The following is a 57,045-nucleotide window of genomic DNA, read 5'->3' on the forward strand; positions in this document are numbered from 1 at the left end:
GACCGATCGTCCCAAAAATCTGTTCAACCAATACCGGATCATCCGACCCCTCAATCCCGTTCCCTGTCCCCAGCGCCCATATATAGCTCGCTGCCGGTTTCCCTGAACACCCGGCTCATTTCCGCCATACCCTGTTCGGCGGTGGCGGCGTCCAGCGGTGCGCCCCCTCCACCCTCCCCGTGCCGGGGAGGATTGGCGGCGATGAAGGTGTCGGCGTCCTGATTTTGCCTGGCGGCGAAATCGCGGACCTCTTGCGTGATTTTCATCGAGCAGAATTTGGGGCCGCACATCGAGCAGAAATGGGCTGACTTCGCGCCTTCGGCGGGGAGCGTCTGGTCGTGATATTGTTCGGCGGTGTCGGGGTCGAGGCTCAAGTTGAACTGGTCGCGCCAGCGGAATTCGAAGCGGGCGCGGCTCAGGGCGTCGTCGCGGACCTTGGCGGCGGGATGGCCCTTGGCAAGGTCGGCGGCGTGGGCGGCCAGCTTGTAGGTGACGACGCCGACCTTCACATCGTCGCGGTCGGGCAGGCCCAGATGCTCCTTGGGCGTGACATAGCAGAGCATCGCCGTGCCGTACCAGCCGATCATGGCCGCGCCGATGCCGCTGGTGATATGGTCGTATCCCGGCGCGATGTCGGTGGTGAGCGGCCCCAGCGTGTAGAAGGGGGCTTCGCCGCAGGCTTCGAGTTGCTTGTCCATATTCTGCTTGATCTTGTGCATGGGGACATGGCCCGGCCCCTCGATCATCACCTGCACATCCTGCGCCCAGGCGCGTTTGGTGAGTTCGCCCAGCGTGTAGAGCTCGGAAAACTGCGCTTCGTCATTGGCGTCCGCGATCGATCCGGGGCGCAGGCCGTCGCCCAGGCTGTAGGCAATGTCATAGGCTTTGCAGATTTCGGTGATCTCGTCGAAATGCTCGTAGAGGAAGCTTTCCTTGTGATGGCTGAGGCACCATTTCGCCATGATCGAGCCGCCGCGCGAGACGATGCCGGTGACGCGCTTCGCCGTCATCGGGATATAGGCGAGGCGGACGCCCGCATGGATGGTGAAATAATCGACGCCCTGTTCGGCCTGCTCGATCAGCGTGTCGCGGAAGATATCCCAGGTCAGTTCCTCGGCCACGCCGCCGACCTTTTCGAGCGCCTGATAGATGGGGACGGTGCCGATCGGCACGGGCGAGTTGCGGATGATCCATTCGCGCGTGTCATGGATGTTGCGGCCCGTGGACAGGTCCATCACCGTGTCCGCGCCCCAGCGGATCGACCAGACCAGCTTGTCGACTTCGGAGGCGACGTCGCTGGCGACGGCTGAGTTGCCGATATTGGCGTTGATCTTGACCAGGAAATTGCGGCCGATCGCCATCGGTTCGGATTCGGGGTGGTTGATGTTGCTGGGGATGATCGCCCGGCCGCGCGCGACTTCGTCACGGACGAATTCGGGCGTCACATAATCGGGGATGGCCGCGCCCCAATCCTGCCCGTCGCGAATATATTCGGCGAGGCGCGCACGGCCCAGATTTTCGCGTTCCGCGACATATTCCATTTCCGGCGTGATGATGCCGCGTCGGGCATAATGCATCTGGCTGACGTTCATGCCGGACCGCGCGCGCAGCGGGCGGCGGTGGTGGCCGGGGAATTGGGCGACGCCGCCGGAGCGATCCGGGCCTTTGAGGCCGTTATCTTCGGGCTTTACCGCGCGCGGATCATAATCCTCCACATCGCCGCGCGCCATGATCCAGTCGCGGCGCAATTGGGGCAGGCCCGCCATGATGTCGATCTGCGCATTGGGATCAGTGTAAGGACCGGACGTGTCATAGACTCGCACCGGCGGCTCGCCGCTGCCCGGTTCCAGCGTGATTTCGCGCATCGCGACGTTGAGCGGGCCGACATGGATTTTCTTCGATCCACGGATAGCGCCAGTGGTGACGTTCATTGCCGCCTGCCGGCGGATGAAGCCTTCGGCTTCGGGCATCTCTGTACGGGCGGGGACGTCTGCCATAAGTCACTCTCCTTGCAGCGAAAGAGAGAGAATGCGGGCGGTGTGAGTGCGCGCTTAACCCTCCCTACGCCGGTGTTAGCCGGATCAGGTTCAGCGGGTCGCGGCCACAAAGCCGCCTCTCAACCGTCTGCGGACGGTCCCCCGGGGATGGCGGCAAGGGTAGTGGGTTTGGCGGGCGGGGTCCAGTGACTTGTCGCTGCATCGCCGGGGCGGGCCGGAGCCGCGCAGATTCTTTGCCCCCCGAACCATTTGCATATTGCATTGCAACAGGGGGTAGCGTTTGATCCCGCCATGCTCAAAGCCGCGCTCCACCACCGCACTGCCTATCGCTACAGCCGCCCGATCCGGCTTGGTCCTCAGGTCATCCGCCTGCGCCCCGCGCCGCACAGCCGGACCAAAGTGCCCAATTATGCGCTGAAAATCGAACCGGCGGGGCATTTCCTGAACTGGCAGCAGGACCCGCACGGCAACTGGCTGGCGCGCATCGTCTTTCCAGAGCCAGTGGATCATTTCACGATAGAGGTCGACCTGCTGGCCGATCTCGACATCATCAACCCGTTCGATTTCTTCGTGGAACCGTACGCGGAAAATTATCCGTTCGCCTATGACGAGCAGCTGAAAACCGATCTGGCCGCCTATTTCGATGTCGAGCCGCAAGGGCCGCTGTTCGAAAAGATGGTGGACCAATATGCCGGGCATGAAAGCCGCACCGTCGATTTCCTGGTCGAGGTGAACCGCCGCCTGCAACAGCAGGTTGGCTATGTCATCCGCATGGAAGCGGGCGTCCAGACGCCGGAGGAGACGCTGGAGATCGGCACCGGGTCATGCCGCGATTCCGCCTGGCTGCTGGTGCAATTGCTGCGTCGGCTGGGCTTTGCCGCGCGCTTCGTGTCGGGCTATTCGATCCAGCTGGTCGCGGACGTCGAGCCGATCGAGGGGCCAAAGGGGGTCAGCCAGGATGTCGTCGACCTGCACGCCTGGGCGGAGGCCTATGTGCCGGGCGCTGGCTGGGTGGCGCTGGACGCGACCAGCGGCATGTTCGCGGGCGAAGGGCATATCCCGCTCTGCGCGACGCCGCATTACAAGTCCGCCGCGCCGATCAGCGGCATGGCCGAACCCGCCGAGGTCAATTTCGATTTCGCGATGACCGTCAGCCGCATTGCCGAGGCGGTGCGGATCACCAAGCCCTTCACCGACAAGCGATGGGACGCGGTGATGGCGCTGGGGGCAAAGGTCGACGCGGATTTGCAGGCGCAGGACATGCGGCTGACGATCGGTGGCGAGCCGACCTTCGTGGCGGTGGATGGCGGCGATGCGGGCGAATGGAATGGCGATGCGGTCGGCCCGACCAAGGCGGCCTATGCCGACCGGCTGATCCGCAAGCTGCGCGGCCAGTTCGCGCCGGGCGGCCTGCTGCATCATGGACAGGGCAAATGGTATCCGGGCGAAAGCCTGCCGCGTTGGGCCTATGCCGTCTATTGGCGGACGGACGGCACGCCGATCTGGCACGATGAAAGCCTGATCGCGCCCGATGATGCACCGGCAGGCGCGCGCTCCGTGACGCCCGACGACGCCCGCGCTTTCCTGAGCCATATGGCGGCCCATATGGGCTTTTCCGACGACTATACCCATGCAGTCTTTGAAGATCCGGCGGTCTGGTCGATCAAGGAATCGGAACTGCCGATCAACGCCACCACCGACGACCCCAAGATCAGCGATCCCGAAGCGCGCGCGCGGATGGTCAAGACGTTCGAGCGTGGGCTGGACCAGCCGATCGGCTATGTCCTGCCGGTGCAACGCTGGCAGTCGCAGGCGAGCACGCCTCGCTGGCAAAGCGAAATCTGGCAATTGCGGCGCGGCAAGCTGTTCGCGGTGCCGGGGGATTCGGCGCTGGGGTATCGCCTGCCGCTCGGCTCCCTGCCTTATGTGCCGCCGTCGGACTATCCCTATATCCACCCGCGCGACACTAGCGAGCCGCGCGAGCCCCTGCCCGATTTCCGGGCGCAGGTGATGCAGCAGGCCGATGTCGAGGACGTGCGCGCGCAGCAATCGCAGCGGGTCGCGGGGCCAGAGGGCGGCGCCGCTGCGCAGGACCGGGTGGAACAGGTCATTATCGAAGGGGCGGTCCGCACCGCCGTGACGGTGGAGCCGCGCGGCCATTATCTGTCGGTATTCCTGCCGCCGGTGCAGGCGCTGGAAGATTATCTGGAGCTGATCGCAGAGGTCGAGGCGGCAGCCGAGGCCCTGCGGATTCCGGTGCGGATCGAGGGCTATTCGCCCCCGCCCGATCCGCGCATCGCGGTGCTGAAAGCCACGCCCGACCCCGGCGTGATCGAGGTGAATGTCCATCCCGCATCCAGTTGGGACGAAACGGTCGCGATCACCGAACAGCTATACGCCTATGCCCGCGAATGCGACCTGACCGCCGACAAGTTCATGGTCGATGGCCGGTCGGTCGGCACCGGCGGGGGCAATCATATCGTGCTGGGCGGGCCGACGCTCAACGATTCGCCGTTCATCCGGCGGCCCGACCTGCTCAAGAGCTTCGTCCTCTACTGGCAGCGGCACCCTTCGCTTTCCTACCTGTTTTCGGGCCTGTGCATCGGGCCGACGAGCCAGGCGCCGCGCATCGACGAGGCGCGGCATGATGGCCTGTATGAACTGGAGATCGCGCTGGCGCAGGTGCCAAACCCCTTTGCCGGGGAAGGCGCGCCCCCGGCCCCTTGGCTGGTCGATCGGCTGTTCCGCAACCTGCTGGTCGATGTGACGGGCAACACCCACCGCACCGAAATCTGCATCGACAAGATGTTCTCGCCCGATGGTCCGACCGGGCGATTGGGGCTGCTGGAGTTTCGCGGTTTTGAAATGCCGCCCGAAGCGCGGATGAGCCTGGCGCAGCAATTGCTGATCCGGGCGCTGGCGGCGTGGTTCTGGCGGCAGCCGCAGCAGGGCAATCTGGTGCGCTGGGGGACGACGCTGCACGATCGCTTCATGCTACCCCATTTCGTCTGGGCCGATTTCCTTGAAATCCTGTCCGACCTGCGCGGCGCGGGCTATGATTTCGATCCCAACTGGTTCGAGGCGCAGCGGCAGTTCCGCTTCCCCATCCACGGCAGTGTCGACGCGGGCGGCGTCGGGCTGGAAATCAGCCATGCGCTCGAACCGTGGAACGTGCTGGGCGAAACCGGGGCGATCGGCGGCACGGTGCGCTATGTCGACAGTTCGACCGAGCGGTTGCAGGTCCGCGCCACGGGTCTGGTGGCCGGGCGACATATCGTTGCGTGCAACGGCCGGCAGGTGCCGATGACGGCGACGTCGGTGCCGGGCGAAGGGGTTGGCGGTGTCCGCTACAAGGCATGGGCACCTGCCAATTGCATGCACCCCAACCTGCCCGTCAACGCGCCGCTGACCTTCGACGTGCTGGACAGTTGGAGCGGCCGGTCGCTGGGCGGCTGCGTCTATCATGTCGCGCATCCAGGCGGGCGCAATTACGACACGCTGCCGATCAACGGTTATGAAGCCGAAGCGCGGCGCAAGGCGCGTTTTCAGGACCATGGCCACACCCCCGGCCCGGTCGATATGCCCGCCGCCGAACCGGCCGGTGAATTTCCGATGACGCTGGACCTGCGTTTCAGGCATCCGGGCGCGTAAGGGCGACCGGGTGGAAACCGCCATATATGCAAACTGGGCCGACGCCTATCTGGCCAATGCACCGGCGGGCGACCTGTACGCCGGTGCATCGCCCGCCATGCAGACACGCTGGCGCACGATGCTGGACCGGCTGTCGGCGCAGGCGCAGGGCGACCCGGCCATGCTGGCGGACAATGTCGCGCGGCAGGCGATCGACCTGGGCATGGCGTTCCGCCTGACCGGGGACGAACAGGAACGATCCTGGCCATTGGGGCCGATCCCGATGCTGATCGATGCGGCCGAGTGGGCGCATATCGAGCGGGGCCTGGCCCAGCGCGCCGAATTGCTGGAACAGGTGATCGGCGATATTTATGGGAGCCAGTCGCTGGTCCGCGACGGCAAGCTGCCCGCCAGCGTGATCACCGGCAGCCCGCATTATTGGCGGGTGATGAACAGCACCCCGCCCCCGCGCGGCCATCATCTGCATTTCTATGCCGCCGACATCGGGCGCGGCCCGGCGGGCGAATGGCGCGTGCTGGCCGACCGGGTACGGACGCCGGTGGGCGTTGGCTATGCGCTGGAAAACCGCCTGGCCTGGTCGCGCGCGACCGGCGACCTGCTGGGTGCGATGAACACGCGGCGGCTGGCCCCCTTTTTCGACGATCTGCGCCGGGGACTGGCCGCCGATTGCGAACGATCGGACCCGCGCATCGGTCTGCTGACGCCCGGTCGTTTCAACCAGAGCTATGCCGAACAGGCGCATCTGGCCCGGTATCTGGGCCTGTTATTGGTCGAGGGCGACGATCTGATCGTCACGGACGGGCAGTTGTTCGTCCGCACCATTCAGGGGTTGAAGCGCATCGATGGTTTGTGGCGCTGGATGGACAGCCGCTTCATGGACCCGCTGGCCTTCGACAGCAAGTCGCGCATCGGCGTGCCCGACCTGTTCGACGCCTGCGCGCGCGGCGGATTGGTGCTGAGCAACTGGCCGGGCGCGGGCGTGATCGAATCGCGCGCCTTTGCTGCCTTCCTGCCGCAACTGAGCAAGGCGCTGCTGGGCGCGGACCTGATCCTGCCCAATATCGCGACCTGGTGGTGCGGGCAGAGCGGGGAGCGCGCCTATGTGCGCGACCGGCTGGATCAACTGGTCGTCGGATCGGCCTTCGATCAGGATGTGGCGGGCCTGCCCGATGCGCGCTTCACCCCCGGATCGGCGCTGGACGTTAAGCAACGCGCCATGCTGGCCGAAGCGATGGCGCGGCGGCCGATGGATTATGTGGGGCAGGAACTGGTGAAGCTGTCCACCACCCCGGCGGTGGTCGACGGGCGCCTCACCCCCCTGCCCTTCACCCTGCGCGTGTTCGTGGCGCGCGACGCGCAGGGCCAGTGGCGGGTGATGCCCGGCGCCTTTGCGCGGCTGGCGGGCCATGGCGACATCCGCGCCGCGCTGATGGGCAAGGGCGACATGTCCGCCGACATGTGCGTGGTCGATAGCGTAGCCGTGCCGCCCGACACCCTGTTGGGCGGCGGCGCGCCCGCGATCCGGCGGATCGGCGGGATGTTGCCGGCCAAGGCGGCGGACAATCTCTATTGGCTGGGCCGCTATATCGAGCGGACGGAAATGACGCTGCGGCTGATCCGCGCCATCGTCGGCGGATCGATAGAGGCCGACCTTGGCCCGTCGGTTGCATCGCCGACGATGAACCGGCTGGTCGGGCAACTGGTGCTGTGGGGCGCGATCGCCCGTGATGGCGGCGGCCCCATCGGCCCGATCTGTGCGACCGCGCTGGGCGACGCGCGCCAATCGGGTAGCGTCCGGGCGCTGATGGCGAGCGTCGGCAATATCGGCGAAGGGCTGCGCGACCGGCTGGCAAGCGACTTCTGGCGGCTCGTTCGCCTGCCGCTGCCGACATTTGACGGCGCGGTGACCGAAACGCTGCTCGACGCATCGTCGCGCATGATCGAGCGGATTTCGGCGCTGTCGGGGCTGGCGGCGGAAAATATGGGCCGGAGCGATGGCTGGCGCTTTCACGATATGGGCCGACGGATGGAGCGGGCGATCAATGGCTGCCGCCTGCTTGGCCTGTTCGGCGGCGAAGGCGCGAGCGCGGACGACCTGACCGTCCTGCTGGACCTTAATGATAGCCAGATCAGCTATCGTACCCGCTATCTGACCGGCCCGGCGCTGCCGCCGGTGCGCGATCTTGTCGCGCTGGAGCCGTATAATCCGCGCGCCATCGTCTATCAGGCGCAGCGTCTGGCCGACCATGTCGCCGCCCTGCCGACGCTGCGCGCGGACGGCATGCCGGAGGAACCCAGACGCCTGGCCGATGCACTGGTCGCCCGGCTCAGCCCGCTGACCGGCGACATGCTGACCATCGGTGACATAGACGACGTCGAAAGCCGCCTGCTGGCCCTGTCCGACGCCATCGGCCAGCGCTATTTCCTGCAAGTGCGCAAGGCGGAAAAGGCCGATGGAGCGGACCTGCTGTCATGATCTACCATGTCCGCCACCAGACCATATTGCGCTATGCCGCGCCGATGCGGCTGGCCCGGTTCAACCTGCGCCTGCGCCCCGCGCCCTGGGCCGGGCAATGGACGTCCGACTATGCGCTGACGGTCGATCCCGCCCCCTCCACCATCGAATCGCGGCCCGGCGCCTGGCCGGTTCATGTCGCCCGGCTGGTGATCGAAAGCCCGATCCGGCAATTGACGATCGAGAGCCGTTTTCGTGTCGGCGTGGCTGACAGCGCCCCGCCCGAACCCCAGCCCGATGACCCCACCATCGGCGCGGTGGCGAACGCCGCGCTGGCCGATCGCGACATGAGCGCATCGGCCCCGGCCCTCTATCTCTACGCCTCCACCCGCGCGCCGCTGCTGCCGCAGGTTGGCGCGTGGGTCGGCGACGGGCTGGACCCGGACCGGCCAGTGGTCGCCGCCGCGCTGGCGCTGGCGCTGCGTATTCGCGCCGAGTTCGCCTATGATCCCGGCGCGACCGACGCCAGCACGCCGGTCGCCGACGCCTTTGCCGCGCGCCATGGCGTGTGCCAGGATTTCGCCCATGTCATGGTGGTCGCGCTGCGACTGGCCGGGCTGCCCGCCGCCTATGTCAGCGGCTATCTGCGCACCGATCCGCCGCCCGGCCGCCCGCGGCTGATCGGCGCGGACGCGATGCATGCCTGGGTCATGCTGTGGTGCGGGCCGACGCGCGGCTGGATCGGCTTTGATCCCACCAATGGCTGCATCACCGGCAACGGCCACATCTTCGTCGCGATGGGCCGCGACTATGCCGATGTTGCGCCTATGGACGGCCTGTTCGTGGGCGGCGGGGGGCAGAGCATCCAGGCGATGGTCGATGTCGTGCCGGAGGAAGAGTTGGCGTGACGACCAACGGGGGTGGGGTCAAACGCCAATCTTCTCGAACATCAGCATCATCCCCTTGCGCGGGCGCACGGTCAGGCGGCTGATCGGTTCGGGCTTGTAGCCGGGCCGCACCGACAGGCGATAATGGCGCAGCACGTCGGCGATGACGGTCATCACTTCCTGCTGGGCAAAGCCGGCCCCCACGCATACGCGCGGGCCGCGGCTGAAGGGCAGCCAGGCCTGCTTGATCATGTCGGCATTGGCCGGATCGTCGAACCGATCGGGATTGAAACTGTGCGGGCAGGCCCAGTTATCCTTGTTGCGCTGGGTCAGCCAGGGGGCGACGACCAGCATCGCGCCTGGGACGAGATTCTTGTCGCGCATCTGCATCGGGCAGGGCACTTCGCGCGGAAAGAAGGCGAGCGGGGGATAGAGGCGCAGCGTTTCCCTGAAAACGTTGCGCACCACGCCCATGTCCTTGAGCATCGCCGGGGTCAGGGGCGCGTCGCCCGCCACCGCCATCACTTCGGTCCGTGCGCGTTCCTGAACATGGGCGCATTCCGACAGGAGGTAGAGCGCCCAGGTCATGGTGCTGGCGGAGGTTTCATGGCCCGCCAGGAAGATGGTCGCAACCTGATCCATCACCTCCTTCAAGGTGAAATGCGCGCCCGTCTGCGGATGCCGCGCCTCGATCAGCGACTGGAGGATGTCCTTGTGCGGCGCGGGCTGTCCGGCATGGAAGGCGTTGAACCGTTCCGCCACGATCGGCGCGAACACGCCGCGAATGGCGTTGGCGGGCCGTTCCGACCAGCGTTCGAACCAGCGGTTTGGGAAGCCGTATAGGCCCAGCATGGACGCGGAATGGGAATAGCGCTGGAACCGTCCGAACGCCTGATGGATGATGAAGGAGCGCCTGGTATCCAGCGTCTGGGAAAAGAGCGTGCGAAAGATGATGTCGGCGGCCACATGGGTCATCATCGCGTCGATGTTGATCGCCTTGCGGCGGTCCATCCCGTCGATCCGCGCCAGGAACGCTGCGACCGCCTCCACCATCAGCGGCATCGTCTTGTTCATCGCGGTATGGGCGAAGGCGGGATTGATCATCGCCCGCTGATTTTCCCAGTCCACGCCATTGGCGGAAAAGACGCTGTTGCCGATCAGCGGCGACAGCCCCTTGACCAGTTCGGCATGTTTGGGAAATTCGGTCCCGCCCTTCAGGATACGGTCCACCAGCGGCAGTTCGTTGGCGATATACATGAGCTGCCCGCGCCCGCGCACCTCGCCCATCTTCATCGTATAGCTTTTTTCGAACAGCACATGAATCCAGCTGTGCCAGCCGATGAAGAAGCGCCGCAGCATCGTGCGCTTGTTGCGCGTGGGCTGGGGGAAAGGCGGGGTGAAGAGCGGTTCTGTCATGGAATCGTCCGGAAAGCGGCGATGGCATCGTCCAGGGTGCGGCGGCCCGCGGTGAGGCTGAGGAAATCGACCGGCGACAGGCGATCGCCTACTCGCAAATAGTCGAAATGCGCCTCATATTTGTTCGACCAGCCGCCATGATAATTTTCAGGATCGTAGAACAGGTGGAAGCGCGGCGAGAGCATGTCGACCCGCGCGGCATGCGTGTCGCTTTCCAGCAGTAGCGGATTGACGTTGAAATAGGCCGCGCCGTCGGGCGGGAAGCTGAGATCCACATAGCGGAAATGCTTGTCCGCCAGCGCGCGCAAATCAGCATGATACCAGCGGGCGTCCGTCCGTAGCGCCACGACCGGCACCACCTGCCCCATGCCCACCATCGCGAAATGATCCGGCAGCGCCATGCCGCGCAGGTCGAACAGGCGCCGCATCACCGACATGCCCAGGATCGTGCCCGCGCTATGGGTGAGGAACAGCACCTCGTCCCACGGTTCATCCAGTTCCTCGGCTATGCGCCGGGCAAAGGCATCGAGCCGCGCGTCCAGCGCGTCGCCCGGTCCGCCAGCGGCGAGCGTGTGGTGATAATAGGTAAAGCGCAGCAGCCATGGCACGACCAGCTTGTTGAGCCATTTGCCCGACGCCATCGCGCTGATGCCGATCCCCGCCAGCGCCGCCGCCCAGAATGGCAGCACGCTCCACAGCAGCAAAGCGGAGAGCAGCGCGAACAGCAGCGGGATCATCACCGCCAGAAAGGGTGGATAACAGATGGTCAGCACCGGACCGGCGCGCAACGCCTTCATCCGTTTGAACTGCATGAAACGGCCATGGCCGACATAGGTGGCGATGGAGCGGAAGGCGAGCGTGAGCGGGTTGCGAATCCACACCTTGCCGACCAGATCCTCCCAGCGGAGAAATTCATAGTCGGTCTCGACCCCGGCCTGTTCATTGTCGACCGACCAGATTGTCGAGACGACCGATCCCGCAGGCCCGGCGCGGCGTCCGCCCACGGTCACGCCCTCGCCCGTCAGCCGGTCATACCGACCGGCCTGGTCGCGATAGAGCTGGTGGTAAAAACGCACGCCGCGCGGATCAAAACCGCCAAGATAAAAGACTTTACGCTTGAATTTTTGCACTGCCCCGGCCCTAATCGGGTCATGAGCACACCCGAACGCGACTACTGCTATTTCATAGACCACCGTAAATACAACCGAAACATCGGCTGTAGGAAGCATGACAATGTCTATGGCATCAACGGGGGCGGCAGCGAGCGGGACCGGTGGCGCGCGGACATGGCCTTTTACCGCCATATGAAGGCCAATGGCGATCCGATGGCGCTGCCTTCGCTGATCGCCTGCCTGTGCTTCGGCTGGTTCTGCTGGAATTATCATCCGGGCAAGGGGCTGTGGCGCGGCCAGCTCTTGCGGCGCTTTGCCAAAGCGCCCAAGTGACCGGCATGACTGTTCCCCACCATGTGAAGGTCGGCCCGATCACCATCGGCAACGACCTGCCCTTCGTTCTCATTTCCGGCCCCTGTCAGATCGAAAGCCGCGACCATGCGCTGTTCATGGCCGATGCGCTGGCGCGGATCGCGGGGCAGGCGGGCGTGCCGTTCATCTTCAAATCCTCGTTCGACAAGGCGAACCGGACATCGGTGTCGGGCCAGCGCGGCGTCGGCATCGACGCGGGGCTGGCGATCCTGGCGGAGGTGAAGGCGACATTGGGCTGCCCGGTGCTGACCGACGTGCATGATGCGGGACAGGTCGAGGCCGCTGCGCAGGCGGTCGACATCCTCCAGATCCCCGCATTCCTGTGCCGCCAGACCGACCTGCTGCTCGCCGCCGGACGCACCGGCGCAGTGATCAACGTCAAGAAGGGCCAGTTCATGGCCCCATGGGACATGGCGGCGGTGGCGCAAAAGGTCGCCTCGACCGGCAATGACCGCATCCTGCTGACCGAACGCGGCGCGAGTTTCGGTTACAACACGCTGGTCAGCGACATGCGCGCGCTGCCGGTGATGGGTGAGACCGGCTATCCGGTGATATTCGACGCCACCCATTCGGTCCAGCAGCCCGGCGGCCTGGGTTCGGCATCGGGCGGCCAGCGCGAGTTCGCGCCGGTGCTGGCGCGCAGCGCGGTGGCGGCGGGCGTCGCCGCGATCTTCGCCGAAGCGCATCAGGACCCGGACAATGCGCCGTCCGACGGGCCGGTCATGCTCCCACTGGACTGGGTCGCGCCGATGCTGGCGAAGCTAAAGGCGATCGATGCAGTGGTGAAGGGGTAGGCCTCACCGTCGCCCCGGACCCTTGGGCGGGGGCAGGACAGGCCTATCTGGGCCCCGGCTATCTGCGCAAAGAAAAGCGGGATGCCGGGTCAAGCCCGGCATGACGAAAGGGAGTGCAATGAACGCCCACTTGCAGACAATAAGGCGTTCTGTGAAGATGCCCGAATGCGGTCATCGGCCTCTACTTTGATAAGCGCTGTTGTGCTTGCATCCTGTGCCCCTAAGCCGGTCTATATAGCTGCCGAGCAATGCTGGTCCGTTTCTGTCGGTGACAAGGTTGAAGGCACGGCGATTCTTTCCGCCTATTCTGGCAGTGAATGTATCGAGTGTGGAGCATCTGTGTCGGGTCATAGCTGCCCCGGCGTGGGCTTTGCGGCGGCTAACAACGCGGTAGATCAAGCCTACGACCGCATTGTGCATTCAGCGCCTGCGGATAATCTCGGTTTTGTGAGCCAAAGAGTTTTCCTATCGGGAGATGTTATTCCCAACGGAGCGACAGGTAAGCCTATGATCCGCGCAACACAATTGCGCCTCGCAGAACCGAAGTCCGCTAATCACTGATAATCGCCGAAAGCGGTCGGTCCCCCAACCACCCTTTACGGCCGAATCTGTCCCGTTCCGCGGACGATCCATTTGTAGGTCGTCAGCCCCTCCAGCGCGACCGGGCCGCGCGCGTGGAGGCGGCCGGTGGAGATGCCGATTTCCGCGCCCAGCCCGAATTCGCCGCCATCGGCAAATTGGGTGGAGGCGTTCCACATCACGATCGCGCTGTCGACCGCGTTCAGGAAGCGCGCCGCGGTTTCGGCATCTTCGGTGATGATCGCATCGGTATGATGGCTGGCATGGGCGGCGATATGGTCGATCGCGCCGTCGACGCCATCGACCAGCCGGATCGACACGATCGCTTCGAGATATTCGGTGTCCCAATCCTGCTCGCTCGCGGCGATGACGCGCGCGTCCATCGCCTGCACCGCTTCGTCGCCGCGCACTTCGCATCTGGCGTCTAGCAGCGCCTTTACCAGCGCAGGCGCGTCGCCATAGGCGCGGTCGATCAGCACCGTTTCGGTCGCGCCGCACACGCCCGTCCGGCGCATCTTGGCATTCACCACCAGCTGCCGTGCCATCGCCGGGTTGGCCGCGCCATCGACATAGCTGTGGTTGATGCCGTCCAGATGGGCCAGCACCGGCACCCGCGCTTCTTCCTGCACCCGCGCGACCAGGCTCTTGCCCCCGCGCGGCACGATCAGGTCGATAAATTCGCTGGCCCGCAGCAGCGCGCCCACGACGGCGCGGTCGGTCGTGGGAATGAGTTGCACGACGTCGGCGGGCAGGCCAGCGGCCACGATCCCCTCTGCCATCGCGCTCAGGATCGCGCGGTTGCTTTCCCTGGCTTCGCTGCCGCCGCGCAGGATGACGGCATTGCCCGCGCGCAGGCAGAGCGCCGCGGCATCCGCCGTCACATTGGGGCGGCTTTCATAGATGATGCCGATCACGCCCAGCGGCACGCGCACGCGGCTGAGTTCCAGCCCGTTGGGGCGCACGCTCTGGTCGATCACGCTGCCCAGCGGATTGGGCAGGCCCGCGACCTGCTCCACGCCGTCGGCGGTGGCGGCGACCCGGCCCGCATCCAGCTTCAGACGGTCGAGCATCGCCGGCGACAGGCCATTGGCGGCGGCATTGTCCATGTCGCGCGCATTGGCGGCGATGATCGCCGGTGCCTGGTCCCGCAACGCCTGTGCCGCGCGGCGCAGCGCATCGGCCTTTTGCTCGTCGCTCGCCTGCGCGAGGATGTGCGCCGCGCGACGGGCGCGCGCGCCCATCATCGCGATCAGCATTTCAGGGGTCTGGGTCAGGTCGTTCATCATGGGTCTCGCCACTATATGGACGGCGACCTAGCATGAAAGCATCGTGAAGCGAAGGCGGGACGTGACTGACGAACGTCTGTCTCGAAATGCGCGAAAGAGCCATTCCGGTTGCCGCACCGGCCTGACCCTTGCGAACCAAGGGCCGATGACCAGACCATGGGTCGCAAATGATCCAGCCATCGGCAGGCAGTCAGACCACCTTCCATCGTCTCTATGCAGCCGGTGGGATGCCCGCATACCCCCACGGGGTTATGGCGAGGAATATGCTCAGCTTGTGATCTTGCAGCCCTTGCTCGTCGCCATGCCGCGCAGATAGCCGCGTCTGGCAATCCCCGCCGTGATCGCCGCCTGCAAACGCCGTTCCTGCGGCGCGGCGCCGCTGATTTCCCGCACCAGCCCACGGAACGGAATGAGCGAATTGACGATCGTCTTGCCGACCGCCTCTGCAATCTTGCCCGCGCGATTCTCGTTCGCCTTGGCGCCGACGGTGAAATCCTCGCCCAGCACCGCGTTCAGTTCACCCAGCGACGCTTTCAGCCCCTTGCAGCTGCGCGATGGAGGGGGCGCATAGGGATTTTCTACCGCCTTCACCAGCACCGGCGGAATTTCGTCCTTGTCCAGGCCAATGTCGCGGACCGGCTGGCTGGCGATATTGCCCGCCTTCTTGAACGTCTCATCCTTTGGCTTTTCCGCTTCCTGCGCCAGCGCCGATGTCGAACAGAATAATAGCGCGGCCATTGCGTATAGTTTCATGATCATGTCTCCCGCCCGACAAAACCAGCGACGCAATCTTTCGGTTCCCTTGCGAAACGAGCGCGCGTCGGGGCGAGACAGGCGACGGCATCGGCGTTAAGGCAGGCCCGCTTCAACAGGAGGACAGCAGGACGTGACAGACGCACCGGTCGGCATCGCTTCGGACCAGCTTGGCGCCACCATATCCGCCCAGGGCGCGGAACTCTGGTCGCTGCGCGATGCGCAGGGGCGCGAGTTGATGACCGACGCCGACCCGCGCTGGTGGACGGGTCATGCCCCCTTACTCTTCCCCTTTGTCGGGCGGTCGCGCGGCGACGCCTATCGCCTGGACGGGCGCGATTATGCCATGCCCCAGCACGGCTTTGCCCGCCGCAGCACTTTTGCGCTGGTCGAGCGCAGCGACAGCGCCGCGACCTTCCGGCTGGAAGCGGATGCGGCGAGCCTGCTTGTCTATCCCTTCGCCTTCCGGCTCGACATGGGTTTCGCGATCGAAGGCGCGCGCCTGTGCATGACCGCGACCGTGACCAACCGGGGGGAGGCTGTCATGCCCTTTTCCTTCGGCTATCACCCCGCCTTCGCCTGGCCCCTGCCCTATGGCGGCGCGCTGGAGGATCACCGCATCATCTTTGAAAAGCCCGAACCCGCGCCGATCCGCAAGGTGGGCGCGGAACCCGGCCTGATCGCGCGGGAAGCGGTGGCGTCCCCGGTCGATGGCGACACGCTGGTCCCCAGCCATGCCATGTTCGAAGGGGATGCGCTGATCTGGGACGATCTGGCCAGCCGCTCCTTGCTCTGGGGCGTGCCGGGCCAGCCGCGCCTGAAGATCGACTTTCCCGATACGCCATGGCTGGGCCTCTGGCAGAAGCCGGGCGCCCATTATCTGTGCGTCGAACCCTGGGCGGGGATGGCCGATCTGGTCGGGTTCGAAGGGGATGTGTGGGCAAAGCAGGGCATCATCGCGTTGCCACCGGGCGAGAGCCGCGCCTTCCGCATGGACGTCAGCCTTGTGGACGTGTAACGGCGCAACCTAGATTCCGTTCGCCCTGAGCGAAGTCGAAGCCCTCCACTGAGCGAAGCCGAAGTGCCTCGCCTCCGCTCGGCATGGCCCTTCGATTTCGCTCAGGGCGAACGGCTTTATTACTCCCGACCCAGAAAATCATCATGACCATTCCATCCCGCCGCACCTTCGCGATTATTTCCCATCCTGACGCGGGCAAGACCACGCTGACCGAGAAGCTGCTGCTGGAGGGTGGCGCGATCCATCTGGCCGGTGAGGTCAAGGCACGCGGCGCGAACCGGCGTGCGCGGTCGGACTGGATGAAGATCGAGCAGCAGCGCGGCATTTCCGTGACATCATCGGTCATGACGTTCGAGCGGACGCGCGATGGCGAGACGATCACGTTCAACCTGCTCGATACGCCGGGTCACGAAGATTTCAGCGAGGACACCTATCGCACCCTGACCGCCGTCGATTCCGCCGTGATGGTGATCGACGCGGCCAAGGGTATCGAGCCGCAGACGCGCAAGCTGTTCGAGGTGTGCCGCCTGCGCAACCTGCCCATCATCACCTTCGTCAACAAGGTGGACCGCGAAGGCCGCGAGACGTTCGGCCTGCTCGACGAGGTGGCGGACCAGTTGCAGCTGGACGTCTGCCCGATGAGCTGGCCGGTCGGCATGGGCGGCGAGTTTGAGGGCATATATGACTTCGCCACCAACCGGCTGATGCAGCCCAGCGGGCCAAGCCGCGAATTTGATGGCACCCGGCACCAGTTTACCGGGCTGGACGATCCGAAACTCGCCGATTTCCTGTCGCCCGACGGGCTGGAGAAATTGCGCGAGGAGGCCGAATTGTCGCAGGGCGGCTATGCCGAATTCGACCTTGCCCGCTATCGTCAGGGAGACCTGACGCCGGTTTATTTCGGCTCCGCGCTCAAATTGTTCGGCGTTACCGAGTTGATCGACGCGCTGGCGGCCCACGCCCCGCCGCCGCGCGCGCAGCCCGCAGAACCCGCCGCCGTCGAGCCGGAGGGCAGCGAAGTCACCGGCTTCATCTTCAAGGTGCAGGCCAATATGGACCCGATGCACCGCGACCGCATCGCCTTCATGCGGCTGGTGTCGGGCAAGTTCCGGCGCGGCATGAAGCTGACGCCCAGCGGGTCGGGCAAGGCGCTGGCGGTCCATTCGCCGATCCTCTTCTTCGCGCAGGACCGCGAACTGGCGGACGAGGCCTATCCCGGCGACATTATCGGCATTCCCAACCATGGCGCGCTGCGCGTGGGCGATACGCTGAGCGAAAAGCCGGGGCTGCGCTTTACCGGCCTGCCCAATTTCGCGCCGGAAATATTGCGCCGGGTCCAGTTGAAAGACCCGACCAAGACCAAGCAGCTGCGCAAGGCGCTCGATGACCTGTCCGAAGAGGGCGTGATCCAGGTATTCTACCCGGAAATCGGTAGCAATTGGGTCGTCGGCGTGGTGGGGCAATTGCAGCTGGAAGTGCTGATTTCCCGGCTGGACGCGGAATATAAGGTCGCCGCCGCGCTGGAGCCTTCACCCTTTGATACGGCCCGCTGGATCAGTGGCGATGAGGGTGCGATCAAGGATTTCGTCGGCTTCAACGCGGCCAACATGGCCAAGGACCGCGACGGCGCGCTGGTATTCATGGCACGCAGCGCATGGGACATCGGCTATCAGCAGGAACGCCACCCCAAGCTGAAGTTCAGCGCGACCAAGGAGCGGTAATCCCCCGGTGGCTAGGCGCTGACCCAATCCTTGCGCAGCGCCCGGCCCGCCAATGCCATGAACAGCCCGGCCAATAGATAGAAGCCCAGCGCCGCGACGATGGCATAGCGCAGCGCCTCCACGCCATAAGCAGGCGTCAGCGCGTCCGACAATGCCCCCACGCTCCAGCTGCCCAGCCCCAGCCCGACCAGATTGTTGATCAGCAGGAAACTCGCCGCCGCGCTGGCGCGCATATGGGCGGGGACAAGATGCTGCACGGCGGTCAGCACCGGGCCGAGCCAGACATAGACCAAAGCCTGCGGGATCAGGAACAGCGCAAAGGCAAAGCCCACATTGTCGGACAGCACGCCGACCACGAACAGGGGCATTCCCACGACATAGCTGATCGCAGGTACCCAGGCATAATAGGCCTTGTCCCTGTTACCCATGGCATCGCCCAGCCAGCCGCCCAGCAGCACGCCCGCCACGCCGCCGATCAGCAGCAGCGCGCCGAGAAACTGGCCCGCGCCCAACAGGTCCAGGCCAAAGCTGCGCATCAGCAGGCTGGGCAGCCAGAAGGCGACGCCATAGCCGCACATCGAACTGCACGCCGCGCCCAGCGCCAGCAGCCAGAAGCTGCGCTTGGCCGCCAATATGCCGAACACGGCGCTGACCGGCACTGCATCGTTCGCCAGTACCGGGCGTGCTGGTTCGCGCACGACCAGCCGGAACAAGGGCGCGATCAGCAGGCCAGCCACGCCGACCGCGATGAAAGCGGTGCGCCACTCGACCGCCTGCGCGATATAACCGCCCAGCAGCACGCCACCCGCCGATCCCAGGGGGATGCCCAGCGAATAGATGGACAGCGCCCGCGCGCGCTGATGCGTCGGGAAATAGTCGGAGATCACGGCATAGGATGGCGCGACGCCGCCTGCCTCCCCCACGCCTACGCCGACGCGAAAAGCGAACATCTGCCAGAAGCTGCCCGCCATGCCGCACAGCGCGGTAAAGCCGCTCCATACTGCAAGGCTGACGGTGATCACCCAGGTCCGGCTGGTCCGGTCGGCCAGCAACGCCAGGGGAATCGCCAGCGTCGAATAGAGCAGCGCAAAGGCGATCCCGCCCAGCGCGCCCAATTGCCCGTCGGTGAGGCCCAGTTCCGCCTTGATCGGCCCGGCGAGGATGCCCAGAATCTGCCGGTCGAGGAAGTTGAAAGTGTAGACGAGCAGCAGCATCGCCAGCACGACACCGCGATAGGCGGGGGAAACGGGGGGAGAGGCGGAGGGAACCGTTCGGTCTGTCATATATGCTCCTTACGCCCCTTGCCGCACAGCAAAAGCGTGTTCCCGCGCAGGCGGGAACCCGGTCCCGCCCCTGGAACCGGATTCCTACCCGCGCGGGAATACCGAACCTAGAACTTCACCGTTCCGGTCACGAACACCTGCCGCGGATTGCCGTAGAACGCGGTCAGCGTGCCTTCGCGGCCCAGCGTGGGAGTGGGAAAGCCCGCGGCATTGTTGACAATCGCGCCGGTCGTCGCATTGGCCGCGACGAAGGTATAGCCCGACGTCTTATATTCCTTGTCCAGCAGGTTCTTGCCATGCAGCCCCAGCGTCCAGCGGTCGTCCGGCGCGGTGTAGACGATGCTGGCGTCCCACAGGGCATAGCCCTTCTGGTCGATATAGGGGTTGGGGATTTCAAACTGATAGGTCTTGCTGCGCCACGATACGGTGCTGCCCGCATAGAGGTTGCCGTCGCCGACCGGCGTGGTGTAGCCGAGCGTGCCGCTGGCGGTCCATTTGGGGGTATTCTGCACCTTGCGGAACGCGGCCACATCGGTCGGCACCCCGCCGATATTGGTCACATATTCGCGATATTCCGCATCGATATAGCCCACCGCCGTGGACAGGCTCAAACGGTCACCACCCGTCAGGAAATCCTGCGCCAGCCGCGCGTTGCTTTCAAATTCCAGCCCCTTGAACCGCGCCTTGCCCGCATTGGACACGACACCGCAGAAGGATGGCGTCGGCACGCCGCCCACGCTGACGGTGCAGGCGACCGAGCCGGGGATCTGCACGTCGTTATAGTCGGCATAGAAGCCCGCGACCGCGACATAGAGCGCGCCGTTCATGAAGTTGCCCTTATAGCCCACTTCATAGCTTTTGACGCTTTCAGGACGGAAGCTCAGGAACGACGCGATCTCGCTATCTTCGCGAATGCCGTTGCCGTTGAGGTCGGGCGCATTGGTGCCCACCCCGCGCGGATCGAAGCCGCCGCCCTTGAAGCCCTGCGCATAGCTGGCATAGATATTGTGGTCGGGCGTCGGCTTGTAGCTGATCGAGACACGGGGCGTGAACTTCTTATATTCGCGCTGGCCGTTGAAATCGGTGCTGGGCGCGCCGAACGCCACGCCTGCGCCGCCAAAGACGGGCGATCCGCCACCCAGATAATTCTGCCGCAAAATGTCGGCGCGGCGCTTGTCCCAGGTATAGCGACCGCCCGCCGAAATGCTCAGCTGCTGCGAAATGTCGAAAGTGAAGTCGCCGAACACGGCATAGGTTTCCGTGTCGACATCGGCCTGGGTAAAGGCGGTCAGGCCAGCAACGGTCGTGAACAGCCGCACGTCGAACGCGGTATCGGCCTTGGCATCCAGATAGTAGAAGCCAAGCATGCCATGCAGCGGGCCGCTGTCATAAAGAAGCTGGAATTCCTGGCTCAGCTGCTCGTTGAAGTAAAAGGCCGGTACGTCGACATCGACGGCGGGCAGCGCGTCGAAATCGATCGGCGATGCGCTGTCATCCTTGCGCCACGCGCTGATCGACCGCAGCGTCACCGCGTCGGACAGTTCGGCCGTGATGTTCATCGATAGCCCGTAGGACTTCACATATTGCTTGGGGTCGGCAAGGCCGCCGCGCGTGTCGAATACGTCGTCCAGCACCGGCGCGCCCGACAACTGGCCGGGAATCAGGCGGTGGCCGCCGCGCGCATTGCTGTTATCCTTGGTATAATCGCCGGTGATCCGCATCAGCACCGGCTGGCCATAGCCGCCCATTTCGAACGTGCCGCGCGCGGCCCAGACATCCTTGTTGTAATTATCTTCGCCGGTGGTCAGATTCTTGCCAAAGCCGCCGCGCGACAGGCGGGCGAGTGCGCCGCCGACCCGGATCATGTCGCCGACCGGGGCCGACACGCTGATGATGCCATCGGCCTGATCATAGGTGCCGTAGCTGCCCTTGATCTTGAGCGCGAAGTCCTGCGGCAGCATCTTGGTCACATATTTGACCGCGCCGCCGATCGTGTTGCGGCCATAGAGCGTCCCCTGCGGCCCACGCAGCACCTCGATCCGATCGACATCATAAATGTCGAGGATCGCGCCCTGCGGCCGGTTGAGGTAAACATCGTCCAGATAGATGCCGACGCCCTGTTCAAAACCGGACACGGGGTCCTGCTGGCCCACGCCGCGGATGAAGGCGGTCAGCGTCGAATTGGTGCCGCGCGATGCTTCCAGCGTGGTGTTGGGCGTGAAGTTGGCGAGATCGGTAATGTCGATCGCGCCCTGGCTTTCCAGCTTCTCCCCGGAAAAGGCGCTGACTGCGATCGGCACGCTGACCAGCGTTTCCTCGCGGCGGCGGGCGGTGACGACGATCGCGCCTTCGCTGTCGTCCACGGCGGCTTGCGGCGCGTCCTGCGCGAGCGCGGGCAGGGCCAGCGCCCCGGTCCAGGCGGCGGAGGCAAGGGCGAGAGCGCGGATGCTGTGATGAGCCTTCATGAGCGGAACCTCTCCTGAATGATGCGCCCGTTTGGCGGGTCGCCATGTGTCTTGACCGATTCGATAATGAAAGTTGAACCAGCTTTCAACTTCAAATATGGAGCAGGCTATCGATGCGACCAGATTGCGCTAAAAGAACACAGCGACGGGGAGAGACTATGACCGACCAGGGGCCAGGCAGGGACGACAAGACGCCCCGCACGGCGCGCGGGGAACGCACCCGCCGCGGCCTGCTGGCGGCCGCCGCGCAGGAATTTGGCGAAAAAGGATTTCACGAAGGATCAATCAGCGGAATCACCCGCCGCGCGGGCTGTGCGCTGGGCAGTTTCTACACCTATTTCGACAGCAAGGACGATATTTTCCGCGCGCTGGTGGCCGATATGTCGGGGCAGGTGCGCGACTATGTGTCGCCCCGGATCGCGCAGGCGCGCGACGGCATCGACGCCGAACGAATCGGGCTGCTCAGCTTTCTGGAGTTCGCCCGGTCGCACAAGGAACTCTATCGCATCATCGACGAATCGGAATTTGTCGATGCCGCCGCCTACCGCGCCCATTACGAAAATACCGCGGCCCGCATGGCGACGCGCCTGGCCAAAGCAGCAGAGCGCGGCGACGTGCGCCCGGACGTGGAGGAGGTGCATGCCTGGGCGATCATGGGCATGAATGTCTTTCTGGGGCTGCGCTACGGCGTCTGGGACGACAGCCGCCCGGCGGACGAGATCGCCGCCATCGCCAACGCGCTGATCGAAAAGGGCATTGGCCGCCCGCAATAAGCGGAGCAAAACCGGCGCTGGCGCTTTGTGGCGGTTCACCCATCGGAGCATTGCCGCCATGATTACACCGACCGACCGCCAGTGGATGCAGCGCGCCATTGCCTTGGCACGCAGCAAGGGCAGCACCCCTGCCGACACGCCGATTGCCGCGATCATCGTGATCGACGGCCGCATCCTGGCGGAACAGGTCAACCAGACGGAGGAGCATAAGGACGCCACCGCGCATGCGGAAATCATGGCGATCCGCGCCGCCGGGCCGGTCCATGGCGACATGGACCTGCGCGGGGCCACGCTTTATTCCACGCTCCAGCCATGCGGCATGTGCACCATGGCGTCGATCTGGGCGAAAGTTGGCCGGATCGTTTACGGCGCTGGCCGGGACGATGTGCATCGCATGTATTTCGAGGATCGCCATCTCGACACGATGGATTTCGTGCGCGACGCGTGGCGGGACGATCTTGTGCTGGAAGGGGGATGCGAGGCGGAGCTTTGCGCCAGCCTCTATTACCGGCCCCAGGACGATGTGCCGATCGAGGAACAGGGCAATATCTGACCCGGCCTATTTCCGCAGCAGAAACACCGCATGTTCGGCAAACAGATTGGCATTGGCGTGGGTGGTTTCCCTGTCGCCCTTCAGAAACCATTGCCCGTCGATGGTCCAGCCGCGATCCTTCACCAGCGCGCGGAAATCGTCCACGGTCACATGATGGATGTTGAGCGTGTCATACCATGTGTCGGGCAATAGCCGCGTCACCGGCATCCGCCCGCCCCACAGCAGCGAAATCCGCCCGCGCCAATGGGCGAAATTGGGGAAGGATACGAAAGCCTGGGCAGCGATCCGCAGCAATTCCTCCACCACCAGATCAGGCCGCCGGGTCGTCTGGAGCGTCTGGCTCAATATCGCATAGTCGAAACTGGCGTCGGGATAATAGCGCAAGTCCGTGTCGGCATCCCCCTGCACCACCGACAGGCCGCGCCCGACCGCATCGGCGACATTCGACCCGTCAAGCTCCAGCCCGCGCGCGTCGACCCCGGCATTGTCGCGCAGCGCCGCCATCAGCGCGCCGTCGCCACAGCCGACGTCCAGCACCCGCGCGCCCTGCCGCACGGTGCGCGCGATCAGCGCCAGATCGGGGCGCAACTGATCGCTCACGCCCGGCCGCCTTTCAGGAAGCCATCGACCACCCGGTTGAGTTCGGGACATTCCAGCAGGAAGGCGTCATGCCCGAACGGGCTGGACAGTTCGACGAAACTGGCCTGCGCCCCGCCCGCATTCAGCGCATGGACGATGATCCGCGATTCCGCCGTGGGATAGAGCCAGTCGGTATCGAAACTGACAAGGCAGAAACGCGCCTTGCTGGCCGTGAAGGCCATGGCCAGCGACCCGCCATGATCCTCTGCAATGTCATAATAGTCCATGGCGCGGGTGATGTAGAGATAGGAGTTGGCGTCGAACCGCTCGACAAAGCTCAGCCCCTGATGGCGCAAATAGCTTTCCACCTGAAAATCCGCATCGAAGCCGAAGGTCTTGGCATCGCGGCCCTGGAGGCGCCGTCCGAATTTCTCGGTCAGCCCCGCTTCGGACAGATAGGTGATATGCGCCGCCATCCGCGCAACGGCCAGACCCGCGCTCGGCACCTGCCCATCGGCATAATAATCGCCCCCGCGCCAGTTGGGATCGGCCATGATCGCCTGCCGCCCGACTTCATGAAAGGCGATATTCTGCGCGCTGTGCCGCGCGGTCGAGGCGATGACGATGCAGCGTTCCACCCGGTCGGCGAACAAGGTCGGCCAGGTCAGCGCCTGCATGCCGCCCATCGACCCGCCGATCACAGCGTAGAGCCGGTCGACACCCAGATGGTCGAGCAGCATCGCCTGCGCCCGCACCATGTCGGCAATGGTCAGCACGGGAAAGCGCATGGCGAAGGGCAGGCCGGTCGCCACGTCCAGGCTGGCCGGGCCGCTCGACCCCATGCAACTGCCGACGACATTGGCGCAGATGATGAAATGGCGTGCCGGATCGACCGGCTTCCCCTCTCCCACCAGCCGCCACCACCAACCGGGCTTGCCCGTTACGGGATGGTCGGACGCGACATATTGGTCGCCGGTCAGGGCATGGCAGATCAGGATCGCATTGGATCGGTCCGGGTTTAGCGTGCCATAGGTTTCATAGGCGATGTCGACCGGCCCCAGCGCCGCGCCGCTGTCCAGCGGCAATGGCCCGGCAAGCCGAACCTGTCGGCGCAGGCCGAAACGACTATCATCTGTCATTGAAAGGCTGGCCATGGTCGCGCCGGGCTAGGACCACGGCGGAGCGCTGTCAATCTGGACGGGCGCTTTGCCTTTGGCGCGGAAGCCGCTAAAGCCCGTCGCCATGACAGAGACACTTGCAAACACCCTGACAAAGCCATCGCCCAAGGACTGGATTCTTGGCATTTCGCCCTATGTGCCGGGCAAGGCGGCGGCCGATGATGGCCGCCCGCTGATCAAGCTGTCGGCCAATGAAAACCCTCTGGGGACGGGCGACGCCGCGCGCGCCGCGCTGGTGGCCGCCACCGCCGATCTTGCCACCTATCCCGATCCGAGCGCGACGAAGCTGCGTGAAGCGATCGGCGCGGTGCATGGGCTGGACCCGGCGCGGATCATCTATGGCACCGGGTCGGACGAACTGCTCCACATCGCCGCCAGCGCCTATGCCGGGCCGGGCGATGAAGTCCTGTATGTGCGCTATGGCTTTGCGGTCTATGACATCGCCGCCCGCCGGGTCGGGGCGACCCCGGTGATCGCGCCGGACAAGGATTATGCCACCGACGTCGACGCGCTGCTGGCAGCCGTGACCGAGAAAACGAAGGTCGTGTTCCTGGCCAACCCCAACAACCCGACGGGCACGATGACCAGCCGGGAAGAGATTGCGCGGCTGCATGCGGGCCTGCGCCCCGACATCTTGTTCGTGCTGGATCAGGCCTATGCCGAATATCTGGACGAAGGCGAGGATGATGGGGGCCTGGAACTGGCCAGGACCGCCGGCAATATTTTCGTGACCCGCACCTTCTCCAAGATTCACGGGCTGGCGGCCGAACGGATCGGCTGGGGCTATGCCAGTGCGGAGGTGATCGAGATTCTCCACCGCATCCGCGCGCCGTTCAATGTCACGACCGCGGGCCAGGCCGCGGCCATCGCCGCGATCAACGACAGTGCCTGGATCGAATCGAGCCGCGCCCATAATGCGCGCTGGCGCGAGTGGCTGGCCGACGAAATCGGCGCGCTTTCCAATCACGGCCTGCGCGTCGTACCCAGCAAGACCAATTTCCTGCTGATCCTGTTCGATGGCAAGCTGACCGCCGAGGCCGCGATGAAGGGATTGTGGGAGGCCGGTTACGCCACCCGCTGGCTGCCGGGCCAGGATCTGCCCAACGGCCTGCGCATCACCATCGGCACCGAAGCGCAGGTCCGCGTCGTGGCCGACACGTTGCGCGCCATGGCGGAATCGGCCTGACGCGATGCTGCCTTTCGCCCGGATCACCATCATCGGCCTTGGCCTGATCGGCTCTTCGCTTGCCCGCGCCATCCGGGCGGAGATGCCCACGGCGCGCGTCACTGGCCATGATGCCGATCCGGCGGTGCGCGAAACCGCACGGCGGATCGACCTGTGCGACGACATCACCGACACGGCGGGGGCTTCGGTGACCGACGCGGATCTGGTGGTGCTGTGCGTGCCGGTCCGCGCCATGGGCGCGGCGGCGGCGGAGCTGGCCGACGATCTGCCCGCCGACGCGATCGTCAGCGATGTGGGATCGTGCAAGGCGGACGTGCTGGCGCAGCTGGTCGCCGCCCTGCCGGGGCGGACGATCATCCCGGCGCATCCCGTCGCAGGCACCGAAAATAGCGGACCGGAAGCGGGCTTCGCCACCCTGTTCAAGGGGCGCTGGTGCATCGTCACCCCGCCCGCTGACGCTGACCCCATGGCGGTCGAGCGCGTCGCCGAACTGTGGCGGCGGGTCGGCGCGGACATCGAGACGATGGACCCGGCGCATCATGATCTGGTGCTGGCGGTGACCAGCCATTTGCCGCATCTGATCGCCTACACCATCGTCGGCACGGCCAGCGATCTGGAAAATGTTACCCAATCGGAAGTCATCAAATATTCCGCTGGCGGCTTTCGCGATTTCACGCGGATCGCCGCGTCGGACCCGACGATGTGGCGCGACGTGTTCCTGGCCAACAAGGACGCGGTGCTGGAAATGCTCCAGCGCTTTTCGGAGGATCTGTCAGCGCTGCAACGGGCAATCCGCTGGAATGACGGCGACACGCTGTTCAACCTGTTCACCCATACCCGCGCCATCCGCCGGTCGATCATCGAACAGGGTCAGGACGACGCCAAGCCCGACTTCGGCCGGGCGCATTAGGCCAGTGGTCCGATTCTGACATTTGCAGACCCATCCCAGCCGCCAGGGGATGCAAATGTCAAAATCAATCCACTAGAGCAGAGGGCGGGTTCAGCGCGTTGATCGCGGCATGGACCCGCGCTTCGGCCTCCCGCCGGTCCAGCCCGGCGGGCACGACCTCTCCGACCTTATAGGTGATGACGCCCGCTTTCTTGAGGAAGCTGCCCTTGGGCGACACCAGCCCGCTGTTGAGCGCAATCGGCACCACCGGCAGCCCCAGCAGCGTATATAATCCGGCAAAGCCAGCCCGTAATGGCGGCGCTTCGCCATGGGGAACGCGGGTGCCTTCGGGAAAGATGCAGACCGCCCTTCCGGCGGCGTTCGCCGCCTTGGCCTGGGTCCGCAACGTCCGCATCGCGCTCGCCCCGGCGGTGCGCTCGATCGGGATCAGGCCATAACGGTCGGCAATGGTTCCCCACAGCGGAATATCGAACAGCTCCCGCTTGGCGGCGATGACCGGCCGGTCGAACACGCACAGCATGTCGATCGTCTCGAACATCGATTCATGTTTGACGATATAGAGATAGGGACCAAGCGGCAGGTCGCCCTCTATCACCACCTTCTGCCCCAGCAGCCAGCGGGCGCAATAGCGATGGAACCAGCCCCACAGGGTCGACACCCATCGCAGCGCGGGCGGCGAAAACTGGCCGACGATCAGGGCGATCAGCACCAGCAGCAAGCTGCCGGGATAGAAAATGAGGGAAAAGAGGGTGGAGCGCAGCAAGGTGATCATCGGGGCGCTATGCCATCAAATGCCAAGAAGTGCAGCGGTGCGGCGCAGCAGATATTTATTATATTCCCGCGCCAGCATCGTCAGGCTGGGGCGGCTGGGCACCGCGTCATAGACGATCGCGACCCGGCCGGGCAACGCCTGCCGCAATTCCAGCGCGGCGCGGCGCATATGCCAGTCCGTCGTGATCAGCCGCACTGTTTTATAATCGCGCCGTTCCAGCCAGCGGGCGGTTTCGATGGCGTTGGATCGTGTGTCGATCGCTTCGCGGCCCAATGTGATGCAGCAGGCGAACAATGTTTCGGGCGCCTGATATTGCGCCGCCAGTTCGACCGGACGAACCGATCGGTCGACGCCGGAAATCAGCATCCGCTTGGCCGCGCCACCCTCCAGCAAAGCGATCCCCCGGTCGATTCGCCCCGCGCCGCCGGTCAGCACGACGATCGCGTCGGTCTGCCGACCGTCGAGCGGCTGGGGCAGGAAGATCGCGAACCACGCAAAGCCCAGCATCCAGCCGAGTATCGAGACGGCGAACAGCCGGACGATCACAGCGCCCGCCCCAATGCGCGCAACACTGTCCAGCGCGCCGCCAGCGTCGCCAGCAGAACGCCCGCCACCGGCAGCAGCCCAAGCACCGCCCAACTGGCAGGCGGCAGGCGCACCGCGCCCAACAGTTCCGACCCGGTCGCACCCAGCCGCAGACCGATCAGCAGGATGACGAACGCGGCGAAAGCAAAGCCCAGCGCGCTGCCCAGCATCGCGTCGAGGCCAATGCGGCGCTGGAACAGACGGGCGATCTGGACGTCGGTGGCTCCCATCAGGTGCAGCACCTCTATCGTGCCGCGATGGCTGTCATGCGCGCCTCGCGCCGCCAGCACCACGACCGCGCCCGTCGCCAGCGCCATCAGCAGCACGACACCGGCAGCCAGCCAGCCCAGGGCGGAGAGCAATCCGGCAAGCGGCAGCAGGAAGGCGGCATGCGGCTCGATCCGCAGCGCGGGCGACAATCCCCCAGCAGGCGGCGCAAGCGCGCGACCTTCGCATCAGCATCGCCCGGCGTCAGCGTCACGTCGATCAGCGCGGGCAGCGGCAGGTCGCCGCTCGTCGCCTCTTCGCCCAGCCAGGGGCGGACCTGATCTGCGAGCAGCGCAGGATCGACGGGCGCGGCGGCCTGCACCCCGTCCGCGCCGCGCAACGCGGTCAGCGCTCGCGCCGCCAGTTGGTCGCGCAGTTGCGGGTTCGCCTCGACCACCTGCACGCTGGCGCGTCCGGCCAGGTCCGCGCTCATCGACCGGACGGCAGCGCCCAGGCCAAGGCCAGCGGCGGCGGCCAGCACGGTCAGGAACATCATGATCGCGATGATCCACAGCATCGGCCCCGCGACCCGCCCGCCCGGCAACAGGCGATGACGCGCAGCGGCGGCGGCGCGGCGGTCGGTGCGCGACGCCATCACTCGCCGCCCTGCGGGCGCGGCGGATAGCGCAGCGATCCGGTCGGGTCAGCCAGCCGCCCCTTGTCCAGCCGCATCATCTGCGCGCCCGATACCTGCGCGATCAGCGGCAGATCGTGGGTGGCGACGACGATGGTGGTGCCCAGGCGATTGAGCGCTTCGAACAGGGTCATGAGGCGGCGGGCCATGTCCGCGTCGACGTTGCCGGTCGGTTCGTCCGCCACCAATATTTCGGGTCGGCCGATGACCGCACGGGCGATGGCGACGCGCTGCTGCTCCCCGCCCGACAGGGTCGCGGGCCGCGCCTGCCCGCGATCGCCAAGCCCCACCCAGCCAAGCATTTCAGTGACGGGGGCGTCAACCTCCCCCTCCTCCATCCCCGCGACGCGAAGCGGCAGGGCGATATTGTCATAGGCGGACAGATGGGGGACCAGGCGAAAGTCCTGAAACACCACGCCGATGCGACGGCGGAAACCGGGCAGGCGCTTGCGCGGCAGGGTCACCACATCCTCGCCGAACAGCCGTATGACGCCGCGACTGGGACGCTGGGCCAGATAGAGCAGTTTGAGCAGCGATGTCTTGCCCGCGCCCGACGCGCCGGTCAGGAAATAAAAGCCACCGCCTGCCAGCGTGAAGCTGACGTCGGACAGGGTCTCGCTGTCCAGACCATAGCGCAGACCGACATTCTCGAACTGGACGATGGCCGACATGTCTTGAAATATGGCGCTCGCGCGCTCCCTGCTTCCCCGGAGTGACAGCCATGGCACAGTGGGCGGGCAGCCGTAAAGCCCGGCCCGCATCCGACCGCGAGTCGCGACGGAATGACGTCAACATAAGTTGACCGCTTGCGCGCGAGTCCATGCCATGCCTATGAAGCGACATGATACTGGTGTGCCCCAATTGCGCGACGCGCTATGTCGTGCCGGACAGCGCCGTCGGTCCGGCCGGCCGCCAGGTCCGCTGCGCCGCGTGCAAGCATAGCTGGTTCCAGCAGCCGGCGACCCTGCCACCGCGCGAAAGCGGGCCGGACGAGGTGCCTGCTCCGCCGCCGGTCCAGCCTCCCGCTCCGCCACCGCCGGTCGCAGAGCCGGTCGAAACGGTCGCCGCGCCCGCGCCTGAACCCGTACCTGCCCCCGCACCGGAAGCCCCCCCGGCTGAAACCGTCGTGCCGGAGGAAGCGGCCCCCGTCGCGCCGCCGATCGCTGCGCCTGCGGACAACCGTATTGACGACATTTATGCCGGTGCGCCGGTCGATCCCGCACAGGACAGCCAGTTCGCGCCCGCGCCGCCGTTCAAGCCGCGGCGCAATCCGATCAAGCTATGGACCTATGCCGCGGTCGCCTTTGCCCTGGTCGTGGCGGCGGCGGGCGGCGCCTTTTATTATTTCGGCCCCCCGGATGGGCGGTCAGCCTGGGACTGGTTGCCGAAGAGGGCGATCCTGACCTGCTCTTCTACCTGTCCAAACCCGCAGAGCGGCGCAAGCTGCCGACTGGCGAGGAATATTTCGCCTTTGGCGCGCGGATCGTGAACAGTGGGACACAGGCGCTGCCGGTGCCGCCGGTGCTGGTGCAGTTGCGCGACCGGCAGAATCGGCTGGTGTTCAGCTGGACGACGAAGGCGGACAAGAACCGCCTGAAGCCGGGCGAGGAAGCGTCGATCAACGAAAGCCGGATCGACATTCCCAAAAATGCCGAGAATCTGTCGCTGGCCTTCGTGCAGTAGGGCAAGGGAGAGCCAAGCCTACCCCCCTCCTTCATCGTCATGCTGAACTTGTTTCAGCATCCATTTCGCGTCTCCAGCCACGGCTTTTGGGGCATGATGGATCCTGAAATAAATTCAGGATGACGTCGTTGGATAACGAAAAGTCATATACAATTCCCCTCCCCGAAATGGGGAGGAATTACGGATAGCTGACCGTCTTGGGCCGGCCCTGCGGGATGGGAATGAACTCCTTATCGTCGCCGGGGATCAGCGGGAAGCGGAGGGCGTCCCAATCCTCGCGCGCCTGCATCAGCCGGTCCTGGCGGGAGGACACGAAGTTCCACCAGACATGGCGCGGCGTTTTGAAGGCTTCGCCGCCGCACAGGACGACCCGGCCGCCATCGACGCTCATCAGCGTGGCGCTGGTGCCGGGGCGCAGGACGTAGAGCGTCTGGGGCGCGAGCATCATCCCGTCGAGCGCGGCATCACCGCCCGACACATAGATCGCGCGCTCGTCGGCTGACGGGTCGATCGGTACACGGCCGCCGGGCGACAGCTGGATGTCGGCATAGATGGTGTCGGCATAGGTGGTGACGGGCGAGCGTTCGCCCCATAGCGACCCCATGATGACACGGGCGCACACCCCATGCGCCTCGATCACCGGCAGGCCGGCTTCGCCGACATGCTCGAACGCGGGGTCCATTTCCTCTTGGCGGTCGGGCAAGGCGAGCCAGGTCTGGATGGCGGACAGTTTGGAGAGCTTGGCGCGTTCTTCGTCGGGGGAACGCTCACTATGGACGATGCCCTTGCCCGCCGTCATCAGATTGACCGCGCCCGCCTCGACAATCTGTTCCGTGCCCAGCGAATCGCGGTGGAAGAAAGCGCCTTCATACATATAGGTCACGGTGGCGAGGTTGATGTGCGGATGGGGGCGGACATCAATCCCCTGCCCCGCCCCTATCTTCGCTGGCCCGGCCTGATCGAAGAAGATGAACGGGCCGACCATCGTACGCCCCTTGGCAGGGAGCGAACGGTGGACCTTGAAATCGCCCAGATCATGGGTGGTCGGGCTGATCGTCTGGATGACGAGATCATCGAGGGTCATCAGGCTTCTCCGGGTGCGCGGGCCTTGATCGCAAGGGCGTGGACCTTGTCGCGCAGCAGGTCGGCGAGCGCTGCGTTGACCATGCGCTGGCGGGCGACGCGGCTCTGGCCGGTGAAGCGATCCGACACGATGTCGACGGTGAAATGGCTTTCGCCAGAGCCGTCATGCCCCGCATGACCGCGATGTTTTTCGCTGTCGTCGATCACGGCGAGCAGTTGCGGCGCCAGGGCATTTTGCAGCCGCGTTTCGATTTCGGTGGCCACTGGGCCTTTCAGAATCTGAGTCATGCCGCCTATATAGTCGCTTTGCCGCGACTTGCATCAGGACAACTTTGTCGACCGACCCTTTCTCGACCCGCCGCTTCAACCGCTTCCATGGCCGGGTGGAGGGCGACCGCCCCTGCTGGGTGAGTGGCTGCCCCGAACCGGGCGAGTTCCGCGCGCCGCCGCTGGAAGGCAGCGCCCGTCCCGGCGATGAAGGGCCGCGCTGGCGCTGGCTGTGCCTGGACCATGTGCGCGAATTCAATCAGGGCTATAATTTCTTCACCGGCATGTCGCCGGAGGAAATCGCCGCCGCCCAGCGCCCCTTTGCCGGGTGGGAGCGGGAGACGCGCGCCTTTTCGTCCAACGCCCACAGCCCGCCGCCCAAATGGTCCGACTTCTCCGACCCGCTCGACGCCATCGGCGCGAAGTTCAAGGAACGGGTGGCCAAGGCGCGGGCCGATGCGCAGATGCGGCAGGACGGCCAGTTTCTGTCGGCGGAGGACCGCAAGGCGCTGCGCGTCATGGAACTGGACATTGACGCGGATCGCAAGGCTTTGCGGATGCGCTACACCGCGCTGCTGCGCCGCTATCACCCCGATCATAATGGCGGCGACCGCAGCCATGAACGCGCATTGCAGGCGGTGATCGAGGCCTATGGCCATCTGAAGAAGGCAGCGGTTTTCGCCTGATTACAGCAAGAACCAGCCGATCAATCCGCCGATCTGGATTGTCGCGATGACCATCAGATGCGTCGAAAACGGTTCCTTGCGGGTTTTATGGCGGAACAGTTGGCGGGCGAGAAACGCACCTGGCGTGCCACCAACGAAAGCGAGCGTGAGCAATTCCGATTCAGGCACACGTCGTTCACCGGCAATAGCGCTGGCTTTATCGAGATAAAATGCCAGCATGGTGACGACGTTGATCGCCACAAGGCATGAAACGACTATCGTGATCATCATCATGGCCTAATCCAGTATGTCTGAAAAAAGTCTTTCGCCAGCATTCGTGGTGGAATTGACTTGGCGGAAGTTCGCAAAATTCGCCCATGTTGCGCATGGCAAGTTTTTCGCAAGATCGACGATCGGAAAGAGCCGGGGCAGAGCATGGCAGCATAGTCGCGAGTAGGACAGCCTTGTCCCGATGCGATGGCGATGCCATAGGGCGCGCCCCCCCTTCCCCGGAGACAAAAGCATGCAGGATGTGCCGCGCGCGCTGGGCCTGGATTTCGGCACGACCAACAGCGTCGTTGCGATTGCCAACGGCCAGCAATCCGATCTGGTCGAATTTGCCGGTAGCCAGGCGACCGGGGCGGTGTTCCGTTCCGCGCTCTGTTTCTGGCATGAGGACGGCGTCAAGGGCGGCCTGGCACATGAGGCCGGGCCGTGGGCGATCGCGGAATATATGGAATATCCCGAAGACAGCCGCTTCCTCCAGTCGTTCAAGTCGGTCGCCGCCAGCCCGATTTTCGAGAGCGCCAACATATTCGAAAAGCGCTACCGCTTCGAGGAACTGGGGGCGATGTTCCTGGCGCATATGGTTGGCCATGCGGGCGGGGCATTGGACCAGAGGCCAGAGCGGATCGTCGTCGGGCGGCCAGTGACCTATGCCGGGTCGCGGCCTGACGAGGCGCTGGCGCGCAAGCGCTATGACGCGATGTTCGCCGATTTCGGCATGGACATTCATTATGTCTATGAGCCGCTGGGCGCGGCATTCAGCTATGCCAGCCGCCTGACCCAGGCTGCGACGATCCTGGTCGCGGACTTTGGCGGCGGCACCAGCGACTTTTCGATCGTACGAGTGGAAGCGCCCAACCATACGGCGGGCGCGGCGCGGCGGGCGACGCCGCTGGGATCGGCAGGCATCGGCATTGCAGGCGACCGTTTCGACTATCGGATCATGGACCATCTGGTGCTGCCGATGTTGGGCAAGGGCGGCAGTTACCAGTCGTTCGGCAAGACGCTGGAGATACCGCGCAGCTATTTCGCCGACTTTGCCGACTGGTCGCGCCTTGCGCTGATGCGCAACCGGCGGACGATGGACGAGCTGACGCGGTTGCAGAAATCGGCTGACGATCCCGCCGCGATCGGGCGGATGATGACGGTGATCGAAAAGGAACTGGGCTATCCGCTCTATGACGCGGTGGGCAGCCTGAAGCGGGCGCTGTCGACGCAGGACAAAGCGGATTTCCGCTTTGCCGGTGGCGGGCTGGAGATCGAGACGCAGGTGCGCCGCGCCGATTTCGAGCGCTGGATCGCGCCCGACATCGCCCGGATCGAGGGATGCGTGGACAAGGCGCTGGCGACCGCCGGGGTGGCGCCGCACGCGATCGACCGGGTGTTCCTGACCGGCGGATCGTCGCTGATTCCGGCGATCCGCGGCATATTCGACGCGCGCTTCGGGGCGGAGCGGATCGCGACCGGGGGCGAACTGACATCTATCGCGCACGGGCTGGCGCTGATCGGACAGGAGGCCAATCTGGCCCAATGGGCCGCTTGATCCGACGCGCCCTTGCCCCCACTCTATCGACACGCCGTTGATGGATCGGCTACGGCAGGCGTGACTCGCAGGAAGATGAAGACCCGATGACTGATATTTCCAACGTTCAGCCCGATACGCGCGCCGAAACGCTGATGGATGTCCCCGACCGGTTCGTGGACGCCCGCGATGTGTTCGGCATCGACATCGACATGCAGATCCCCGCCTTCAGCGAAGCCGACGAGCGGGTGCCCGACCTTGATCCTGCCTATGTGTTCGATCCGGATACCACGCTGGCGATCCTGGCGGGCTTTGCGTTCAACCGGCGCGTCATGGTGCAGGGCTATCATGGCACCGGCAAGTCGAGCCATATCGAGCAGGTCGCCGCGCGCCTGAAATGGCCGTGCATCCGCATCAACCTGGACGCGCATATCAGCCGTATCGATCTGGTCGGGCGTGACGCCATCGTCCTGAAAGACGGGCAGCAGGTTACCGAATTCAAGGAAGGCCTGCTCCCCTGGTCGTTGCAGCGGCCGGTCGCGCTGGTGTTCGACGAATATGATGCCGGCCGCCCCGACGTGATGTTCGTCATTCAGCGCGTGCTGGAAACAGACGGCAAGATGACGCTGCTCGACCAGAATCGGGTGATTCGCCCCAATCCCTATTTCCGGCTGTTCGCGACCGCCAATACCGTCGGTCTGGGCGATACGACCGGCCTGTATCATGGCACGCAGCAGATCAACCAGGGCCAGATGGACCGATGGAATCTGGTGGTGGCGCTCAACTATCTGCCCGCCGCGACCGAGGCGCAGGTGGTGCTGGCGAAGTCTGGCGAATATGATCATGAGGGCGGCCGCAAGGAAGTCGAGAATATGATCAAGGTCGCCGAACTGACGCGGCAGGGCTTCATCAACGGCGATATTTCCACCGTCATGTCGCCGCGCACCGTGATCAGCTGGGCGCAGAATGCGCTGATCTTCAAAAATGTCGGCTTCGCCTTCCGCCTGTCCTTCCTCAACAAGTGCGACGAGGCGGAACGGGCGCTGGTGGCCGAATATTATCAGCGCGTGTTCGGCAAGGATTTGCCGGAAAGCGTGGTCGGGAAAGCGGGGTAAAAGCCGCAGGAGTGTCATGGACAAGCAGACAGCCATTGCCCGCCTGAAAGCCCATGAAGCAGAATTGCGGGCCATGGGCGTCGTGAGCCTGTCGCTGTTCGGATCGACCGCGCGCGGGGATGCGCGATCGGATTCGGACGTGGACGTCGCCGTGACCATCGACGATGCCGCCCGCATGGACCTGTTCCGCTTTGCGGCCATGTCGAGCTGGCTGGGAGACTGGCTGGACGTTCGGGTCGATCTGGTCAGCGAACCGGCGCGGAAAGCGCGCTTCCAGGCTGAAATCGACAGGGATCGCGTGCGTGTCTTCTAGTCGGGAACAGCATCGGCTGCTGGACATCGTTGAAAATTGCGATGCGATTGCAATCTATATCGACGGAATGGACTATGCGCGTTTCGCCGCCGATCGCAAAACCATCGACGCGTCGGAACGCTGTTTGCAGCGGATCACCGAAGCGGTGATCAAGATCGGCAAGGACCGGATGGCGGCAATTGCCCCATCCATTCCGGCCGACGCCGTCCGGGGATTGGGAAATATGTTGCGGCACCATTATGATGCGCTGGATTTGAGGATCATTTTCGCCACGATGACCGACAGCCTGCCTGTTTTGCGCGCGGCCTGCCTTGCAGCGCTGAAGGATCTGCCATGACCGAACGCTCCCCTCTCGACGCTTTCAAGGACGTGCTGTCGGGGACGGCGCGGTCGATGGCGCGCGACATGGAAGTGGAGGTGGGCTTTACCGCCGACGCGCCGCATCTGGCGGGCAAGGCAATCAAGGTGCCGACGCCCGCGCGCACTTTACCCGCCGATCAGGTGGCGCTGGCGCGGGGCTTTGCCGACGCCAATGCGCTGAAATTGCGGCATCACAGTGCGAAAATCCATGCCGCCTCCGCGCCGGGCGAGGCCGTGGCGCGGGCGGTGTTCGACGCGGTCGAGCAGGCGCGGGTCGAGGCGATCGGCTCCAGGCAGATGGAGGGGGTGCGCGCCAACCTCAACCATGCGCTCGACATGCGGTTGAAGTCCGACGCGATCCGCCGGGCGCGGTCGGCGGACGAGGTGCCGCTGTCCACCGCGCTGGCACTCAAGGTGCGCGAGCGGCTGACAGGCCAGGCGATCCCCAAGGATGTCGCGGCGGGCGTTGCGCTGGTGGAGGAATGGATCGAGGACAAGGCCGGGTCTGATCTGGACGCGCTAGCGCTGGCGATCGACGACCAGCGCGCCTTCCAGAAGCTGACCACCGCGATGCTGGAGCATCTCGCGCTGATCGACGCCGACGTGCCGCCCGATACCGAAGAGCCCGAAGCCCAGGACGAGGGCGACGATGAGGAGGATCAATCCGAGGACGGCGATTCGGGGCAGGACGAGTCGGGCGACAGCGATGTGAATGCCGAGGCCCGCGCCGAGGATCAGGGCGGCGATACCGAGGACGGCGAAACCGAATATAGCGACGATTTCGACGCCGACAGCGAAGCGGGCGCGGACGATATGGGCGAGGAAGGCATGATGCCGGTCCGCCCCAACCGGCCGACGTCCGACCTGCCGCCCGGCTTCGATTACAAGGCCTATACGCTCAAGCATGACGAGATCGTCACTGCTGAGGAATTGTGCGACGAGGATGAACTGATCCGGCTGCGCGGCTTCCTCGACCAACAACTCGTCAGCTTGCAGGGGGCGGTGACCAAATTGGCCAACCGGCTGCAACGGCGGTTGATGGCGCAGCAGTCGCGGTCCTGGGATTTCGACCAGGATGAAGGGATGCTGGATGCGGCGCGGCTGGCGCGCGTCATCATCGACCCGACCCGGTCGCTGACCTACAAGATCGAACGCGATACCGAGTTTCGCGATACGGTGGTGACGCTGCTGATCGACAATAGCGGCTCCATGCGCGGGCGGCCGATCAGCATCGCGGCGATCAGCGCCGACATCATGGCGCGCACGCTGGAGCGGTGCGGGGTCAAGACCGAGATATTGGGCTTTACCACGCGGGCGTGGAAGGGCGGACAGGCGCGCGAGGAATGGCTGGCCGCCGGACGCCCGCCGATGCCGGGGCGGCTTAACGACCTGCGCCATATCGTCTATAAGAAGGCCGACGAGCCATGGCGGCGGGCGCGCAAGAATCTGGGCCTGATGATGCGCGAAGGGCTGCTGAAGGAAAATATCGACGGCGAAGCGCTGCTCTGGGCGCATGGCCGGTTGATCGCCCGCAATGAAGAGCGGCGCATATTGATGGTGATTTCCGACGGCGCGCCGGTGGATGACAGCACTTTGTCGGTCAACAGCGGCACCTATCTGGAACGCCATTTGCGGCAGGTGATCGACTGGATCGAGAATCGATCGCCGGTGCAGCTGGTCGCGATCGGCATCGGCCATGACGTGACCCGCTATTACAAGCGGGCGGTGACCATCATGGACGCCGAGCAACTGGGCGGGACGATGGTGGAGCAGCTGGCCGGCTTGTTCGATGAGGATTGACCCTCAATATCTTTGGGACTGAGCGACCGTCGAAGCCTTGTCCGTCTCTTCACCTTCGACTTCGCTCAGGGCGAACGGATAATAATGTCTAGGAGAGCGTCATGAGTGTCGCCTTTCGTCGCGAGGGCGATGATGAGCATATGGAGCCCAAGTTCGAACTGCCGATCCCGCCGGGACCCAATTGGGTGACGGCGCGCGGATTGCGGCTGACGCGGGAGAAGGTCGAGGCGCTGGAGGCCGTGGACCTGAGCGGCATGGCCGAGGAGGATGCCAAGAAGCATGGCCGCGTGCTGCGCTATTGGCGAACGCGGCTGGCAACCGCGGAACTGCGCCCGGTCGCGACGGGCGACGCCGTGGCGTTCGGATGCCGGGTGACCTATCGGATCAATGGACGGGACAAGACGGTCGGACTTGTCGGCGATGATGAGGCCGATCCGGCGGAAGGGCGAATCAGCTTCTCCGCCCCGCTGGCGCGCGCAATGATGGATGCGACGGTCGGCGAGACGGTCGATTTCGCGGGCAAGCCCGATGCGGTGGAGATTGTCGATATTGCGGTTGTCGTGGAACCCTGACCCCCTGCTCCGTCCGGTTCGAGCCTGTCGAGGGCGCGAACCGAACGGCTGAGGAATGAAATCAGGCGCCGCGACCTGCTTCGAACAGGAACCAGGCTCGCTGTTCGGCCTGATCGGTCCAGTCGTCGACAATGCCTTCGGTGGCGTTGTCGCCCGCTTCGGTCGCGGCAGCCTTCACCGCGCGGAAGGATTCGACCAGCGCCAGATTGTCGTTGCGCAATTCCATCAGCATGTCGGCGGGGCTGACAAATTCGGCGTCATTGTCAGTGAGGCTCTGATGACGCGAAATATCGCCGATCGAGCGCAGGGTGACATTGCCGGTCTTGCGCACACGCTCGGCGATCAGGTCCGTGGTGGCCAGGATCTCGGCAGCCTGTTCATCGAACATCAGATGATAGTCGCGGAAATGCGGGCCGGAAACGTGCCAGTGAAAATTCTTGGTCTTGAGATACAGCGCATAGCTGTCCGCCAGTACGCCGTTGAGCGCCTGCGCCACGGTCTTGGTAGCGTTGTTTTTAAGGTCGGTGGGTGTCTTGAGATCGGCGGCGGTCATATGTCCTCCTGGGCAGTGCGAATTGGTTTCGGACATATAATGATTAAAGGCCGATATGGTGCCACGGAAAAACGCGATCAGCCTGATGGAAGAAAGCGATCAGACCAGCGCCAGCGCCGACAGCGCCAGCATCGCGCCCACCAGCAGCAACAGCACGGCGCCGCCCAGCCGGATCGCGCGGATGGGCAGGACGGCGAAAATCCGGTCCCGCAGCAGCACGACGGGCACGGACGCCGCGATCACGCCGATCGCGCCGCCCATCGCCGCCAGCACCGGATTGCCGCTATGGGTGGTGATCCCCAGAATCAGAAATTGCGGGCCATCGCCAAAGCCCAGGATGAACAGGCCCAGCATCGTGGTGACGAATGCGCCGGTCGGCCAGCTGGCCAGCGGATCGGGCGACGTGACCGGCCATAACAGGCCGATCCCCAGAAACAGGACGGAAAGCGAGAGGAAGAGCAGGCGCGGGTCCGAACCCAGCATCGGGCCGATCCAGGCCCCGGCAGTGGCGGACAGCGCCGCATTGGCGATGGCGGCGACGATGATGCCCGCGATCACCGCGCCATTGCGCTGAAAGCGGGTCGCCAGTGCAAGGACGAGCAACTGGCTCTTGTCGCCAATTTCGCCAAGCAGACAGCCGAGCAGGGCAAGCAGCAGGGCGTCCATCGGCGGCGCTGGTTCAGGCGCGCAGGGTGGCGATGGGGGCGGGTGAGCGCTGCGCGATGATCGGCACGATGTCGGCCGCGCGCATGTCGCTGCTGATCGCGTCGCGCATCAGATCGAGATAGGACAGGACCACCGGACCAAGGCCATGAAGCGAGAGCGCCGATTCGAGCGTCCCGGCCAGTCCTTCGACCACATCGAGGTGGAAGGCGCGGGCGATGTGGCGAATCTGGTCGACTTCATCGTGCAGCCGGACGACCGACAGATGACCGCGCTGGCCCGCCAGCCCGTCGACCCGGCGCATCAGGTCGGCCAATATCGCCAGCATCGGATCATGTCGCATGGGAAAGCCCCTTCCCTGTCCTGTCGTCCCCATGGGCATGATGCGCCTGTCTGGTTAAGACCGGGTAAACCGGCCAAAACCGGCGTGCCAACCTTGACAGCGCGGCGAATCTGCCCCATGGGCCACCGCTGAAACGGGGCGGTCCTGACATTTGGCGGGCCGCTCTTACTTTTTTTATAGCTCACGACCGGGGACACAAGGCCATGGCCAAGCCAGCAACTGTCAAGATTCGCCTCGTCAGCACCGCTGACACCGGCTTCTTCTACGTCACCAAGAAGAATCCGCGCACCCAGACCGAAAAGTTCAGCTTCAAGAAGTATGACCCGGTCGTGCGCAAGCATGTCGAGTTCAAGGAAGCCAAGATCAAGTGACGGCAAGGCGGCGTTAGCCGCCGGTCGTCATTCCGGCCTTGCGCCGGGATACAGGGTTCCAGGCGCTACGTCGGAATTGTAAAAGGCCCGTTCCAATGCTGGAACGGGCCTTTTGCTGTTTGCCGGGATTGTTCACCGTCATTCCAGCAAAAGCCGGAATGACGGTGAACAGGATCAGCGATCAGTTACCGACCGGCTGGCTGTCCGTGCGGCGAACCACTATGGTCGAGGAGCGCGGCTGCTGGCCGGATACCGGCCAGTTGCCGGTGGGATGCTGGATGTTGACGAAGAAGGTCTTGAGGTCCGGCGTATAGGCAAGGCCGGTAATCTCGCAGCCCTTCGGGCCGACCAGGAAGCGCTTGGACTGCTTGGTTGTCTGGTCGATGTAGAACATGGCATTCTGGCCGAAAATATCCTCGATCGACTTGCCGGTCACGCCGGACGTGCCCGGAATGCTATGGTCGGTCTGGACCCACAGGCGACCCTTGGGATCGATGCGGATGCCATCGGGGCTGGAGAAAGTGTCGCCCTTGATGTCGCCGACCAGATTGGCGCCGCCCGACGCCAGCGCCGGATCGCCCGCCAGCAGGAAGATTTCCCAGCTGAACTTGGTGGCGAGCGGCGAATTGCCCTCTTCCTTGAACTTGATGATGTGGCCGTGACGGTTGGTGACGCGCGGGTTGGCCGGATCGGTGACGCGGCGGCCGCTATTGTTGGTGAGCGTCACGAACACGGCGCTGTTGTCGGGCGCGACCGTGATCCATTCGGGACGGTCCATGATGGTCCCGCCAGCAACGCGCGCCGCCGACTGGCATTTGATCAGCACGTCGGCCTGATTGGCGAAATTGACCGTAGCGGGCGCAGGCGGCGTGGTGGACTGGCTGACATCACCGGGATCGGACGCGCCGACGATCAGGCCGTTCTGACCCTGTACCAGTGCGCGCCATTCGCCCGTGCCATCGCCGTTGAAGCGGGCGACATAGAGCGTGCCATAGTCGAGCAGGTCGATATTGGCCGCCCGGTTCGCGGTGGAGAAAGCGCGGTCGGGGATGAATTTATAGATGCAGCCCGGCGTCGAATCGTCACCCATGTAGAAGGCGACGCGGCGGTCGGCATTGGCCATATAGGCGACATTTTCATGGCTGAAACGGCCCATGGCGGTGCGCTTGGTCGGGGCGGCCAGTTCCTGATAGGGGTCGATTTCGACCACCCAGCCATAGTCATTTTCAGGCTGGACCGGATCGAGATAATTGTCGGTCGTTTCCTCGCAGGTGAGGTAGGTGCCCCAGGGGGTACGGCCCGACGAGCAATTGTTGAGCATGCCCTTGATCGACGCCGACAGCAGGCCCGCAGCCGGACCACCAGCGCGATAGAGGCTGTTGCCGGTATAGCGCTTGTTGAAGCGCGAACCCGCCTTGACTGCCCATTTGCCGTCGCTGCCCTTGGCGATTTCGACCACGCCGATGCCGACGGCCGACAGGGCGATCTTCTTCTGGTCGGCGGTGGCGGTGGCCGGATCGTAGGAACCGGACATCAGGATGTTGAAGTCGGGATATTCGAAGTTGAGCGCCAGCAGGCCGCCATTATTGGCGTCCACGCCCGACAGGTCGAAATATTCCATGCCGTCATGGTTGCCGCCCGCCCATTTTTCAGCATCGGCCGGGGTCGGGAAGCTGCCCGAATAGGGGGTGCCGGTTTCCACCGAATCGCCCGCCTTCAGCAGCACGTCGACGGTGTAGCCGGTCGGCACGGTGACGGTGTCGTTCATATTGGCGGCGACGGGGGCGAAGCTGACGGTGTAGCTGTCGGTCGGCGTCGGGGTCGGCGTGGGTGTGGGCGTCGGGGTGGGCGCGCCGTCATCATCATCGTCGCAAGCGGCCAGCGTGCCCAGCATCGGCAGGATCGACAGGCCCAGCAGGCCGTTCTTCAGGATCGTGCGGCGCGCCGGATTGGCCGCGACGATGGCTTCCAGGCTGTTGTCGCCCATGGAAATGGTCGGCTGCGCATCGCGATAGGGCGCGCGCGCTTCGTCGGTCAGATGGGACATGATGATTACCCTTATTGCGGTTCCGGGCCGTCGGCAGAGCGCCGCGCCCCTGTGGCCGTCGGGCAGTGCCAGTCAGGGATGACAGGCGGACGGCGGCACCGGGTCAGGGTGATGAAAGCGACATGACAGGCTTGTTACAGCAGGCTGTTCACCTGTTCGACAAAGCGCAGCACCGAAATGGGCTTGGAAACATAGGCCTGCGCCCCGGCGGCGCGAATCCGTTCCTCGTCCCCTTCCCGGCATAGGCGGTGACCGCCATGATCGGCACGCTGGACAGCCGATCGTCGGCCTTCAGGGAAATGATGAGGTCCAGCCCGCTGACATGGGGCAGGTGAATGTCCGTGATGACAAGGTCGGGCAGAAAGTCGCGCGCCTGCGCCAGCACGTCGCGACCGTCACGCATCGGCAACACTTCATGGCCATGCGCACGCAGCAGATCGCAAAAAAGTTTCAGATTGAGTTCGTTGTCCTCGACAACAAGCACGCGCTTTGCCACCAGTCACCCATAATTTCCAAGCAGCCCCGAAGCGCGCCACATCCTGGCCGCACCCCCGCCGAGACCCGATCATGCGACCCGACACCCATAATGGCAAGCGAGATAGCGGCGCAGACCCTGCGACGCTGGCGCTGATGGCGCTGGGCTGGATCCTGGCCGACGGGCAGCGGGCCGACCGGCTGCTGGCGCTGACCGGCCTGGACAGCGACACCCTGCGCGCGGGGATCGACAATCCGGCGATATTGGGCGCGGTGCTGGCCTTTCTGGCGGATCATGAGCCGGACCTGATCGCCTGTGCCGAGGCGATCGACACATCGCCCGACACCTTGATCGCCGCGCAGGAGAGACTGAGCCGATGAACCGCCCGCTGATCATCACCGATTGCGACGAGGTGCTGTTGCACATGGTCGTGCCGTTCCGCGACTGGCTGGACGAAACGCACAATGTGCATTTCGACATGCATGATCGCGGCTTTGCAGAGGCGCTGCGGCACAAGGATAGCGGGCAGGTCGTCGAGCGCGAACTGGTGTGGGGGTTGCTGGTCGCATTTTTCGATACCGAAATGCACCGGCAGACGCCGATCGCGGGCGCGGTCGCCGCGCTGGGGCGGCTGGCGCAGGTCGCCGACATCGTCGTGCTGACCAATATCGGCGAGCGCCATCACCAGTTACGGGTCGAGCAGCTGGCGGCGTTTGGCCTCGACTTCCCGGTCCAGTGGAATCACGGGCCGAAGGGCGAACCGCTGGCGGCGATCGTCGCCGCGCATGATGCCAGCGTCGCGCTGTTCATCGACGATCTGGCCGAACATCACACGTCCGTCGCGCGCCATGCGCCCGACGTGTGGCGGCTGCACATGGTCGGCGAGCCGGAGATCGCCATAACCGTGCCCGCCGCGCCGCACGCCCATGCGCGGATCGACAATTGGGCAGCGGCTGAACGCTGGATCATGGAAAAGCTGGCCACCGGACCGGCACCAATCGAAACATCCTACACTGACGGAGCCTTATCATGAGCATCGACGCCCGCCTTGCCGAACTCGGCATCACCCTGCCCCAGGCCGCCGCCCCGGTCGCCGCCTATGTGTCGAGCGTGGAGGCCAACGGCCTGCTGCACATTTCCGGGCAGATTTCGCTGGCCCCCGACGGTCTGATGACCGGACGTCTGGGCGAGGACAGGGAACTGGATTATGGCGTCGCCGCCGCGCGCATCTGCGGCCTCAACCTGATCGCGCAGATGAAGGCGGCGCTCGGCAGCCTCGACCGGGTCGAGCGGGTGGTGAAGCTGGGCGCGTTCATCGCCAGCGCGCCATCCTTCACGGACCAGCCCAAGGTCGCCAATGGTGCGTCCGAACTGATGGTCGAAGTGTTTGGCGAGGCAGGCAAGCATACCCGCAGCGCCGTGGGCGTGCCGGTGCTGCCGCTGGGCGCGGTCGTGGAAATCGACGCCGTCGTGCTCGTCCGCGCCGCTGACTGACGCGACGGACCTTGCGCAACAGCCGGGGCGACACAATGTCCCCGGCTGTGATTGAAGCAGCCAGACCCGATCGCGTGAAGGCACGCCGATGACTGATGTGGTGGCGCGTATCGCGGCAGGCGTGGCGGAGCTGCCGCGTGCGCAGTGGGATGCCTGCGCAGGGGCCGACAATCCGTTCGTCAGCTGGGATTTCCTGAGCGCGCTGGAGCGGTCGGGCAGCGTGGGCGAAGGGACCGGCTGGCAACCCCTGCCGCTGATGATCGACGGGGCGGACGGGCGCATCGCCGCCGCCGCGCCGCTCTATGCCAAGAGCCACAGCCAGGGCGAATATGTGTTCGACCATGGCTGGGCCGATGCCTGGGAACGGGCGGGCGGGCGCTATTATCCCAAGATCCAGATCGCCGCGCCTTTCTCTCCCGTACCCGGTCCCCGGCTGCTGCTGCGCGACCGCAGCCTTGCCCCGGCGTTGATCGCGGGGATCGAGACGCTGGTGGAGCGCAACCACCTGTCGTCCGCCCATGCGACCTTCGTGGCACCGGACCAGGTCGGCGATTTCGAGGCGGCGGGCTGGCTGATTCGCGAGGACAGCCAGTTTCACTGGTCCAATCGCGGCTATGGCAGTTTCGATGATTTCCTGGCCGACCTGTCGAGCGCGAAGCGCAAGAATATCCGCAAGGAACGCGCACGGGCGGTCGAAGGGCTGGACATCGTCCACCTGACCGGGCCGGATCTGACCGAGGCGCATTGGGATATATTCTGGGATTTCTATCAGGATACCGGCTCACGCAAATGGGGAACGCCCTATCTGACGCGATCCTTCTTCTCGCTATTGGGCGAGACGATGGCCGACCGGGTGCTGTTGATGCTGGCGCTGCGCGACGGACGGGCGGTTGCAGGGGCGCTCAACCTGATCGGCGCGGATACGCTCTATGGCCGCTATTGGGGCTGTAACGAGGAGGTGCCGAACCTCCATTTCGAGCTATGCTATTATCAGGCGATCGACGTCGCGATCGCGCGCGGCCTTGCTCGCGTCGAAGCGGGCGCGCAGGGCGGGCACAAGCTGGCGCGCGGCTATGCCCCGGAACCGACCTTTTCCGCGCATTATATTCCCGATGCCGGGTTTCGGCGCGCAGTGGCCGATTTCCTGACCGCCGAGCGGGCAGGCGTGCAGCAGGACCGGCTATGGCTGGCCGGGCGGACGCCGTTCAGAAAGGCTGATTAGGCGGCGCGCGCCTGCGTCAGGGCGATCCATGCGCGGGCCTGACGCTGGGCCTCGGCGATTTCGCGAGCGGTCATTTCCTCGGCAATTTCGGCGCGCATCGCCTGGCCTTCTTCGCTGCCGCCAAGGGCCGCCAGGTTGAACCATTTATGCGCTTCGATCAGGTCGATCGGCATGTCGCCGGTGCCGCAGCTATAGGCGACGCCCAGATCGAAACAGGCCTCTGCCGATCCGCTGGCCGCCCGCGCCATGCGGCTCTCGATTAGAAACTGCGCACTCTTGATACTATTGCCCATGACCCTGTTCCCTTTTCCAACGCTAACCCAATGGTCGACAACCCTTGTTCTTTTTCCACGAAGAGCAGGTTGGACCGGCAGCCGCTAAAAAATGGTTAACGGCTTTGACCGTTTGTCGGGCCGGACTCGCGCGATTGCGGGGGCGGGCAAGGTTAATGGGTGCCGCGCCGGGCAGCGAATAGTAGCATTTTAGGACTGGCATCGGCGCATCTTAGTCCCCATAGCCGGACCCATGGCCCAAAATCCCCCTTCCCCGCCAGCAGGCAAGGACATCCAGTTTCGCGAATTCGTTCTGCTATGCGCCTGTCTCATGGCGATGAACGCCCTGTCGATCGACCCCATGCTGCCTGCCCTGCCCGCCATCGGCCGCGATCTGGCGATCGCGCAGCCCAATGACCGGCAGTTGATCATCAGCGTCTATTTTCTGGGGCTGGGAATCGGGTCGCTGCTGTTTGGCGTCCTGTCCGACCGTTATGGCCGCAAGAAGGTGCTGGCCTGGGCGATGCTGTTGTTCATCCTCTCCTCCATGGCCTGCGCAGCGGCGCAAAGCTTCCCGGTCATGCTGATCGGCCGCGCCTGCGCCGGCTTTTTCGCCGGAGCGAGCCGCGTCATCACCGTGGGAATCGTGCGCGACCGGTTCCGGGGCGATGCGATGGCGCGGGTCATGTCGCTGATCTTTGCGGTGTTCATGCTGATCCCGGTGATGGCCCCCAGTTTCGGGCAGGCGATCCTGTGGATCGCGCCGTGGCGCTGGATCTTCTGGGCGCTGGCGATAATGGCGAGCCTGATCCTGCTATGGCTGATGGCGCGGATGCCCGAAACATTGCGACCGGAAAACCGGATGCGAATCACGGTCGGCGGGCTGTTGCACACGGTCGGGACGATCATGCGCACGCGCAGTTCGATCGGCCATATGCTGGCCAGCGGCGTGGTGATGGGCGGATTGATCGGCTTCATCCTGTCGGTGCAGCAGATATTCTTCGACGTGTTCAAAGCGGAAGAAATTTTCCCGATCGCCTTCGCCCTGATGGCGGCCGGCATGGGGGTCGGCAGCCTGGTCAACAGCCGGCTGGTATCACGCTTTGGCGCGCGGCGGCTGAGCCAGGCGGCGCTGATCGCCTTCATCCTGATCGCCATCGTCCATGTGAGCGTCATCCTGTCGGGGCGGGAGACGATCGTCACCTTCATGCTGTTGCAGGGAATAACGATGCTGACGGTCGCCTTCACCGCGTCCAATTTCAGCGCGATCTCGATGGAGCCATTTTCGAAAGGTGCGGGCGTCGCTTCCTCCTTTCAGGCGTTCCTGACCACTGCCCTGTCCGCGACGCTGGGCAGCATCGTGGGCCGCGCGTTCAATGGCACCACCTTGCCGCTGGCCATGGGGCTGCTGGTGTTCGGCTCCTTAAGCTTCCTGATCGTGATCTGGGCGGAGCGGGGCAGGCTGTTCACCCGGCCCAACAATAGCGGGCTGCGCGACGTAGAGTTTGAAACGGTCCACTGAACGACAAACGGGGCGGTGTTACCCGCCCCGTTCGATGTTCGATCAGGCGCCTTGCTTGATCAGGCGTCCTTTCCGCCCGGCGTGTGCGCGCCGGGCAGCGGCGGCACCGGCTGGGGCGGGATGCCCGCATCCAGTTCCGGCACGTCGCTGATCCCGCGCCCCACATGGCTGCGGTTGCGGCTATAGGCGAAATAGACGATCAGGCCGACCGCCGCCCAGCCCACGAACATCAGCTTGGTTTCGACGCCCAGGCTCCAGAACAGATACATGCAGCCCAGAATCGCGATCGGCGCGGTGATCATGATCGCCGGGGTGCGGAAGGGCCGCCTGCGTGCCGGGTCGGTACGACGCAGCACCAGCACCGCGATCGACACGGCGGCAAAGGCGAACAGGGTGCCGGAGTTGGAGATGTCCGCCAGGATGCCGACGGGGAAGAAGGCGGCGAACAGCGCGACGAAGATGCCGGTCAGGATGGTGATGACATAGGGCGTCTTGTAGGTCGGATGGACTTTGGAGAACATCGCCGGCAGCAGGCCGTCGCGGCTCATGACAAAAAAGATGCGGGTCTGGCCGAACATCATCATCAGGATGACCGAAGGCAGGGCGAGACCAGCGGCCAGGCCGAGCAGATTGCCGATCTGGGGCCAGCCGATTTCACGCAGGGTCCAGGCCAGCGCTTCCTTCGAGCAGGTGACGGCTTCGGTACCGGCGGCGGCCAGTGCGGCGCATTGTTGCGACAGCGCGGTCGATCCGGGCGCCAGGGCAATGCCGCCCTGCGCGATCGGGATGCCGCCTTCGGTCACCGGCTGCGCGCCCACGGTGCCGATGACGCCTGCGGCAACCAGCATGTAGAAGATGGTGCAGATGCCGAGCGAACCGATCAGGCCGATCGGCATGTTACGCTGGGGGTTCTTGGTTTCTTCAGCGGCCGTGGACACGGCGTCAAAGCCCACATAGGCGAAAAAGATCGAGGCGGCGGCAGCGGAAATGCCCGAAAAGCCGAGCGGGGCGAAGGGGGTGAACTTGTCCATGTTCATCACCGGCAGCGCCAGCACGATGAACAGCGTGAGCGCCGCGACCTTGATCAGCACCAGCACGGCGTTGACCGACGCGCTTTCCTTGGTGCCGATGACCAGCAGCCAGGTGACCAGACCGGCGATCAGCATTGCGGGCAGGTTGACCACGCCGCCATCGAACGGTCCCCGCGTCAGCAGATCGGGAATGTCCATGTGGAATGTATGTTCGATCAACCCCACGACATAGCCGGACCAGCCGACCGACACCGCGCCCGCCGCGACCGCATATTCCAGGATCAGCGCCCAGCCGACCATCCAGGCGATCAATTCGCCCATCACGGCATAGCTATAGGTATAGGCAGAGCCGGACACGGGCACCATCGCCGCCATTTCCGCGTAGCAGAGCGCCGCCACCGCGCAGACGAAGCCGGCAATGACGAAGGCGATCATCATGCCCGGCCCGGCCTTTTGCGCGGCTTCGGCCGTCAGCACGAAAATGCCGGTGCCGATAACGGCCCCGATGCCGAGCATGGTGAGCTGGAATGCGCCCAGCGAACGATGCAGCGATTTCTTCTCTGCCGTCGCCAATATGGCGTCGAGAGATTTTACGCGCCCGAATATCATGAATGGAAACCCTTTATCTTGCGATGTCTTGCCCCGGCGGCCGGATCACCCGCCCCCTTTTGCTATGGGACCGGAGACTATCGCCTAATCGCGCGCGCGCAAGTATGTTGCGCGACCAAGACATGACCATCCATGGTCGAATGATGAGGAGTGACGATGATCGACCTGCTGACAGCACCCGGCCTGCATGACCTGCCTCATGGCTTTGCCGGGCGGCGCGGCGGGGTGTCGGAGGGTGTTCATGCGGGTCTGAATGTCGGCCTGGGGTCGCAGGACGATCGCGCGGCGGTGCTGCGGAACCGCGAACTGGCGCGTGACGCGGTGATGCCCGGCGCGGCGCTGGTGACGGTGCATCAGGTCCATTCGCCCGACGTCGTGACCGTCAGCGCCGCGGTGCCGGACGCCGAGCGCCCCGCCGCCGACGGGATGGTGACGGATCGGCCGGGCCTGTTGCTGGGGATATTGACCGCGGACTGCGTGCCCGTGCTGTTTGCCGACCGGGCGGCGGGCGTGGTCGGCGCGGCCCATGCCGGATGGAAGGGCGCGATTGGCGGGGTGACCGACGCGACGATCGCGGCGATGACGGCGCTGGGGGCGCAGCGGGAGCGGATCGGCTGCGCGATCGGTCCCTGCATCGGGCGCTCCTCCTATGAGGTGACGCTGGATTTCGCCGAGCGGTTCGAGCGGGACGATGCCGATAATGCGCGCTTCTTCACGGCGGGGCGGCTGGGGCATGTGCAGTTCGACATTGCCGCCTATGTCGCGTCCCGGCTGGCGGCGGCCGGGGTCGGGCGGATCGATCTGCTGGATGAGGATACGTACAGCCAGCCGGACCGCTTTTTCAGCTATCGCCGGTCCTGCCATCGCAACGAGCCGGATTATGGGCGGCAATTGTCGATGATCGGCCTGCCAGCATAGTCGGCTTGAGAGGGGCGATCAGGGACGATTTCCGCCAGGCGATCACGGCGGGGATCGCCGTGCCAATAACGCTGCCCGTCGAGGGGTCGGCGGAAAAGCATCTTTGGTACATTCGACAGGGCGATGTTGTAATATAATTGCAAATATATTGTCTGTGGCTTGCTTTTAATGTCCGCGCGGCTATGCGACAAAAAATGCTGCGCTTGCAGTAGCGGACAAGCATGACGCCTGTATCGACACAGACCAACATGCATGCCGACTACGCATAGGCGCAGCCGTCACTGAACTGCCCGTGAGCAGATTCCCAAATATTTGATAATTGGCAGTTTTACTGCAAACCCGTGAATATAATAGTGCCAATTCCGATCCAAAGCGCGGCAGAAACACTCGCGGTGATCAAGAAACGGGACGCATAACTGCGCGGCATAGAATTCAACATACGACCTCTCCAAAATATGGTTTTCTTTTATCCTTAGCATAGGTTTTTTTCTCGTACAGCTACCCAACGATTTTTCTTTACAAAGTTTCCTTAGAGCCTGATCCGAAATTAAGTTGAGTGGTATCAGCAGGTTAGCTTGACGGCCTAGCCTGTCGCTGATTCATGGGTTTCGCCAAAAACTACCGTGGATTCAACGATGTGGACTGATACCACTCGCGCCCTTCATGCGCGAAGCGGACTGGCTTTGCCAAGCGATTTGACGGATGCGGAATGGGCTGTGCTGGAGCCACTGCTTCCGACGGCCTCGGCGGTAGGGCGTCCGCGCAAATGGCCGTTGCGGCGCATTGTGGAAGCCATGCTGTTCCTGCTGCGCGGCGGTTTGCCATGGCGAATGCTGCCACCCTGCTTTCCGCCCGTTTCCACGGTTCGGCGCTGGTTCTATCTGTGGCGCGACAATGGCCTGTGGCTGTCGATCAACCACGCGCTGCTGATGGTGACCCGCGAAATGGAGGGGCGCGAGGCTTCGCCCAGTGCCGGCGTGATCGACAGTCAGAGCGTGAAGACGACGGAAAGCGGCGGCCCCTGTGGCTACGATGCGGGCAAGAAGATCAAGGGACGCAAGCGCCATATCCTGACCGACACCAATGGCAATCTGGTCCATGCCCTCGTGCATGGTGCGGATATTCAGGATCGCGATGGCGCACCCCTGCTGCTCACCGGCATCATCGGGCGCTTTCCATGGCTGCGCCATCTGTTCGCCGATGGCGGCTATGCCGGGGACAAACTCAAGGACGCTCTGCGCAAAATGGGCAAATGGACCATAGAGATCATCAAGCGTTCCGACACCGGCAAGGGCTTCACGGTGCTGCCACGCCGCTGGGTCGTCGAGCGCACACTCGCCTGGCTCAATCGCAACCGTCGCCTCGCCAAAGACTTCGAGAAAACCATAGCATCTGCAACCGCATGGCTCTTCATCGCATCCGTTCAGCTATACGCTCGACGCATCGCAAAGCGCGGCCAATAATTTTGAATCAGACTCTTAACGCCGCAGGGGTTGCGGCCCTCCGGCACGGGCCATTTGCCCCGAAAAACGGGCGATTCTCGCAGCTATTGATTTGAAAAATCGGCATTATCGTCGCGCGAACCGCCGTCGGCCCGGCCCCGGTCCGAACAATAAAAAAACTTCGATAATGTCAGGCAAGTGGCGCCGGGAGGCGTCGTCAGCCAGCCGTCCGACGCGCGGCCGACAGGATCAGCGCCGGGACAGGCGCCTCAAGCGATGATGACGACGCGCCGCGCGCGCCGTCAGCGGGAAAAGGGCAGCGGTACGGGGCGCGCGCCCGCGGACAGGGCGGGTCGCCCTCCGTTCCGGTTGTTCAGGAACCGGACCTTGCCCGTCCCCTCCATGGAGCGCATGCGGCCCGCCTTCCGGCTGAACTGATTATTGGCGATCGCGACATCGGAGGAATAGAGGGCGACCGCCGCGCGGGGGTGGTTGCGGCCAAGTTCGATCGCCGCGCCATAGGTCGGGGACACATCCAGATAATTGCCGCTGACGTCGACGCGCTGGGCCGCCATGATGTTCACCGCGCGCTTGCCCACTCCCTGGACCAGATTGCCGGTCACGCGGACATTACGCGCCTCAAACCCCTCATAGCCGGGGCGCGACGCCATGCGCGGACTGGTCCAGCCGCCGACCAGCACGCCATCGGAGGTGATGTCGCTGATCTTGTTGGCGTCGATCAGTATCCGGTCGCTGCCGCCCTTGACCGATATCGCCCCGGTCCGCGAGTCCACCTTCGACACGCTGTTGTGCGAAATCTGGCCATTGACGATGCCCAGCAGGTCGATGGCTTCGTCATAGCAGTTGGTGATGACATTGTCCGCGACGATCACATTGCTGCCGCCGTTGATCTTCACGCCATCTTCCTTGGGATTGTCGATGACGTTGCCATAGACGGCGATATTGTTGACGGTATCGTGATAGTCATAGCCATTCTGGCTGAACTGGATGCCATTATGGCCCCCGGTGACATGGAATCCCTGCACCAGGACATTGTCGGTCCCCCCGCCCCGATCGCGGCCCATTTGCCTTCGCGCGGGGCCACGATCCGGGCCGCCTGCGGGCCGTCCGCCGACACCAGCCAGATCGGCGCGTCGGGCGTACCGTTCGTCCTTTTGGGAAAGAGGACATTTTCGTTATAGGTGCCCGCCTTCACCATGATGGCCGTACCGGGGCGGGCCATCATCACCGCATCGCCGATCCGGGCGAAGGGACGGTCGCGGCTGCCATTCCCCGACTGTGCGGGCGCGCCAGCCGATACCCAGACGAAGCGCTGCGGCTTTGCCTTGCGGAATACCGCTGCGTCTAGCCCGGTCGGCGGCAGCGCTGGCAGGACGTCCGCATCCATGCGCAGCGCCGCAATATCCTGCTGCTGGGCGAGCAGGCGTTCGCCCACGACATTGGGATTGCTGGCGGACGCGACGTACAGGCCAGTAACAGCGGTCAGGACGATCCCTGCAATCGCAAAATGGTTCATCGCTCACCTCTCCCATCGCCCAACGGCGTGTGCAGCCTATGTGATGCCTGCCCGGGCAGGCGCTTCTCGTACAAAAAGGGCGACCATGCGCGCCCTGCATTTTGATGGTTAGCCGGAGATTTACAGGCATCGACTCTGGTGTATAGAGGCCGGTGACCATGATACGTCAGGCCGCTTGGGGGTTTCAATTGAAACATTACTTCTGGATCGCGGCGACTGCCGCGGTCACATCCATCCCCGTAACGGGTTATGCGCAACAAATCCCCGACGATGTCGGCGTGGCAGCCCGTGTCCCTGACGAATATAAGCCCATCGGCGGCCGGATCGGCACGGTCTTTGTCTATCCGGCGCTGACCTACGACCTGACCGGCACCGACAATGTGGTGGCATCGGACGCAGACCGCCGGGGCGACGCCTATGTCACTCTGGCCCCCCGTGTCACCATGGCCCGCAACAGCCAGCAATCGAGCCATGTCGTCCAGCTGTTCAATTCCAACCGGTTTCATTTCGATTCAAAGGATGAGAATTTTTCGGAATTCGGCGTCCTGACCCGCAACCGCTGGGGCGCGGTCGACAGCGCGAACATCACATTCGAAGCATCCGCCCAGCGCGAAGTGGATCAACGCACGGGCCGCAACAATGTCACCTTGGCGCGCTCGCCCGTCCATCATGGTCGGTTCGACGGCGAACTGGCCTATGCCTTTTCCGCTGGCCGGTTGAGCTATCGCTTTGGCGTCCATGGCAGGCGGGTCGATTTTGCCGACGCCATCAGCCGCACCGGCACCGTCATCGACCAGGATTTTCGCGACTATAGCCAATTGGGCGGCAATGCCCGGCTTGGCTATCGGGTGCGCGAGGGGATCGATGTCATCGGTCAGGTCGATTATGACCGTTTCTATTATGACCTGGGGCCGGGGGAACCTGGCTTTCCTTCGGGTCTGGCGCCCGATCGCAACTCCTATCGCGTAAAGGGTGAAGTCGGGCTGGGCTTTGACATAAGCCAGCGCCTCTATGGCGTCGCGACGATCGGCTATCTGACCCGCAAATATCGCGATCAGGTGCCCCAGCTTCGCGATGTCAGCAGCCTGTCCTACAATATCAACCTGCTGTGGAATCCGACCGAATATCTGACGGTGCGGGTCAATGGCCTGCGCGATATTCAGGAAACCGCGTCGCCGCTGGTGGCTGGCGACCAGTTCACACGCGGAACGGTGGCCGTCGACTATGTGCCCACGCCCGCGCTGCTGTTCACGGCCAGCGCGAATGCGGTCCATTATAATCCGGTCGGCGTGACGACCGGCAATGCGACGGAATATGGCGCCAGCCTGCTTGGGCGCTATCGCCTCAATCGCCGCTGGTCCGTTACATCGCGGGTTTCCTATAATGGCCGCGACACCAATTCGCCGATCGACAGTTTCGACGGCATCTGGGTGAGCATGGGCATCGTCCTGACGCTGTAAGCGACGCCCGCCGCCGCGCGTTTGTGCGGGCGCCAGTCCATCGTCCTTATCGCACGGGTCTTTCCGGGCCAGCGGCACCCTGCCGCCCGCCCGGAAAATGCGCTAGTCGTGCCGGAAAGCGCGGTAGAGCTGGTCTCTCAACGGCTTGACCAGATAGCTCAGCATCGAACGTTCGCCGGTCTTGATGAAGGTTTCCACGGGCATGCCGGGTTTCAGCTTCAAACCGTCCAGCTTTTTCAGCTCGTCCTTCGTCACCTGAACGCGCGTGACATAATAGGGCATGCCGTTGCGCTCATCGGTGCGGCGATCCCCTGACACATAGACGACCGTTCCGGCGATTTCGGGCGTCGTGCGCATGTTGAAGGCGGAAAAGCGCAACATGGCCGGCTGGCCGGGGCTGACCTGATCGATATCAGCGATGGAGATGCGCGCCGTCACCTCCATATCGTCGCCATCGGGGATCAGTTCGATCAGCGTTTCGCCCGCGGGCACGATCCCGCCGATGGTCGCGAACTTGATCTTGTCGACGACGCCATCGGATGGCGCGCGGATCGCATTGCGTTCATCGTCCGTGATCGCGGTGATATTGTTGCGGCGAAGTTCGATGAGCTGCGACTGGACGGTGGCGAGATCAGTCCCCGCCTGCCCGCTCAGATCGGACGTGATCGATATGCCCTGCTGGCTGATTTCCGACAGTCGCGCCCGCGCCTGCGCGGCCTGAACCCGCGCGTCGGCCACGCTGCTGTGCGCGGCGATGGCGGCCCGTTCCAGCGACCTCAGCTTATCGAGCGTGGTATAGCGTTTTTCCCACAGCATCCGGGTGGCCGCCAGCTGATCGTCCATCAGTTCCGCCTGCTTTTGCAGCGACACGACCTGATCGTCGAACCCGGCGATCTGCGTCTGGGTCTGGCGAATCCTCTCCTGCACCTGCGCTTCCTGACCGCCGCGCGATGCCCGTCGGAACGCAAAGGCGCGCTGTTCGACACGCATGATTTCCGCAACCGCCGGATCCTTGGCGCGGGCGCGCAGCGATGCCGGGAAAATGATCGACGGCAATCCGTCCCGCTCCGCGATCAGCCTGGCTTCGCGCGCTTCAAGCTGGTCGATATTCGCGCCGGTCATCGCCGCCGATGCTGAACTGACCCGATTGTCGAGGGCCATCAGCAACTGCCCCTTCTTGACATGCTGGCCTTCACGCACGGGCAAATCCTTGATCACGCCGCCCGTCGGATGACCAATCTGCCGGATGCGGCTTTCAACCGTCACTTCCCCGGACCCGATGACGGCGCTGGCCATCGGCAAAAAGGCCGCCAGACCGCCCAGCACGAAAACAAGTATGCCCACCAGCAGCATTGCGTTGCGCAGGCTGCGCGTCAGCTTGACGGCTGGCGTCATTTCGACAGGACGATCGCTGCGCTGGTCGGTGATCAGATAATACATGCCGAAATCCCTGTCGAACTGCTAAGCGGCGCCGGCCGACGAAATCGCCGCCGGCTTGTCGTCCACGCGGGGCGGGCGGGGCGCAGGCAGCTTCATTTTCTCCATCACCTTATCACGCACGCCAAACAACTGCATCTGGCCATTCGACATCACGAGCAGATGGGTGACATGGGTCAGGATATTGGAGCGATGCGCAACGATGATGGCAATCGCATTACGCGCGCGCGCCGCCTGGATCGCCGCGCCCAGCGCGTCTTCGCCATTGGCGTCCAGATTGGAATTGGGCTCGTCCAGCGCGATCAGGAAGGGATCGCCATAAAGCGCCCGCGCCAATGCCACGCGCTGACGCTGGCCAGCGGACAAATTGCCGCCATTGGTGCCAAGGGGGTGATTATAGCCCTTGGGCAGCTTGACGATCATGTCATGGACATCGGCCGATTTGGCGGCGGCGACAATGTCTTCCGACCGGGCTTCCGGGTCGAAACGCGCGATATTCTGCGCGATGGTGCCGTCGAACAGGTCCGTCATCTGCGGCATGAAGCCGATATGCGCGCCCAAAATGTCCGGGTCCCACTGGTCGATCGACGCGCCGTCCAGCCTGACCGCGCCGCGCAAAGGCTCCCATATCCCGACCAGGCCGCGCAACAGGCTGGACTTGCCAGACCCCGACGCGCCGATAATCCCCAGCACGTCGCCGCCGTTCAGGGTGAAGGTGACATCGCTGACGGTCACCTTCTTCGCGCCGGGCGGGCCAA

General features: G+C 64.4%; 52 protein-coding genes, 3 pseudogenes and 1 riboswitch (1 of these 56 only partly in view). Of the genes and pseudogenes, 28 read left to right on the top strand and 27 right to left on the bottom strand.

The genetic code is table 11. The features are described from left to right. Positions 1-50 precede the first annotated feature (50 nt). Positions 51-1,997 (bottom strand): phosphomethylpyrimidine synthase ThiC, encoded by a 1,947-nt coding sequence (thiC, locus tag CJD35_RS04195; RefSeq protein WP_026002063.1) that lies wholly within the window; start codon positions 1,995-1,997, stop codon positions 51-53. A 44-nt stretch (positions 1,998-2,041) separates the two neighbouring features. Beyond that, positions 2,042-2,151, bottom strand: a riboswitch (TPP riboswitch). A gap of 137 nt (positions 2,152-2,288) precedes the next feature. On the opposite strand from thiC, the gene CJD35_RS04200 reads away from it, so the two are divergent. The 3 genes from CJD35_RS04200 to CJD35_RS04210 are packed head-to-tail and all read left to right on the top strand — an operon-like array spanning position 2,289 to position 9,011. Continuing rightward, positions 2,289-5,648: a transglutaminase family protein gene (locus CJD35_RS04200; RefSeq protein WP_017181151.1), complete on the top strand. Its 3,360-nt coding sequence runs from the start codon at positions 2,289-2,291 to the stop codon at positions 5,646-5,648. A 10-nt stretch (positions 5,649-5,658) separates the two neighbouring features. After that, a complete protein-coding gene (locus tag CJD35_RS04205; RefSeq protein WP_017181152.1) occupies positions 5,659-8,124 on the top strand; it encodes a circularly permuted type 2 ATP-grasp protein in 2,466 nt (821 codons plus the stop codon). After that, complete coding sequence (locus tag CJD35_RS04210) at positions 8,121-9,011, top strand: transglutaminase family protein (RefSeq protein WP_017181153.1); 891 nt, start codon at positions 8,121-8,123, stop codon at positions 9,009-9,011. The genes CJD35_RS04205 and CJD35_RS04210 overlap by 4 nt, the downstream gene beginning before the upstream one ends. An 18-nt stretch (positions 9,012-9,029) precedes the next feature. On the opposite strand, the gene CJD35_RS04215 is transcribed toward CJD35_RS04210, so the two are convergent. Next, positions 9,030-10,406 carry a cytochrome P450 gene (locus tag CJD35_RS04215; protein WP_017181154.1) on the bottom strand — a complete coding sequence of 459 codons (1,377 nt, stop codon included), beginning with the start codon at positions 10,404-10,406 and terminating at the stop codon, positions 9,030-9,032. Further along, the gene (locus tag CJD35_RS04220; RefSeq protein WP_017181155.1) at positions 10,403-11,536 is read right to left on the bottom strand and encodes a hypothetical protein; all 1,134 of its coding nucleotides are present in this window, start codon (positions 11,534-11,536) and stop codon (positions 10,403-10,405) included. The genes CJD35_RS04215 and CJD35_RS04220 overlap by 4 nt, the downstream gene beginning before the upstream one ends. A gap of 21 nt (positions 11,537-11,557) precedes the next feature. Here CJD35_RS04220 and CJD35_RS04225 point away from each other — a divergent pair, with 21 nt between their 5' ends. Next, positions 11,558-11,851 (top strand): hypothetical protein, encoded by a 294-nt coding sequence (locus CJD35_RS04225; protein WP_017181156.1) that lies wholly within the window; start codon positions 11,558-11,560, stop codon positions 11,849-11,851. 5 nt (positions 11,852-11,856) lie between these two features. Beyond that, the gene (gene kdsA / locus CJD35_RS04230; RefSeq protein WP_026002064.1) at positions 11,857-12,684 is read left to right on the top strand and encodes a 3-deoxy-8-phosphooctulonate synthase; all 828 of its coding nucleotides are present in this window, start codon (positions 11,857-11,859) and stop codon (positions 12,682-12,684) included. Between the two features lie 596 nt (positions 12,685-13,280). On the opposite strand, the gene CJD35_RS04235 is transcribed toward kdsA, so the two are convergent. Further along, a complete protein-coding gene (locus CJD35_RS04235) occupies positions 13,281-14,546 on the bottom strand; it encodes a glutamate-5-semialdehyde dehydrogenase (RefSeq protein WP_026002065.1) in 1,266 nt (421 codons plus the stop codon). A 270-nt stretch (positions 14,547-14,816) separates the two neighbouring features. Further along, complete coding sequence (locus CJD35_RS04240; RefSeq protein ID WP_026002066.1) at positions 14,817-15,302, bottom strand: hypothetical protein; 486 nt, start codon at positions 15,300-15,302, stop codon at positions 14,817-14,819. Between the two features lie 133 nt (positions 15,303-15,435). Between CJD35_RS04240 and CJD35_RS04245 the strand changes: the two genes are divergently transcribed. Then, the gene (locus CJD35_RS04245) at positions 15,436-16,320 is read left to right on the top strand and encodes an aldose 1-epimerase family protein (RefSeq protein ID WP_017181160.1); all 885 of its coding nucleotides are present in this window, start codon (positions 15,436-15,438) and stop codon (positions 16,318-16,320) included. A 143-nt stretch (positions 16,321-16,463) separates the two neighbouring features. Next, positions 16,464-18,041 carry a peptide chain release factor 3 gene (locus CJD35_RS04250; RefSeq protein ID WP_017181161.1) on the top strand — a complete coding sequence of 526 codons (1,578 nt, stop codon included), beginning with the start codon at positions 16,464-16,466 and terminating at the stop codon, positions 18,039-18,041. An 11-nt stretch (positions 18,042-18,052) separates the two neighbouring features. Here the strand turns inward: CJD35_RS04250 and CJD35_RS04255 are convergent, their stop codons facing one another. Further along, positions 18,053-19,324, bottom strand: a complete 1,272-nt coding sequence (locus CJD35_RS04255; RefSeq protein WP_026002067.1) for a spinster family MFS transporter — start codon at positions 19,322-19,324, stop codon at positions 18,053-18,055. A gap of 107 nt (positions 19,325-19,431) precedes the next feature. Beyond that, the gene (locus CJD35_RS04260; protein WP_017181163.1) at positions 19,432-21,789 is read right to left on the bottom strand and encodes a TonB-dependent receptor; all 2,358 of its coding nucleotides are present in this window, start codon (positions 21,787-21,789) and stop codon (positions 19,432-19,434) included. Between the two features lie 158 nt (positions 21,790-21,947). Between CJD35_RS04260 and CJD35_RS04265 the strand changes: the two genes are divergently transcribed. Together CJD35_RS04265 and CJD35_RS04270 are read left to right on the top strand one after the other, a co-directional pair. Next, positions 21,948-22,562, top strand: coding sequence for a TetR/AcrR family transcriptional regulator (locus CJD35_RS04265; protein ID WP_017181164.1), 615 nt, complete (start codon positions 21,948-21,950; stop codon positions 22,560-22,562). A 58-nt stretch (positions 22,563-22,620) separates the two neighbouring features. Further along, positions 22,621-23,115, top strand: coding sequence for a nucleoside deaminase (locus CJD35_RS04270; RefSeq protein ID WP_026002068.1), 495 nt, complete (start codon positions 22,621-22,623; stop codon positions 23,113-23,115). Between the two features lie 6 nt (positions 23,116-23,121). Here CJD35_RS04270 and metW read toward each other — a convergent pair whose 3' ends face one another. Together metW and metX are read right to left on the bottom strand one after the other, a co-directional pair. After that, a complete protein-coding gene (metW, locus tag CJD35_RS04275) occupies positions 23,122-23,715 on the bottom strand; it encodes a methionine biosynthesis protein MetW (protein ID WP_017181166.1) in 594 nt (197 codons plus the stop codon). Beyond that, a complete protein-coding gene (gene metX, locus CJD35_RS04280; protein ID WP_026002069.1) occupies positions 23,712-24,848 on the bottom strand; it encodes a homoserine O-acetyltransferase MetX in 1,137 nt (378 codons plus the stop codon). Before metX ends, metW begins: the two co-directional genes overlap by 4 nt. Before the next feature lie 88 nt (positions 24,849-24,936). Between metX and hisC the strand changes: the two genes are divergently transcribed. Both hisC and CJD35_RS04290 read left to right on the top strand, forming a co-directional pair. Next, positions 24,937-26,058 carry a histidinol-phosphate transaminase gene (gene hisC, locus CJD35_RS04285; protein WP_017181168.1) on the top strand — a complete coding sequence of 374 codons (1,122 nt, stop codon included), beginning with the start codon at positions 24,937-24,939 and terminating at the stop codon, positions 26,056-26,058. Between the two features lie 4 nt (positions 26,059-26,062). Continuing rightward, positions 26,063-26,968, top strand: coding sequence for a prephenate/arogenate dehydrogenase family protein (locus CJD35_RS04290; RefSeq protein WP_017181169.1), 906 nt, complete (start codon positions 26,063-26,065; stop codon positions 26,966-26,968). A gap of 64 nt (positions 26,969-27,032) precedes the next feature. Here the strand turns inward: CJD35_RS04290 and CJD35_RS04295 are convergent, their stop codons facing one another. The 4 genes and pseudogenes from CJD35_RS04295 to ftsE form a co-directional block, all read right to left on the bottom strand. Next, a complete protein-coding gene (locus CJD35_RS04295; RefSeq protein WP_017181170.1) occupies positions 27,033-27,740 on the bottom strand; it encodes a lysophospholipid acyltransferase family protein in 708 nt (235 codons plus the stop codon). Positions 27,741-27,755: 15 nt separating this feature from the next. Then, positions 27,756-28,286, bottom strand: a complete 531-nt coding sequence (locus tag CJD35_RS04300) for a YdcF family protein (RefSeq protein ID WP_017181171.1) — start codon at positions 28,284-28,286, stop codon at positions 27,756-27,758. Beyond that, a pseudogene (locus tag CJD35_RS04305) lies at positions 28,283-29,187 on the bottom strand (cell division protein FtsX). The gene CJD35_RS04300 and the pseudogene CJD35_RS04305 overlap by 4 nt, the downstream one beginning before the upstream one ends. Next, positions 29,187-29,897, bottom strand: a complete 711-nt coding sequence (gene ftsE / locus CJD35_RS04310; protein ID WP_017181173.1) for a cell division ATP-binding protein FtsE — start codon at positions 29,895-29,897, stop codon at positions 29,187-29,189. The pseudogene CJD35_RS04305 and the gene ftsE overlap by 1 nt, the downstream one beginning before the upstream one ends. Positions 29,898-30,067: 170 nt before the next feature. On the opposite strand from ftsE, the pseudogene CJD35_RS04315 reads away from it, so the two are divergent. Beyond that, positions 30,068-30,909: pseudogene (locus tag CJD35_RS04315) on the top strand (zinc-ribbon domain-containing protein). 178 nt (positions 30,910-31,087) lie between these two features. On the opposite strand, the gene CJD35_RS04320 reads toward CJD35_RS04315, so the two are convergent. Next, a complete protein-coding gene (locus CJD35_RS04320) occupies positions 31,088-31,993 on the bottom strand; it encodes a pirin family protein (protein WP_017181175.1) in 906 nt (301 codons plus the stop codon). Continuing rightward, entirely contained in the window at positions 31,993-32,280 is a 288-nt protein-coding gene (locus CJD35_RS04325) for a BolA family protein (RefSeq protein WP_017181176.1), read from the bottom strand. The genes CJD35_RS04320 and CJD35_RS04325 overlap by 1 nt, the downstream gene beginning before the upstream one ends. Before the next feature lie 44 nt (positions 32,281-32,324). Between CJD35_RS04325 and CJD35_RS04330 the strand changes: the two genes are divergently transcribed. Continuing rightward, a complete protein-coding gene (locus CJD35_RS04330; protein ID WP_017181177.1) occupies positions 32,325-32,945 on the top strand; it encodes a J domain-containing protein in 621 nt (206 codons plus the stop codon). Here CJD35_RS04330 and CJD35_RS04335 read toward each other — a convergent pair whose 3' ends face one another. After that, entirely contained in the window at positions 32,946-33,218 is a 273-nt protein-coding gene (locus CJD35_RS04335; RefSeq protein ID WP_017181178.1) for a DUF1294 domain-containing protein, read from the bottom strand. A gap of 229 nt (positions 33,219-33,447) precedes the next feature. On the opposite strand from CJD35_RS04335, the gene CJD35_RS04340 reads away from it, so the two are divergent. From CJD35_RS04340 to CJD35_RS04365, 6 genes are all read left to right on the top strand, one after another. Next, a complete protein-coding gene (locus CJD35_RS04340; protein ID WP_017181179.1) occupies positions 33,448-34,752 on the top strand; it encodes an Hsp70 family protein in 1,305 nt (434 codons plus the stop codon). An 86-nt stretch (positions 34,753-34,838) separates the two neighbouring features. Continuing rightward, positions 34,839-35,846 (top strand): cobaltochelatase subunit CobS, encoded by a 1,008-nt coding sequence (gene cobS, locus CJD35_RS04345; protein ID WP_017181180.1) that lies wholly within the window; start codon positions 34,839-34,841, stop codon positions 35,844-35,846. Between the two features lie 16 nt (positions 35,847-35,862). Next, positions 35,863-36,159: a nucleotidyltransferase family protein gene (locus CJD35_RS04350; RefSeq protein WP_017181181.1), complete on the top strand. Its 297-nt coding sequence runs from the start codon at positions 35,863-35,865 to the stop codon at positions 36,157-36,159. Next, positions 36,149-36,496 carry a HepT-like ribonuclease domain-containing protein gene (locus CJD35_RS04355; protein ID WP_017181182.1) on the top strand — a complete coding sequence of 116 codons (348 nt, stop codon included), beginning with the start codon at positions 36,149-36,151 and terminating at the stop codon, positions 36,494-36,496. The genes CJD35_RS04350 and CJD35_RS04355 overlap by 11 nt, the downstream gene beginning before the upstream one ends. After that, a complete protein-coding gene (gene cobT, locus CJD35_RS04360) occupies positions 36,493-38,319 on the top strand; it encodes a cobaltochelatase subunit CobT (RefSeq protein ID WP_017181183.1) in 1,827 nt (608 codons plus the stop codon). The genes CJD35_RS04355 and cobT overlap by 4 nt, the downstream gene beginning before the upstream one ends. A gap of 101 nt (positions 38,320-38,420) precedes the next feature. After that, entirely contained in the window at positions 38,421-38,891 is a 471-nt protein-coding gene (locus CJD35_RS04365) for a GreA/GreB family elongation factor (protein WP_017181184.1), read from the top strand. Positions 38,892-38,952: 61 nt separating this feature from the next. Here the strand turns inward: CJD35_RS04365 and CJD35_RS04370 are convergent, their stop codons facing one another. From CJD35_RS04370 to CJD35_RS04380, 3 genes are all read right to left on the bottom strand, one after another. Then, on the bottom strand, positions 38,953-39,444 hold the full coding sequence (locus CJD35_RS04370; protein WP_017181185.1) for a Dps family protein: 492 nt from the start codon (positions 39,442-39,444) through the stop codon (positions 38,953-38,955). A gap of 99 nt (positions 39,445-39,543) precedes the next feature. Further along, positions 39,544-40,110: a TMEM165/GDT1 family protein gene (locus CJD35_RS04375; protein ID WP_017181186.1), complete on the bottom strand. Its 567-nt coding sequence runs from the start codon at positions 40,108-40,110 to the stop codon at positions 39,544-39,546. A gap of 13 nt (positions 40,111-40,123) precedes the next feature. Next, entirely contained in the window at positions 40,124-40,450 is a 327-nt protein-coding gene (locus tag CJD35_RS04380) for a hypothetical protein (RefSeq protein WP_017181187.1), read from the bottom strand. A gap of 203 nt (positions 40,451-40,653) precedes the next feature. On the opposite strand from CJD35_RS04380, the gene rpmG reads away from it, so the two are divergent. After that, positions 40,654-40,821: a 50S ribosomal protein L33 gene (gene rpmG, locus CJD35_RS04385; protein ID WP_017181188.1), complete on the top strand. Its 168-nt coding sequence runs from the start codon at positions 40,654-40,656 to the stop codon at positions 40,819-40,821. 181 nt (positions 40,822-41,002) lie between these two features. On the opposite strand, the gene CJD35_RS04390 is transcribed toward rpmG, so the two are convergent. Together CJD35_RS04390 and CJD35_RS04395 are read right to left on the bottom strand one after the other, a co-directional pair. Then, positions 41,003-42,868, bottom strand: coding sequence for a PhoX family protein (locus tag CJD35_RS04390; RefSeq protein WP_017181189.1), 1,866 nt, complete (start codon positions 42,866-42,868; stop codon positions 41,003-41,005). 134 nt (positions 42,869-43,002) lie between these two features. After that, a pseudogene (locus tag CJD35_RS04395) lies at positions 43,003-43,364 on the bottom strand (response regulator). A gap of 71 nt (positions 43,365-43,435) precedes the next feature. Here CJD35_RS04395 and CJD35_RS04400 point away from each other — a divergent pair. The 4 genes from CJD35_RS04400 (at position 43,436) to CJD35_RS04415 (ending at position 46,059) form a co-directional block, all read left to right on the top strand. Further along, entirely contained in the window at positions 43,436-43,723 is a 288-nt protein-coding gene (locus CJD35_RS04400; RefSeq protein ID WP_017181191.1) for a DUF3572 domain-containing protein, read from the top strand. Then, a complete protein-coding gene (locus CJD35_RS04405; RefSeq protein ID WP_017181192.1) occupies positions 43,720-44,376 on the top strand; it encodes a hypothetical protein in 657 nt (218 codons plus the stop codon). The genes CJD35_RS04400 and CJD35_RS04405 overlap by 4 nt, the downstream gene beginning before the upstream one ends. Further along, a complete protein-coding gene (locus CJD35_RS04410) occupies positions 44,373-44,837 on the top strand; it encodes a RidA family protein (RefSeq protein WP_017181193.1) in 465 nt (154 codons plus the stop codon). Before CJD35_RS04405 ends, CJD35_RS04410 begins: the two co-directional genes overlap by 4 nt. Positions 44,838-44,925: 88 nt before the next feature. After that, positions 44,926-46,059: a GNAT family N-acetyltransferase gene (locus CJD35_RS04415; protein ID WP_017181194.1), complete on the top strand. Its 1,134-nt coding sequence runs from the start codon at positions 44,926-44,928 to the stop codon at positions 46,057-46,059. Here the strand turns inward: CJD35_RS04415 and CJD35_RS04420 are convergent. After that, positions 46,056-46,352, bottom strand: coding sequence for an SEL1-like repeat protein (locus CJD35_RS04420; protein ID WP_017181195.1), 297 nt, complete (start codon positions 46,350-46,352; stop codon positions 46,056-46,058). The genes CJD35_RS04415 and CJD35_RS04420 overlap by 4 nt on opposite strands. A gap of 232 nt (positions 46,353-46,584) precedes the next feature. On the opposite strand from CJD35_RS04420, the gene CJD35_RS04425 reads away from it, so the two are divergent. Continuing rightward, positions 46,585-47,853 carry a multidrug effflux MFS transporter gene (locus CJD35_RS04425; protein ID WP_017181196.1) on the top strand — a complete coding sequence of 423 codons (1,269 nt, stop codon included), beginning with the start codon at positions 46,585-46,587 and terminating at the stop codon, positions 47,851-47,853. Positions 47,854-47,912: 59 nt separating this feature from the next. Here CJD35_RS04425 and CJD35_RS04430 read toward each other — a convergent pair whose 3' ends face one another. Further along, on the bottom strand, positions 47,913-49,493 hold the full coding sequence (locus tag CJD35_RS04430; RefSeq protein WP_017181197.1) for an amino acid permease: 1,581 nt from the start codon (positions 49,491-49,493) through the stop codon (positions 47,913-47,915). Between the two features lie 156 nt (positions 49,494-49,649). On the opposite strand from CJD35_RS04430, the gene pgeF reads away from it, so the two are divergent. Together pgeF and CJD35_RS04440 are read left to right on the top strand one after the other, a co-directional pair. Further along, positions 49,650-50,411: a peptidoglycan editing factor PgeF gene (gene pgeF / locus CJD35_RS04435; RefSeq protein WP_017181198.1), complete on the top strand. Its 762-nt coding sequence runs from the start codon at positions 49,650-49,652 to the stop codon at positions 50,409-50,411. A gap of 635 nt (positions 50,412-51,046) precedes the next feature. Continuing rightward, on the top strand, positions 51,047-51,874 hold the full coding sequence (locus tag CJD35_RS04440) for an IS5 family transposase (RefSeq protein ID WP_095686800.1): 828 nt from the start codon (positions 51,047-51,049) through the stop codon (positions 51,872-51,874). A 281-nt stretch (positions 51,875-52,155) separates the two neighbouring features. Here the strand turns inward: CJD35_RS04440 and CJD35_RS22920 are convergent, their stop codons facing one another. Both CJD35_RS22920 and CJD35_RS22925 read right to left on the bottom strand, forming a co-directional pair. Continuing rightward, positions 52,156-52,770, bottom strand: coding sequence for a right-handed parallel beta-helix repeat-containing protein (locus tag CJD35_RS22920; RefSeq protein ID WP_244917240.1), 615 nt, complete (start codon positions 52,768-52,770; stop codon positions 52,156-52,158). Beyond that, a complete protein-coding gene (locus tag CJD35_RS22925) occupies positions 52,767-53,390 on the bottom strand; it encodes a hypothetical protein (protein ID WP_244917210.1) in 624 nt (207 codons plus the stop codon). The genes CJD35_RS22920 and CJD35_RS22925 overlap by 4 nt, the downstream gene beginning before the upstream one ends. Positions 53,391-53,578: 188 nt before the next feature. Here CJD35_RS22925 and CJD35_RS04450 point away from each other — a divergent pair, with 188 nt between their 5' ends. After that, positions 53,579-54,850, top strand: a complete 1,272-nt coding sequence (locus CJD35_RS04450) for an outer membrane beta-barrel protein (protein ID WP_017181201.1) — start codon at positions 53,579-53,581, stop codon at positions 54,848-54,850. A gap of 102 nt (positions 54,851-54,952) precedes the next feature. On the opposite strand, the gene CJD35_RS04455 is transcribed toward CJD35_RS04450, so the two are convergent. Together CJD35_RS04455 and CJD35_RS04460 are read right to left on the bottom strand one after the other, a co-directional pair. Then, a complete protein-coding gene (locus CJD35_RS04455) occupies positions 54,953-56,290 on the bottom strand; it encodes an HlyD family type I secretion periplasmic adaptor subunit (protein WP_017181202.1) in 1,338 nt (445 codons plus the stop codon). Between the two features lie 21 nt (positions 56,291-56,311). Further along, positions 56,312-57,045, bottom strand: partial view of a type I secretion system permease/ATPase gene (locus CJD35_RS04460; protein WP_241763563.1) — the 3' end only. The gene runs 1,015 nt beyond the window's last position; only the last 734 of its 1,749 coding nucleotides appear in the window; its start codon lies beyond the right edge, outside the window — the gene reads right to left on this strand; the stop codon is at positions 56,312-56,314.

The sequence above is a fragment of the Sphingobium xenophagum genome (assembly GCF_002288285.1).
GTDB classification, from domain to species: Bacteria; Pseudomonadota; Alphaproteobacteria; order Sphingomonadales; family Sphingomonadaceae; genus Sphingobium; species Sphingobium xenophagum.

Excerpts from the sequence above, each read along its gene's own strand:
- CJD35_RS04335 (WP_017181178.1), bottom strand. The coding sequence starts at position 33,218 with ATGATGATGATCACGATAGTCGTTTCATGCCTTGTGGCGATCAACGTC.
- CJD35_RS04240 (WP_026002066.1), bottom strand. The coding sequence starts at position 15,302 with ATGAAACTATACGCAATGGCCGCGCTATTATTCTGTTCGACATCGGCG.
- CJD35_RS04270 (WP_026002068.1), top strand. The coding sequence starts at position 22,621 with ATGATTACACCGACCGACCGCCAGTGGATGCAGCGCGCCATTGCCTTG.
- cobT (WP_017181183.1), top strand. The coding sequence starts at position 36,493 with ATGACCGAACGCTCCCCTCTCGACGCTTTCAAGGACGTGCTGTCGGGG.
- thiC (WP_026002063.1), bottom strand. The coding sequence starts at position 1,997 with ATGGCAGACGTCCCCGCCCGTACAGAGATGCCCGAAGCCGAAGGCTTC.
- CJD35_RS04255 (WP_026002067.1), bottom strand. The coding sequence starts at position 19,324 with ATGACAGACCGAACGGTTCCCTCCGCCTCTCCCCCCGTTTCCCCCGCC.
- CJD35_RS04380 (WP_017181187.1), bottom strand. The coding sequence starts at position 40,450 with ATGCGACATGATCCGATGCTGGCGATATTGGCCGACCTGATGCGCCGG.
- CJD35_RS04200 (WP_017181151.1), top strand. The coding sequence starts at position 2,289 with ATGCTCAAAGCCGCGCTCCACCACCGCACTGCCTATCGCTACAGCCGC.
- hisC (WP_017181168.1), top strand. The coding sequence starts at position 24,937 with ATGACAGAGACACTTGCAAACACCCTGACAAAGCCATCGCCCAAGGAC.
- pgeF (WP_017181198.1), top strand. The coding sequence starts at position 49,650 with ATGATCGACCTGCTGACAGCACCCGGCCTGCATGACCTGCCTCATGGC.
- CJD35_RS04420 (WP_017181195.1), bottom strand. The coding sequence starts at position 46,352 with ATGGGCAATAGTATCAAGAGTGCGCAGTTTCTAATCGAGAGCCGCATG.
- ftsE (WP_017181173.1), bottom strand. The coding sequence starts at position 29,897 with ATGTCGGCCATCGTCCAGTTCGAGAATGTCGGTCTGCGCTATGGTCTG.
- metX (WP_026002069.1), bottom strand. The coding sequence starts at position 24,848 with ATGGCCAGCCTTTCAATGACAGATGATAGTCGTTTCGGCCTGCGCCGA.
- CJD35_RS04370 (WP_017181185.1), bottom strand. The coding sequence starts at position 39,444 with ATGACCGCCGCCGATCTCAAGACACCCACCGACCTTAAAAACAACGCT.
- CJD35_RS04350 (WP_017181181.1), top strand. The coding sequence starts at position 35,863 with ATGGACAAGCAGACAGCCATTGCCCGCCTGAAAGCCCATGAAGCAGAA.
- CJD35_RS04455 (WP_017181202.1), bottom strand. The coding sequence starts at position 56,290 with ATGTATTATCTGATCACCGACCAGCGCAGCGATCGTCCTGTCGAAATG.
- CJD35_RS04225 (WP_017181156.1), top strand. The coding sequence starts at position 11,558 with ATGAGCACACCCGAACGCGACTACTGCTATTTCATAGACCACCGTAAA.
- CJD35_RS04250 (WP_017181161.1), top strand. The coding sequence starts at position 16,464 with ATGACCATTCCATCCCGCCGCACCTTCGCGATTATTTCCCATCCTGAC.
- CJD35_RS04340 (WP_017181179.1), top strand. The coding sequence starts at position 33,448 with ATGCAGGATGTGCCGCGCGCGCTGGGCCTGGATTTCGGCACGACCAAC.
- CJD35_RS04425 (WP_017181196.1), top strand. The coding sequence starts at position 46,585 with ATGGCCCAAAATCCCCCTTCCCCGCCAGCAGGCAAGGACATCCAGTTT.
- CJD35_RS04325 (WP_017181176.1), bottom strand. The coding sequence starts at position 32,280 with ATGACTCAGATTCTGAAAGGCCCAGTGGCCACCGAAATCGAAACGCGG.
- cobS (WP_017181180.1), top strand. The coding sequence starts at position 34,839 with ATGACTGATATTTCCAACGTTCAGCCCGATACGCGCGCCGAAACGCTG.
- CJD35_RS04295 (WP_017181170.1), bottom strand. The coding sequence starts at position 27,740 with ATGATCACCTTGCTGCGCTCCACCCTCTTTTCCCTCATTTTCTATCCC.
- CJD35_RS04365 (WP_017181184.1), top strand. The coding sequence starts at position 38,421 with ATGAGTGTCGCCTTTCGTCGCGAGGGCGATGATGAGCATATGGAGCCC.
- CJD35_RS04375 (WP_017181186.1), bottom strand. The coding sequence starts at position 40,110 with ATGGACGCCCTGCTGCTTGCCCTGCTCGGCTGTCTGCTTGGCGAAATT.
- CJD35_RS04405 (WP_017181192.1), top strand. The coding sequence starts at position 43,720 with ATGAACCGCCCGCTGATCATCACCGATTGCGACGAGGTGCTGTTGCAC.
- CJD35_RS04215 (WP_017181154.1), bottom strand. The coding sequence starts at position 10,406 with ATGACAGAACCGCTCTTCACCCCGCCTTTCCCCCAGCCCACGCGCAAC.
- CJD35_RS04210 (WP_017181153.1), top strand. The coding sequence starts at position 8,121 with ATGATCTACCATGTCCGCCACCAGACCATATTGCGCTATGCCGCGCCG.
- CJD35_RS04260 (WP_017181163.1), bottom strand. The coding sequence starts at position 21,789 with ATGAAGGCTCATCACAGCATCCGCGCTCTCGCCCTTGCCTCCGCCGCC.
- CJD35_RS04390 (WP_017181189.1), bottom strand. The coding sequence starts at position 42,868 with ATGTCCCATCTGACCGACGAAGCGCGCGCGCCCTATCGCGATGCGCAG.
- kdsA (WP_026002064.1), top strand. The coding sequence starts at position 11,857 with ATGACTGTTCCCCACCATGTGAAGGTCGGCCCGATCACCATCGGCAAC.
- CJD35_RS04415 (WP_017181194.1), top strand. The coding sequence starts at position 44,926 with ATGACTGATGTGGTGGCGCGTATCGCGGCAGGCGTGGCGGAGCTGCCG.
- CJD35_RS04265 (WP_017181164.1), top strand. The coding sequence starts at position 21,948 with ATGACCGACCAGGGGCCAGGCAGGGACGACAAGACGCCCCGCACGGCG.
- CJD35_RS04430 (WP_017181197.1), bottom strand. The coding sequence starts at position 49,493 with ATGATATTCGGGCGCGTAAAATCTCTCGACGCCATATTGGCGACGGCA.
- CJD35_RS04290 (WP_017181169.1), top strand. The coding sequence starts at position 26,063 with ATGCTGCCTTTCGCCCGGATCACCATCATCGGCCTTGGCCTGATCGGC.
- CJD35_RS22925 (WP_244917210.1), bottom strand. The coding sequence starts at position 53,390 with ATGAACCATTTTGCGATTGCAGGGATCGTCCTGACCGCTGTTACTGGC.
- CJD35_RS04320 (WP_017181175.1), bottom strand. The coding sequence starts at position 31,993 with ATGACCCTCGATGATCTCGTCATCCAGACGATCAGCCCGACCACCCAT.
- CJD35_RS04235 (WP_026002065.1), bottom strand. The coding sequence starts at position 14,546 with ATGAACGACCTGACCCAGACCCCTGAAATGCTGATCGCGATGATGGGC.
- CJD35_RS04440 (WP_095686800.1), top strand. The coding sequence starts at position 51,047 with ATGTGGACTGATACCACTCGCGCCCTTCATGCGCGAAGCGGACTGGCT.
- CJD35_RS04400 (WP_017181191.1), top strand. The coding sequence starts at position 43,436 with ATGCGACCCGACACCCATAATGGCAAGCGAGATAGCGGCGCAGACCCT.
- CJD35_RS04410 (WP_017181193.1), top strand. The coding sequence starts at position 44,373 with ATGAGCATCGACGCCCGCCTTGCCGAACTCGGCATCACCCTGCCCCAG.
- rpmG (WP_017181188.1), top strand. The coding sequence starts at position 40,654 with ATGGCCAAGCCAGCAACTGTCAAGATTCGCCTCGTCAGCACCGCTGAC.